The following is a 53,176-nucleotide window of genomic DNA, read 5'->3' as shown; positions in this document are numbered from 1 at the left end:
GTCGTGGAATTGCTTAGGCATCCGGAACGACTGAAGAGCGAATATGAGCGTCGACTGGATATGATGGAGCGCAATGAGAAGCGTGGCTTTGACACGAGCAACCTTGAAAAGCAGCGGCTGCAGTTGGAAAAAGGTAAATCCCGGCTGATCGACAGCTATGCAGACGGTATCATCGATAAGACCGACTTCGAACCGAAGATGCAGCAGTTGAAGAATCGGCTTGAGCAGATTGACCAGCAGATCTTTGAGTCCAGGCAGCAAGGGGCGGTGCAAAGCGAGCTGTTTCTGGTCATAAGCCGACTCGAGGAATTTGCGAGCGCCGTGACCGAAAAACTTGATACGATTGATCTTGAAACGAAGCGCAAGATCGTGTTGGGTCTGGTCAAGCGCGTCGAAATCCATAAGGATGAAATCGTCGTTGTGTTCAGGATCGACCCGCAGCCGGGGGCGCTCGCCAGCGAAAATTCGAATGAATCAAACGATGGAGTAAAAAGTATGCAACATTGTAAGCGGCGTTCTGTCACCACTACTGGCCAATGTGTTGCTTGACGAGGTGGATCGTGCACTTGAACGCAGAGGACATCGCTTTGCCCGTTATGCCGATGACTGCAACATTTATGTGCGCAGCCGGAAAGCTGGCGAGCGGGTGATGGCATTGCTTAAGCGCCTGTACGACAAGTTGCATTTGACGATCAACATATCGAAAAGTGCGGTTGCTAGCGCGTTTGGTCGAAAATTTCTGGGCTATGAGCTGTGGCTGGCTCGGAAAGACGAGATCAAACGGGCAATATCGTATAAAGCGCAGGCAACGTTCAAGCAGCGGATACGGGAACTGACCCGTCGCTCATGCGGGCGCAGCATGACCGAGTTGATCGTGCCGCTACGGCGTTACTTGCTGGGATGGAAAGCCTACTTTGGGTTGGCGCAAACGCCAAGAGTCTGGCGCGAGCTGGACGAATGGATACGCCATCGGCTCAGGGCGATTCAGCTCAAGCATTGGAAGCGTGGCACGACGATGCATAGGGAACTGCTGGCTCTAGGGGCGTCGGCCAAGGTAGCTCGACTGGTGGCGGCAAATAGCCATCGCTGGTGGCGCAACAGTCGTTTTGCACTGAACAACGTGCTGACAATTGCCTACTTTGACCGTCTTGGCATGCCTCGACTCTCATAACCTCAACTACTCGAACCGCCCGGTGCGGACCCGCATGCCGGGTGGTGTGGCAGGGGTGCAGCCTTTACGGCTGCCCCCTATGCCGATCACCTGTTAGTCTGTTCTGTAGTCATGCTAAATTAACGTTTGAATTAACGGTTCAATTAACGTCACGCAATCCATGCTTCCTTAGACAAGGACAACATCATGTGGACTCACGAAGATAGCATTGAAACAACAGCTACGCCCGCGCAGATCTGGAAGCTTTTTTCGGACGTGGAGGGCTGGAAAAAGTGGAACCAGGGGATTGATAACATCGAGATCCACGGCGCATTTGCGATTGGTGCCACGTTCTCGATGCAACCTCCCGGCGAGGAGGTGTTTACCACCACCTTGATCGACGTCAGGGAGAACCAGGGTTTTACCGACGAGACGATCATAGACGGCACCCGTGTATTGGTGCATCACAAGATCGTGCCGCTGGCTTCCGGCGGCAGCAAGGTCATCTACAGCACGGAGATTACCGGACCGGCTGCGGCCGATTTCGGGCCGATGGTGACTGCGGATTTCCCCGAAGTGCTGGGGGCGCTGAAAAAGCTCGCGGAGCTTAAGTAAGTATTGTCCTGCCTTCAGCCGGTAGGGTGGGCATGAATGCCCACGCGGAATTCACTCGTGGCAGACGCCTGTTTCGGTAACGCTTACGTTCGCACTCCGGCTATCGAGGTAACGCGTGGGCATTCGTGCCCACCCTACTTTCTTTCTGTTTTTACCGTTGTTTATCGGTAATCCGTGAAGAACCTTACGTAAGGGGTGGCGCAGCGGCCAGCGCGAGCAGCTTGGTTACCGTGTTGATATTGCGCGCGGTAGCGGCGCCGGTTGACGACGGCAGCTTCAGTTTTGATTTACCCATGCCTTCGGGATAGTGAATATAGATTTCTTTTTTTCCTGGCTGAACTTCCTCGCTGCCGGGGATGCGTAGCAGTTCAAGCCAGCCCTTGGGCAGGTTGCCGTTGCAAAAACACACCGAGACTTTCGATGGCTCCGCTGCAGGGAATGGATTGGCTTTCAGTATGGCGCCCAACTCCGCGGTAGTGCGCAGCATGACATCGACCGGGTTGCCCATCTTTTTGCTCAACGCCTGTTCCAGCGCCTGGTGCACGGCATCTTTGCCCAGTGGGCTGTCGAAGATCACGTTACCGCTTTGGATATAGGTGCGAACATGGTTGAAGCCCAATCCGCTGCATAGGGCGGCCAGTTCCGTCATCGGCAATATGCCGGTCCCGCCGACATTGATTGCGCGCAAAAGGGCCACGTAAACTGTCATAGCTGTCGTTGCGGTAATTGATTAATAGAGAGTCGCCTTTACGCGTTCCGGCAAATCACGGTCGTAGGTGTCGGCGTCAAAACCGCCGATACTCAAACGTTTCAGGATGGCGCCCGGACTCGGAAAGCTGGCGCGTTCAATTTGCTGGGCAGGGTCCCATAGTTTCGAGCGCACCAAGGCTTTTGAACAGTGGAAGTAAGTTGCGTCTATCTTGACGATGATTACGGTACGGGGAAGCTTGCCATCCACTGCGAATTGTTCAAGCAGCGCCGGCTCTGCGGAAATCTCGGCGCGGCCGTTAACGCGCAAGGTTTCGCCGATGCCGGGTATGATGAACAATAGCCCGATGCGCGGATCGGCAATGATGTTGCGCAGGGTGTCGATGCGATTGTTGCCGGGACGGTCGGGAACTGCCAGCGTGCGCTCATCCAGAATTTTTACGAATCCTGGAGTGTCTCCTTTGGGGGAGCAATCCATACCTCCAGGGCCGCTGGAAGCGAATACGACAAATGGCGAGGCTTTGACAAAGTCCTGGTAGTCTTCATTCAGGAAATCTATTTCTTTCCATAATGAGCGTTTATGCGGTTTGCCGTAAATTTCTTCGAGTTGCTCGATATTGGTAAGCATGTTGTCGAGGTCGATATGACGTTTTTAATAAAAATCAGGATTTGAATTTATTCTTGAGGGCGTCAAGTTTTGAGATTGATGCAGCCTGCTCGTTGCTGTTGTCGGCGTCGTCTGCGTAGCTTTCGTCCGCGTAGTCATCCTCGGCAAATTCGTCAGCCAGGTTTTTCCAGCCTTTGCTTGCCGCGAATGCGTTGAATTCTTCCGGAGCTTCCAGCACGATCAGTTTGTCATCTTGCAAACCAAGATCGCCGTGGCCGAAGTCCGGGCCGACATAACCGATCTTGCGCAACTGGGCCAGTATCTGGGCGATCAGCACCTTGTCTTCATACAGACGGTCTTTACCGATCGCCGCGGCGAAGTCGATATAGACGTCGATGATTCCATAGCCTTCGTCGAAGATACGAATTGCATTAATGTTATGACTACGGCCAGTTGCGTCGGTAACGCTAAATGGCCCGCTGAGTTGGATGTCGGTTTCGCTGTTCATCCAGAAAGGATACACCAAATGACGCTGGATCTGACGCGGCGTTGTCGCCAGGGCGGTTACATCGATCGTGATTCATGGGTAGACTGATCTGTTCACGGCGCAAATAAATCGGAGGAGTGCCATGTTAAAGCAAGTCGATGCCGGTGTTCTGAATGTTGCCTACGAAGAGAGCGGGAACGGCGCTGCCAACGGCCCTACGGTCTTGCTGCTGCACGGTTTTCCTTATGATATCCATGCTTACGATGACGTGACACCAGTGCTGGTCGCAGCGGGTTGCCGCGTCATTACACCCTATTTGCGCGGCTTCGGGCCGACGCGATTTCTGTCTGCCGACACACCGCGTTCCGGCCAGCAAGCGGCGCTCGCCCATGACTTGCTGGCATTGATGGATGCTTTGGCGATTCCTGATGCGGTGCTGGCGGGTTATGACTGGGGCGGCCGCGCCGCCTGCATCGTGGCCGCCCTGTGGCCGGAACGTGCGCGTGGCCTGGTGTCCCTGGACGGTTACAATATCCAGGATATTGCCGCATCGGTAAACCCGCAGACGCCGGAAAACGAATTGCGCTACTGGTATCAATACTATTTCCACGGTGAGCGTGGCCGGGCCGGGCTGCAACAAAATCGCTATGAGTTTTGCAAACTGCTATGGCGCCTGTGGTCGCCCAACTGGCATTTCGATGAAGCGACTTACCGGCGCAGCGCGGTCTCTTTCGATAACCCTGATTTCGTTGACGTCGTCATTCATTCCTATCGCCATCGTTTTGGGTTGGCGCCTGGTGATCCGGCGCTTGAGGGAACGGAGTTGCTGCTGGCTGCGCAACCGTCGATCAGTGTGCCTACCGTGGTGCTGGACGGTGCGGGTGATGGTGTCAGTTTGAAAGGCGGCTCCGAGAAGCGCGGCAAATTTTTTACCGGGCCTTATCGGCGCCGGGTGATTCCGGTTGCGGGGCATAATCTGCCACAGGAGGCGCCGCAGGATTTTGCCGCCGCAATATTGGATGTGGCGTGAAGATGCAGCGGATATAGGGAATAGGGTATAGGGAATTAAAGGTGAGCAGTCTGTATTTTTCCAAGTAACCACTGCAAACCCGCCAGGTGTTGCTGGTCGTGGCTGCACAGATAGTGCACCAGGCCGCGTAGCGTGACAGGGCCATAACCTTCAAATTCGGCGCTACGCTTGAACTGTTCTTGATTCAAGCCCGACAGCAGTTCAACCGTTTTGGCCCGCGCTATGCGAAATGCCGCGAAGGCCGCGCCAGGATTGGTGGCAGCGTAACCGCGCTCGCTGGCAAGGGCGTCGCTATCGATCGACACCAGCAGTGGATTGATTTCATCAAGCGTGCGTCTGAAGCGCAGTTGATAGCCGTCGATCTCGATGTCGCGCACGTGGCAAATCTGCTCGATGGCGGTGAACGGTTCACTCGGGACGCCATCCCAGGAGGCTGGCGCCCAGTGCCGGAATTCGGTAGGAATGGCGGCAAAATGCGCTTCTAGCTGCAGCGGAAAAGCGGCGAGGGTGTCGATCGTGATTGGATGCATGATTGAAGGTATTCCTGGCGCGCCGGGAGACGAGGATTTTTGGAGAGCCAATTATATGGCAGCGCCCAAAAAAGCGTTGTAGGACTGCCGGTTTTAATCCTGCTACGGCGTCTTCCTTTTATCTCCCAGGAATGAGGACAGCAGATCCATCGGCAGTGGAAATACGACCGTGGTGTTCTTGTCGGCGCCAATCACTGTCAGCGTTTCCAGGTAGCGCAGCAGGATTGCTTGCGGTTCCTGCGCCAATACGTGAGCTGCCTGGTAGAGCTTTTCAGATGCTTGCAGCTCGCCCTCGGCATGGATCACCTTGGCGCGCCGTTCACGCTCCGCTTCAGCTTGCCGTGCGATCGCGCGTATCATCGATTCAGTCAGGTCTACCTGCTTGATTTCAACGTTGGAAACCTTGATGCCCCAGGAGTCGGTTTGCGCATCGAGCGCCTGTTGAATGGCCAGATTCAACTTTTCGCGCTCGGCCAGCATGTCGTCCAGCTGATGTTTGCCCAGCACTGAGCGCAACATGGTTTGCGACAACTGACTGGTTGCATTGAAAAAATTGGCGACTTCGACGATGGCTTTCTTGGGATCGATGACACGGAAATAAACCACCGCATTAACCCGCACCGAGACGTTGTCGCGCGAGATCACATCCTGCGTCGGCACTTCCAGTACGACGGTCCGCAAATCCACCCTGACCAGTTGCTGAATGGCTGGAATCAGCAGCACCAGCCCCGGCCCTCTGACGCCGGAAAACCGTCCCAGGGTGAAGACCACGCAACGTTCATATTCCCGAAAAATGTACACTGCCGCATTCAGCAGGATGATCAATACGAAAACGCAGGCGACCAGTCCGAACCAGGCGAAATTCCAGGGCATTTTGTGCCTCCTTCCTTGTCGAGGATGACCTTGCGCTGGTTGCCCGGCAACCGGATACGTTGGTTCACAACTGGCAAGTCATATAAACAGTATAGGTCACCGTGCGCGACATGGACATGCTGAGCACACCCCGGGCACATCGGCCTGCGCTGGATTGGAGTTTCTTAATTTGCAACTAATTATCTAAAGCGGGCCGTCGTCTGAACCAGCCGGCAAGAGACAGGCGGTCGCGTGTCGCCGGCAGTACTTCGTGCAGCATGTCAGCCGACAGGAACAGCACCAGCCGGCTACCTAGAGGTGAAATATCCTGCGCGCATTCGCCTTGCGGATGCAGACGCAAGGCGCCGCCTTGTTCCGGCAGCCAGTCGTGATTGAGATAGATGATGACCGACACCGTACGGCAGTCATCGTCGCGGAAACGGTCCAGGTGGGGCTGGTAGGAGGCACCTGGCGCGTAAAGGGCAAAGTGGCTTTCATACTCCACCAATCCCAGGAACAGCTCGCGGTTGAGCGCTATGCGCAGGTTCTCCATGATGAGCAGATAGCTGTCGCACGCCGGCGATTGTCCGGCTTTAAGCCAGAGAATCTGGTCGCCGCGGATATCGGTCCGTATTGCCTGCGCCGTCCCGCGACCTACGCTGGCAGCATTCAGGGCGCCGCTGGCTGCCAGCAAACGGCATTCGGCGGCCAGCTCCAGCGTCAGTTGCTCCGGCAGGAAAATGTTTTGCTGTGACCAGCCATGTTCGGCCAAATCATCGGCCAAATGCGGCTGCAGCGGCTCACTGAGGTACTCGGCTGAAACTGGGAACTCCGGAGACATCACAACCACTCTTTGCTGGAAAACGTGCATTAACTGCAAATCGTCAATAATCCAGGAGTGGTGCCGAAAGTGGCGCCAGGAGTGTTGTTTCAACGATGCCGCCATCAGCAGTTCGCGCAAGCGAATCGTGATGCTAACGAATCAGTGTAACACCGCGGCAGATTAATGCTTGCTGCAGCGTCAGACGAGTTTCAGGTGACCTTCAGGTCTCGCTCCATTGCCGCATCAGGTTGTGATAACAGCCGATCAAGGTGCGCCGCGCTTGTTCGTCGGCGTTGGTCTGGTTCAGTTTCTGGATAGCGTTATCCATGTCGAACAGCATGCTGCGTTGCGCGTCGTCACGCACCAGGCTCTGTACCCAGAAGAAACAGGCGGTGCGAACACCGCGTGTGATCGGCGTCACCTGATGCAAGCTGGTAGCCGGATAAATCACCATATCGCCAGCTGCCAGTTTTACCGAGTGCATGCCATAGCTGTCTTCAATCTGCAACTCGCCACCGTCGTATGAAGCCGGGTCCGACAAGAACAGGGTGGCAGAGATGTCGGTACGCAGCTTGCGGCCGTCATACGGATGGATCCGCACGCTGCCGTCGACGTGGGCACCGAAGGTCATGCCTTCGCCGTAGCGGTTGAACATCGGCGGATAGACCGTATTCGGCAGCGCTGCGCTGATAAAGCGCGGGTGGCGCTCCAATACCTCCAGAATGATCTGCTGGCATTGAAACGCCACTTCGGAGCGTTCGTCGATCTGCTGATTGAACTTGAGCGCCGCTCCCTGGTAGCCCGCCGTGACGCGGCCGTCGACCCACGCCGGTCCGGCCTGGTCTAGCAAGTTGCGCACAGCGTCGAGCTGCTGTGCGTTGAGCACTTCAGGAATGGCAATCAGCATAAGTTAATCTTCAAGACTAGGCGTCCCCGATTAAAAGCGATAGTTGGCCGACAGCATGGCGGTGCGGCCGTTGCCCGGCACCGCACGTCCGCCGTCGGACTGGATCAACGAATCGTAATACATCTTGTTGGTCAGGTTGAACAAATTCAAGCGTATATCGTATTTCGGCTGGGTATAAGCCACCGTTGCATCCCAACGCGTATAGCCGCCGACCTGCACGGTGTTGGTAGGGTTGGCGTAGCGTTGCGACATGTAAGTGGCGCCGCCGCCGACTTCCCAGTGCGGCGCAACCTTGTAGGTGGACCAGGTGGTCAGCGTATTCTTCGGCGTGTTGACCGGGATTTTGCCCAGCGTGCCGTCGAGTCCGGAAGACTGGATCACCTTGGCGTCCAGGTAGGTATAGCCAAGCGCCACTTGCCAATCCTTGGTGATGCTGCCGACGGCGCCGGCGCGTGCGCCATTGACCCTGACTGTGCCATCCAGCTCATACACGCCGGTGGTGATCTGGCTGCGCGCGTTCTCTTTCGTGATCTGGAAGATGGCCGAGTTGAGCGACAGCTTGCCGTTGAGCAGATCCCATTTGCCGCCCAGTTCGTAGGAACGGTTCTTTTCCGGATCGAGGTTTTGCTGGCCGGTGGTGCCGGTCAACTGTTCCAGCGAAGGGTTGAACGAGGTGCCGTAGGACAGGTAGTAAGACTGCGCGGCGCTTGGTTGCCAGATGCCGCCCGCGCGTACGCTGGTGAAGTTGACCGTCTGCCGGGCAGAGGCGAGGGCGGTGTTTTTGGCGGCCGCAGGCGCAGTGGTCGAATTCAGCGAATTGGTGATGCTGGCTATGTATCTGTCGAAGCGCAGGCCGCCGACCAGTTTGAATTCAGGCGTCAGCGTCACCGTGTCGTTGACGTAGGTGGCAATCGTGTTGGCGGAGCCGCCGGCACGGTTGCCGGCCTGGCTGGCGACATTGCTGCCGGCGGTGCTATAGCCCGGATTGACCAGCGGTACGCAGTCGTTGTAACCGGCTACCGTCGAGGCTGCATTCAGTGCCACGCCGTTGCAGCTGCCGTTGCGGTAGTAGCCTTGGTTGTCGTAACCGTCATGGCCGAGTTCAAGGCCCACCAGCAGTTCATGCTTGATGCTGCCGGTGCTGAGACTGGCCGACAGTTCGGTCTGGTTGAAAATCGAATAATCGCGAATGTCGCGGTCATGGCTTTGACCGCGCACGTACAAACTGCTCAACGGCAGTGCGCTGATGGCTGACGGCGTCAGCGCGGTAAAGCCGGCGGCGGAAACGGTGCCAATGGTGTTGGGCGCGGTTTCCACTGCACTGGTGCGGACATAGTTGAATTGCGTCTGGTTGCGCAACACGACGTCCGGCGTGATCTTGTGCCTGACCGTGGCGTTCAGCGCAGCAACATCCTGGTTGGTGTGGTCGCTGTTGAGGCCGTAGGCGGTATTGCGGTCGACAGGAGCAGGATGGCCGTTGAGCGGCGGCAGGCCGTAATCCGGCATGTCGTGATTGTGCTGCACCAGGGCCGACAAGGTAATTTCAGTCGGGGTGCCGATGCCGAATACATAAGAGCCGGCCAGGCCGAAATCCTGGACGTCGGTCTGGTCGCGCGTAGTGGCCTTGCCATTTTGCGCCATTGCCGAGAGGCGCAGTGCGGAAGTATCCGACAGCGGACGATTATAGTCGGCGGTGGTGCGGACCAGGCCATTGGTGGTAGCCGATGCCGAGACTTCCGTCGACGCATTCAGATTGGCTTTTTTGGTTACCTGGTTGATCACGCCGCCGGTAGAGCCGCGGCCGAACAGCATCGATGACGGCCCCATCAGCACTTCGACCTGATCGATGGCGAACGTGTCGCGATAGTACTGGCCGCGATCGCGGAAGCCGTCCAGGTAGATATCGGTGCGAGCGGAAAAACCGTTCAAATTAATGTTGTTGCCGATTTGGCCGCCTTCTGCGCCACCCAACGTAATGCCGGCAACGTTGCGCAGAGCGTCCGCCAGCGAACTCGCGCCTTGCGATTGCATCAGCGCCTTGTTCACCACAACCACCGATTGCGGCACGTCATGCAAGTCGGCCGACAGTTTGGTGAGAGAGGTGCCATTGGCGTTGAAATCGCCGCGGCTGCCTTCTACAGTCACTTCCTGCAGCATCGCTGGTGCGGCGTCGGCTTTAGGGGTAGGGGCTTGTTGCGCGTACAAAGGCAGGGGAGCGGCGAACACTGCGACCAGGGCAGCGGCAATCGGGTTAAGGCGGTTCATTGTTTTAGTTGTCAAAAAGGTTTGGCTTCGATGAGGAAGCAGAATTTTTGGCTGGCTACCGCGGCGTATGAACCCGTTTTGCTGGCTGCTATGTATAGCATTGTAAATGAGAGTGATTATGTAATCGATTCTTATTTAGATTTAATTGGTGGAGGCGATTATAAATGAGATTCAATGTGAATTAATAGTTGAACTAGTAGGGGAATTATAAAAAACGACTGATAAGCAACAGCTTGTCATATTTCCTATTGTTTCCATTTTTGGCCAAATCAAGCAGGTGATTATTGATGTGGCGGCAAATATCATTTGACGATGTATGTATTTTTCGCAACAAAGTATGCGTGCATAGTACGTCTTTCGTCTTATCTTCCATTTCTTCCATTAATCGGTTCCCATTCAACCCAAAGGATATCCATGACTATCAGCATCCCTAACATCGGCCTCGGCACCTTCCGCTTGAAGGACCAAGTGGTGATCGACTCGGTCCGCACCGGCATCGAGGTCGGTTATCGTCATATCGATACCGCGCAGATCTACGGCAACGAAGCAGAGGTCGGGCAAGCGATTGCAGAAAGCGCGGAACATGGTACGGCGCGCGATGAGTTGTTCGTTACCACCAAGATCTGGATCGACAACCTGGCGCACGATAAGCTGATTCCCAGCTTGAAGGAAAGCCTGCGCAAGTTGCGGCTGGAGCAGCTGGATCTGACGCTGATCCACTGGCCGTCGCCAAACGATGCAATCCCGGTCGCGGATTACATGGCGGCGCTGGCCGAAGCCAAGGCGGCGGGATTGACCAAGCTGATCGGCGTATCCAATTTCACCAACGCCCAGTTGACCCAAGCCATCGCGGCTGTCGGTGCGGCGGAGATTGCGACCCAGCAGGTTGAGATTCATCCGTTCTTGCAGAACCGCAAGGTGGTGGAGTTTGCCCGCAGCCACGGTATCCATATCACGGCTTATATGCCGCTAGCCTATGGCAAGGTGATGCAGGAACCGGTGATTGCGCGCATTGCCGAACGGCATCAGGTAAATCCGGCGCAGATCGCCCTGGCATGGGCGCTGCAGCAAGGCTTCGCGGTGATTCCATCGTCCACCAAGCGTGCCAATCTGGAAAGCAACCTCAAGCTGCAGGGCATCGTGCTGTCGGCTGAGGACATGGCGCAGATCGCCGGTCTGGAGCGTAACGAGCGGCTGGCCAATCCGGACGGTCTGGCGCCGGTTTGGGATTGATGTCACAAACATCGCCAACGTCGCAAAAACAGTAACTGTTTAATCTATTCAAGGAAATACCATGCGTATCAATTTACCCGGCAAAGTAGGATTCGGCACCGCTCCCTTGGGCAACATGTTTCGCGATATTCCGCCTCAGGAAGCGCTGGATACGGTAGAAGCTGCGTGGCAGAACGGCATACGCTATTTCGACGCCGCGCCCTTTTACGGTGCAGGCCTGGCGGAATTGCGCCTGGGCGAAGCATTGGCCACGCACCCTCGCGATGAATATGTGTTGAGCACCAAGGTCGGGCGTTTGATCCTGGATGAGGTTGAAGACACCCGCACCCGCGATATGGGCGAGAAGGGCGGTTTGTTCGTACATGGCTTGCCGAACAAGGTCATCTACGACTATTCCGCCGACGGCACCCTGCGTTCGATTGAAGATAGCCTGAAGCGCTTGCGCACCGACCGCATCGACTATGTCTGGATTCACGACATCGCCCAGGATTTCCATGGTGAAAACTGGCGCGAAGTGTTCGATGTCGCCATCAATGGCGCAGCAAAGGTATTGACGCGTTTACGCGAGGAGGGCGTGATCAAGGGCTGGGGTTTGGGGGTGAATCGGGTTGAACCTTGCGTGCTGGCCTTGCAGCAAGCCGATCCCGATGGTTTCCTGCTGGCAGGACGCTACACTTTGCTCGACCACCAGCATGCGTTGGAGCAACTGATGCCAGCCTGCCAACAACGCGGCGCCGGGATTGTTGTCGGTGGGCCTTACAACTCCGGTATCCTGGCTGGCGGCGCGCATTTCGAATATCAGAAGGCTATGCCGGAAATGACAGAGCGGGTCCGGCAGCTCCAGATTGTCGCCACGCAATTCGATATCGACCTCAAGGCTGCGGCATTGCAGTTTTCGCTGGCCCATCCGGCGGTCGCGGCGGTGATCCCGGGCGCCAGCCGGCCTGAACGCATAGCAGAGAACCTGGCGTTGGCGGAAGCGCATATTCCTGCCGAGTTCTGGTTGGCGCTGCGCAAACAAGGTTTGGTCGCGGCCAATGCACCGGTGCCAACGCCGTTGCAAAATGAGTGACTTGCCATAAAGCATCTCAATCGATTGCGCCTGATTCGTGTTCAGCAAACGCGTCGGGCCAAAGATTGGTAAATTAGGGGGAAAAGAAGCGTATGGCTGCACCTCGTCATCAGCTTAGAATGCGGAGACAGATCTGATTTCAATCGATAGCAATCTTCAGGGATGATTCTCATGCAAAACAAGATAATGACTTTGGCATTGCAGGGCGGCGGTTCTCACGGCGCGTTTACCTGGGGCGCCCTGGACCGCCTGCTGGAAGATCCCAGGATCGAGATCGAGGGCATCAGCGGCGCCAGCGCCGGCGCCATGAACGCGGTGGCGCTGAGTTACGGCTTGGCCATCGGCGGCCGCGACGGCGCGCGGCAGGCGCTGGCGGATTTCTGGGATAGCGTCAGCACCAGGGATCTCTATAGTTTCATGCGGCCGGACGCACTGAGCGAGGCCGGGATCGCCGCGCAGGCGACTTCGTCGGCGTTGCTGAAACACATGTTTTCGGTGACCAGGATGTTTTCACCGTATCAACTCAACCCGTTTGATCTGAACCCTTTGCGCGATATCCTTAGCAAGCAGATTGATTTCGAGCGTTTGCGTGCAGAGGGTAAAGTCAAGCTGTTCATCGCTGCAACCCAGGTCAGCACCGGCCGCTTGCGCATATTTCGGAATAGCGATCTGACGCAAGATGCTTTGCTGGCTTCGGCCTGCCTGCCATCGATGCACCACGCGGTCGAGATCGACGGCGAGGCCTATTGGGATGGCGGTCTGACGGCTAATCCGCCGATCTTTCCTTTACTGCATTTGTGTAATTCGCCCGATATCCTGGCGGTGTTGCTGCATCCTTTTCGCCGTCCGCTGACTCCCACCGGCACCGACGAAATCGGCCAACGCTTGAGCGAGATCAGTTTCAGCTCCACTTTTTTTACCGAACTGGGCGGGTTGGCGTTGGCCAAGCGCGAAACCGAGGCCGATCCCGAGGCGCGTGGCAAAATGCATGAGCGGCTCAAGGAATTGCGCATCCATGTGATCGATTCGGATGCGCTGATGAGCCAGCTGAGCGTTGCCAGCAAGCTGAATACCAAAGCGTCTTTCATCCATGCCTTGCGCGACGCCGGCCGTACACGCGCCGAATACTGGCTGACGGAGAAATTTTCCGGCGCCGAACCACAATCCAATTTCAATCTCGAGCAGTTTTTAGCTTAATTTATTGCTCAATTCTTTGCTTAAATTTCCAGGTTAGTGTGCACACATGCAAATGAAAGTATCCCGTTCTGAATTCCTTCCGCTGCGCGGTCAGCGTTATCACATACGTCATTGGGGTCGTGCCGGCGCTCCGAAAATTTTCATGATGCACGGCTGGATGGACGTATCCGCCTCATTTCAATTCGTGGTCGATTGCCTGCAGCACGACTGGCATGTGATCGCACCGGACTGGCGCGGTTTTGGCCTGACCGAGGGGCCGCCGGTGGACAGTTACTGGTTTCCCGATTACCTGGCCGACCTCGATATCATCTTGCAGCACTATTCAGCCGATGCGCCGGTCAATTTGCTCGGACACAGCATGGGCGGCTACGCGGTAGGGCTGTATGCGGGCACCCGGCCGCAACGGATCAAGGCGCTGATCAACCTGGAGGGATTCGGCGGCGAACATCTGCCAGCCGAACTGGCGCCGAAGCGTTATGCCAAATGGCTGGATCAGCTGGCCGAAGCGGCTGCCTTGCAGAGTTATCCGGACCTGGCCGCAGTGGCCGCGCGCTTGCAGAAAACCAATCCACGTTTAAGCGATCAGCGCGCGGCATTCCTGGCTGCGAACTGGTCGCGCCAGAATGATTTGGGACGATGGGAAATCCTGGCCGATCCCGCTCATAAAATCATCAATCCGGTGTTGCCGAGAGTGGAGGAGATGCTGGCCTGCTGGCGCGCCACCACGGCGCCGGTGCTATGTATCGAGGCGGAACATACCAACATGTGGCAGTGGATGGGCGGCAAGGAAGTGATGCGCGACCAGATCGACAGTCGTATCGCACAGCTGCCAAAGGCCAGGAGTGCGGTCATCGCGGATGCCGGACACATGCTGCATCATGACCAGCCGCAGGCGCTGGCGGGTTTGATTGAACAGTTCCTGCTAGAGACGTCCGAGCACAATCGGCCTGACTGACTGTATTTTTGCGGTAGCAATCAAGCCACGCTGAAACAACATGAGCAGCTTAGTGACTATCTTCAAAAGCATTGATCAGCCTGATCATGCTTTCCATGCGAGATTGTTCGTGCGGCGTTGTCCGGCGATTCCAGAGGATATCGAATTCGACCACGGTCAGGTGATATTCAATTTCGTCTAGTTCGCTCATGTCGCCTGCAGTGGCGTCGTCCATTTGTTTTTCTGGCTGTTTCTCTAGCTCGTTCTCAAGCTCGTTCTCAAACATATGCACCTCCTGATACGCAGATCAATATCAAATTTTCGACAGAAGCTTATGCAATAGTTCCTTCAATTTCCTGTTTCCGATCAGTGCGCCGCCGAAGTGTCGGCAACGCGTTTCGGCTTGGGTGCGAACCACACGGCGGTTGCCGCCAGCAAGAATGAAAATGCCGCCAACACAAAAATATGATTAGTCGACAGCATGATGCTTTGCGACTGCAAGGTCTGCTCGATGCTGGCGCGGGCCTGGTCGATGCTCATGCCGGACTGGATCAGCGAATTGCTGGCGTCGCCGGCCTGGTCGACCAGGCTCGCCAGTTCGGAATGATAATAAATCGCCTTGTTTTCCCAGCCGGTATTCACCAGCGAAGTGGCGATGGCGCCGGACATGGTGCGGCAAAAACTCATCAGGCCGGCCGCCGAAGCCGTCTCTGAGAAATCGACGCTGCTCAACGCTAGTCCGGTCAAAGGCACGAAGAACAGCGGCATGCCGATCCCTTGCAGCAGCAGGGGCCAGCCGATCTGGAAAGTAGTCATGTCGGTGGTATTGAAACTGCGCATTAAAGTCACCGTTCCCAGCCATAGTACGCCGATGCATACCAGCTTGCGCGGATCTACCTTGGTCGACAATTTTGCGACAAAGGGCGCGGTCAGGACCGCCAGGATGCCGCTCAGGGCGGTGGTCTGGCCGGAGTGGGTGGCGGTATATCCCATATAGCCCTGCAGCCACAGCGGGGTCAGCACGGTGGCGCCGAAGAACGCGCCGAACGCCAGGCAGATGGTGATTACGCTAGCCGAATAGCCGCGGTGCCGGAACACGCGCAGGTCGACCACCGGATTGCGCTCGGTCAATTCCCAGATGAGGAAGGCAATGAAGCCGATCGCGGCAATCAGCGCCAGCGCGACGATTAGAGGCGAGGCGAACCAGTCTTTTTCCTTGCCCTGGTCCAGCATCAGCTGCAAGGCGGCGACCCAGACTATCATCAGCCCCAGGCCGACTTTATCGATGGGTACTTTTACCAGCGACGATTCGTAGGGCTTGAACATCTTCCAGCCCAGATAACCGCACAGCAGCGCTACCGGGACATTGATGTAGAAAATATAGGGCCAGCTGTACTGGTCGCACAGCACGCCGCCAAGTATCGGGCCGGCAATCGGCGCAATCAAGGTCGTCATGGCCCACAAGCCGACCGCCGTCGGTGCTTTTTCCTTGGGGAAGACGCGCAACAGCAAAGTCTGCGACAACGGAATCAACGGTCCGCCGGCCAGTCCTTGCAGCACGCGGAAGGCGATCAGCAAGCCCAGCGAATTGGCCAGGCCGCACAGGGCCGAGAAGATGCCGAACATGACCATCGAGGTGATGAATACCCGCACCGCACCGAAGCGATTGGCGAGCCAGCCCGTGAGCGGCACGGTAATCGCTTCCGCCACAGCATACGAGGTAATCACGTAGGTGCCCTGGCTGGACGATGCGCCGAGCGCGCCTGAGATGGTCGACACCGAGACATTGGCGATGGTGGTGTCGAGTACTGCAATAAAATTGGCGGCGGCCAGCAGCAGGCCGGCGCCGATCAGTTGCGCACCGGCCAGGGGCTTGATCGGTAGCTCTGAATGTGAGGAAGACATGATCTGCTTTCTTATTGTTTTTACATGCGAGCGGTCTGCGCGGTCCGCACGGTCTCTCTACCGCGCGTATCGATCGACACTTCCATCGACAAGCCGACGCTCAAGGGGCGTTCAATCAATTCCTTACGGTCGATTGAAATCCGGACCGGCAGGCGCTGTACTACCTTGATCCAGTTGCCGGTGGCATTTTGTGCAGGAATCACCGCAAACGCCGAACCGGTGCCACCCGACAAGCCGACCACGGTGCCGTGGTATTCGACCGAGCTGCCGTAGATATCAGCGCTCATGGTGACCGGTTGCCCCAGTTGTACCTGCGTCAGCTGGCCTTCCTTGAAATTTGCGTCAACGTGCATCGACCGGGTCGGCACCACCGACAACAGCGCAGTACCGGCTTGTACCCGCTGGCCAATCTGGACCTGGCGGCGCGCTATCACACCGTCGACCGGTGCGCGCAATACAGTGCGCTCCAGGTCGAGTTTGGCCTGGTCGCGCTTGGCCCGCGCCAGTGCGACTTCCGGATTGGTGTCGACGGTGGTGTTTGCCGTCAGCACGGTACTGGCTTGTTGCGCGCCGATGGTCGCGTTGCGATTGCTTTTGGCCTGGATGGCGCCGGCTTCAGCCACTTTCATGTTGGCCTGCGCCGTCAATAGCGTGCTGCGGGCGTTGGTCAGTTCTTCGCCCGAGACCGAACCTGACTTGGCGAGCGCTTCACGCCGGTGCAGATCGAGTTCGGCGCGTTGCAGGTCAGCCTGTGCCGACAACACTTGCGCCGCCGCGCGGTTTTGATCCGCCTCACGCGACAACACCTGGGCCGCCAGTCCGGCGTCGTTGGCGAAGTAGCTCTGTACGCGGCGCTGGGCGCGGTCCAGATCTGCCTCTGCCTGCATCAGCGCCAGCTTGGCGTCGCTGCTGTCTATCACTACCAGCACGTCACCCTGTTTCACGGATTGGGTATCGACCACTTTGACGTCGGCTACGATACCGCTGACAGCCGGCGTGATCTGGGCGATTTCGGCGGCGGTATAAGCATTGTCGGTGCTGACGTAACGCGAACCTATGAAGTGCCAGTAGATGAAGTAAGAAATACCGGCAACCAGGATGGCGCCGCCAAGTATGGCGAACAGTTGCTTGCGTTTTTGCTGACTGGCTTGCTGTTCGTCCTTGACGATGGCTTCGGTGGATGCGAGTTCTTGGGTAGCCTGAGAATCGGAATGTGACATTTTTTACCTATCGTGTTGATCAGATTGCAGCTTGCCGGTAGCCGCCGCCCAGCGCCCGCACCAGTTCCACATCCAACGAGAACATGCGTGAGCGCAGCGTCGACAGGTCGCGCTGGTTAGTTAGGAAGGTGTCTTGCGCATTGAGCACGTCGAGGTAGGTTGCCAGCCCGCCCTGGTAGCGGTTCTGGGCGATCTGGAACGCGGCTGCGGCGGCATCGGCCGCTTCCTGTGTTTTGGCCAGCCGTCCCGACAGCGCCTTTTTGCTGACGCCGACATCCGCCACATCCTGCAGGGCCTGCGTCACGGCGCTGTCGTAATTGGCGACGGCTTCATCGTAGCTGCCGCTGGCCTGGCGATATTGTCCGCGCAGGCGGCCGCCTTCAAAAATCGGCAGGGAAATCGCCGGGCCGATGCTGCCGATATCGGAGCCGGCCTTGGTCAGCATTCCCAGTCCCAGCGACTGAAAACCGAGATAGGCAGTCAGGTTGACGTTGGGGTAGAACTGCGCCTTGGCTACCTTGATCTGTTTGGCGGCGGCTTCTGCACGCAAGCGCGCGGCAACCACATCCGGCCGCCGTCCCAGCAGATTGACCGGCAATTGCTGCGGCAACGTAAATGGCTTGGAGAGATCGAGGACCGGGCGTTTCAATTGCAAACCGCGGTCCGGTCCGGCGCCGACCAGGGCGGCGATCTTGTTGCGCTGCAGGGAAATCGACTCGTCCAGGCTCAGCAGATCTGCTTCAGCGCTCGCTTTGCGCGCCAGTACTTGCTTGACGCTGCCCAGCGTTTCCAAACCGTTAATGCGGCGTTGTTCGAACAAATCAAGGGTTTGTATCCGTACCTGCAGCGCCTCTTGCACGGTGTCGTGCTGGCTCAGCAGGCGCTCGAATTCGGCGTAGGCGGCGGCAATCGAGGTTGCCAGCGCGATCCTGGCCTGGGCGGCATCGGCCTTGGCGGCTTCCAGATCGGAAGTGGCGGCAGCCAGCGCCGCGCGGTTTTTTCCCCAGAAATCGATTTCATAACTGAGGTTCAGCGTGGCCTGGCCTTCAACGTTGTAGTTTTGCGGCACGAACTCTGCCGGCACGCCGTTGTTGTAGCTTTGCTTCACATAGTCCGCCGACGCGTTGGCGCTGACTTGCGGCAGCAGGGTGGCGCCTTGCTGCTGGGCGACGCCTTGCGCTTTCAGCAGGCGCGCCTGGGCCGCTGCCAGCGACGGCGCGCCTTTCAAGCCTTCCGCGATCAAGGCATCCAGTTGCTGGTCGCCATAAATCGTCCACCAGTTGTCGTCGGGCCAACTGATGGCATTGCCTGCCAGCCGCTGACCGGTTTGATAACTGTTGACGTCTTTGGGCTCGGCGCGCGGGCCGATTTCAGAGAATGGGGCGCAGCCGCTGATGCTCAGCGCCAGCACGCACATGCTGGCGATACCGCGCAGGGCGAGAGCGGCGCGGGGTGAAGCACGAAGATGTGGATGTGACATGAAAGTTATCCGTTGATTATCAGTCCCGGTTTTTGTTTTAACTGAACTGTACGGTATAGTATAGTATTGACTTTTCCGCGTCGTCAAGTAAAACTGCGGTACCTGAACCAGGGCAGTTTTTTTACAACAGTGGCGCGGCAAGTTGCCGCCGGCGCCACGGACAGGCGAGGACAAGGAAAAAGTAATGCGCGTGAAAAGTGAAGAACGACGACAGGCGATCCTGGATACTGCAGAGCAGATGTTTAATGAGGTGGGATTCGATCGAACGTCGATGTCGGAAATGTCGGCGCGCCTGGGTGGCTCGAAGGCGACGCTGTATAACTACTTTTCATCGAAAGAAGAAATTTTTGTTGAGGTCATGCGGCGGCAGGCCGGGGCGCAATTTGAAATGACTTTCGGTAGCCTGGCCGAGTCGGATGATTTGCCTGCCACCTTGCAGCGGTTCGGGATGCTGTATCTGCAGACGGTATTGCGGCCGGAGATAATTGCTGCGCGACGCCTCGTCCTTTACCACGCCGAGCGTACCAAGCTCGGACAGATGATGTATGAGCGCGGACCGAAAATGGGTTGGACCATGGTTGCCGAATTCCTCAAAACCGCGATGGCCAGAAAACAAATGCGCGAAGCCGATGCCTGGCTCGCCGCATTGCAGCTGCGCGGGCTGCTCGAAGCAGAGTGGATGGAAGTCAGGATGCTTGGTGTCGTCACCAACGTGCCGGCGACCAAGCTGCGCGATTCGGTGGAACGTGCGGTCGATGCGTTCATGCGGCTCTATGCGCCTTGAAGGTCGCCTGCTGACGCGCCTGTGGCGACCCGGAGATATCTAGCGGGCAAGTAAATGTGCGTTCGCAGCATGGGCATCCCAAGGAGCGTACAATTGCAGCATGACTGCTGCCTTCCCTGTACGGACTATTGATGTTGAACGTTGACCTCCATTGCCATTCCAATGTTTCCGACGGCACTTTGGCGCCGATGGAAGTGGCTGCGCGCGCCAAGGCGAATGGCGTCGATATCTGGGCGCTGACCGATCATGATGAAGTAGGCGGCATCAGCGAAGCACGGGCGACGGCTGCGGCACTTGATTTGCAGTATGTGGCCGGGGTCGAGATCTCGATTACCTGGGCTTGCCAGACCATCCATATCGTCGGTTTGCAGATCGATGAAACCAATCCCGAGCTGGTGCAAGGGCTGATCGCAACCCGCGGCGGCCGTGAACGGCGCGCGCATGAAATGGCGGCGCAGCTGGCGACGGTGGGAATTCCCGATGCGTTCGAAGGTGCTTTGAAGCATGTCGGCAATCCCGATCTGATATCGCGTACCCATTTTGCCCGCTATCTGGTCGAAATCGGCCGTTGCGCCGATACCAGTGAAGTATTCCGCAATTTCCTGACGGAGGGCAATCCCGGTTATGTACCACATCGCTGGGCCTCGCTGGAACAGGCGGTGCGCTGGATTCGCGGCGCCGGCGGTGTGGCGGTAGTGGCGCATCCGGGGCGTTATAAATTGAGCGATCTGGCTTTCGACGCCTTCTTCAACGAGTTCAAGCAACTCGGCGGCGCTGCGATCGAGGTCATGACCGGCAGCCATACGCCAGACCAATACGCTTATTACGCCAAGGTCGCCGCCAACTATGGTTTCCTGGCCTCGCGGGGCTCCGATTTCCATAGCCCGGCCGAGTCGCGGGTTGATCTTGGCGCCTTGCCGCCTTTGCCTGACAATGTCACGCCGGTCTGGCACAACTGGTAATTCTGTAACCGGGAATTCTGTAATTCCGCAAGCATAACGACTCCCTCTGTTCCTCTCGATTGCCCCTGCATCAGCAGCGTCACCTGCTGCGTCGCAGCATAGTTACTCCCTTTGCATGTCTATGATTCTGTACTACTCTGAAAGAGAGCCTGCAGCTGTGTGTGTCGCAGCAAGGTCTTGCCATATCCGCAACGACGGTGTGGTTGTTGGTTATTGCCTTTCAGGAGGTCATCATGGAACTTCACATGCATTCGCATCACCTGGAGAATCGCTTGCCAGACTGGCCAGCTGCAGCCGTCTCCGGTTTTGCCGCCGGTGCGGTCGTGATGGTGCTGGAACTGCTTTGGTCGACTCTGTTCATGGATACCAGCCCCTGGATCACATCGCGCATGGTCGCCGCAATCGTCCTCGGACCGGATACGATGCAGGCAGGCACTTTCAGTGTCGGCGTGGTGGCGGTGGCCCTTGCCACCCATTACGTGCTGGGCATTGTTTTAGGCCTGATTCTGGCCACCATCATTGCACCTTTCCACTTTGACTCCAGCGTCGGCATGATATTGCTGACCGGCGCTGTGTTCGGCCTGGCCGTCTACCTGTTCAATTTTTACGGCATGGCCCGCTTCTTCTCATGGTTTGCTGACATGCGCGGCTGGGCGACTGTGGTTGCCCATTTGATTTTCGGTATGACGGCGGCAATCATTTACTGGAAGCTGGAACGGCCGATTGGACAATAACTGCGCAATAACTGCGCACCGGCTAATCTAGGTTGTCAGCGGATCAGGATTTCGATCCTGATCCGCGTGGCAATCTGCTGGCCGGATCGCGTTGTCGCGTGTTATTGGATTGAATCGCTGCCGTCTGTAGCGATCAAAGGGTAGTCTTCATTGCGTCTAAGTCGCTGCTGCGAGCATTGCTTGCAGGGGAGAGGATAGCTATGGCCATGGCTGTTGTACTCGTCTTGATGGTGGTCGCCTCGCTGCTGTTTCATTTTCTCAGCCCGTGGTGGTTAACCCCGCTGGCATCGAACTGGCGGCAAATGGACGATACACTGACCATTACGCTGGTCATCACCGCTATTTTCTTCGTCGTTATCAATCTTTTCATCGTCTACACGCTGCTGCGCTTTCGTCATCGCGAAGGGCGGCGCGCGGCCTATCAGCCCGACAACAAGAAACTCGAACGCTGGCTGATTGTCGCCACCAGCATCGCCATCATGGGCTTGCTGGCGCCTGGTCTGTTTGTCTACGCGGCTTACGTCACGGTGCCGGCGAATGCGCGGGATGTCGAGGTCATCGGCCAGCAATGGCAATGGCGGTTTCGGTACCCGGGCGCCAGCGGCAAGCTGGGACGTTCCAGCATCGACCTGATCAGCGCCGCCAATCCGTTCGGACTGGATCCTGCCGATCCCGCCGGCCAGGATAATGTGCTGGTCAATAACAATGAACTCCACCTGCAAATCAACCAGCCGGTCAGGATGCTGTTGCGGTCGCTGGATACGCTGCACGATTTTTACGTGCCGCCGTTCCGTGCGCGTATGAACATGGTGCCGGGCATGGTGACTTCATTCTGGTTCACGCCGGACAAGATCGGCCGCTATGAAGTCTTGTGCGCCCAATTGTGCGGCGTCGGCCACGCTGGCATGCGTGGTTATGTCGTAGTGGAGGACGCTGCGAGTTTTCAAAAATGGCTGAAAGCGCAACCGACGTTTGCCCAAACCATGGCGCCACCTGCTCTTGTGGCGCAGGCGGTTGCTGCAGCGGGCGCCGTCACTGCAGCTCCGGCTGGCGATGCGCTGGTCGCGCAGGGCAAGGCGGTGGCTGAATCCAAAGCCTGTGTTGCCTGCCATACGGTGGATGGCAGTCCCCGCGTAGGACCGACATGGAAGGGATTGTTCGGTAAAACCGAAACCATGGAGAACGGCGCCACTGCATTGGTGGATGAAGCTTACCTGAAGAATTTCATTCGCAATCCGCAGGCGCGCGTGGTCAAGGGCTTTGCACCGATGATGCCGAAAATCGAGATGAGCGATACCGAACTGGAGGCGCTGGTGGCTTACATCAAATCCTTCGGTACGCCGCCCGCAGTCCAGTCTACGCAGCAGGCACAGAAATCCGCTCCATAACGTCAATCGAGGAACGCCATGGCCTACACCGACGACAGCGCGCACCATGCACCACAAGGCTTCTTTCGGAAATACGTATGGAGCCAGGACCACAAGGTGATTGCGATCCAGTACGCCAGCGTCGCCATCCTGGCCGGCCTGGTGGGGGTAGGGCTGTCGAACCTGATGCGTTTGCAACTGGGTTTCCCCGGAAAATTCGCTTTTATCGATGCACCGCATTACTACCAGTTCATGACCATGCACGGCATGATCATGGTGATCTACCTGCTCACCGCACTGTTCCTCGGCGGTTTCGGCAACTACCTGATTCCATTGATGGTGGGCGCGCGCGACATGGCTTTTCCTTACCTGAACATGTTGAGTTTCTGGGTTTACCTGGTCTCTGTGATTGTGCTGATGAGCAGTTTTTTCGTGCCGGGCGGGCCTACCGGCGCCGGCTGGACCTTGTATCCGCCGCAGGCAATCCTGCCGGGCACGCCGGGCTATGAGTGGGGCATCATCCTGATGCTGGTATCGCTGTTGATCTTTATCGTCGCCGCCACCATGGGCGGCTTGAATTACGTCACTACCGTGCTGCAACTGCGCACCGAGGGCATGACATTACTGCGCATGCCGCTCACCGTATGGGGGATTTTCGTTGCCACCATCCTGGCGCTATTGGCTTTTCCGGCCCTGTTCGTCAGCGGCATCATGATGCTACTGGATCGCACGCTCGGCACCAGCTTCTTCATGCCGGCGCTGGTGTCGATGGGCCAGGTCACCGCATACAAAGGCGGCAGTCCCTTGCTGTTCCAGCACTTGTTCTGGTTTTTCGGTCATCCCGAGGTGTATATCGTGGCCTTGCCGGCGTTCGGCATTGTGTCGGACCTGATCAGCGTGCATGCGCGCAAAAGCATTTTCGGTTACCGCACCATGGTGTGGGCGATTCTGGCGATCGGGGTGCTGAGCGTGGTGGTGTGGGCGCATCATATGTTCGTCAGCGGCATGAATCCGTACTTCGGTTTCTTTTTTGCTACCACCACGCTGATCATTGCAGTGCCCACCGCGATCAAGGTTTACAACTGGGTGCTGACGCTGTGGAACGGCGATATCCACCTGACGGTGCCGATGTTGTTTGCGCTGGCTTTCATCAGTACCTTTCTGATCGGCGGCCTGACCGGACTGTTTCTCGGCAACGTGAGCGTCGATATCCCGCTCTCGAATACCTATTTCGTGGTGGCGCATTTCCACATGGTGATGGGTGTGTCGCCCTTGCTGGTGATTTTTGGCGGGATTTACCACTGGTATCCGAAGGTAAGCGGCCGCATGCTTGACGAGCGGTTGGGGAGGGTGCATTTCTGGATCACTTTCCTCGGCACCTATGCGATCTTCTTTCCCATGCATTATCTCGGCATTCTTGGCATGCCGCGCCGTTACTACGTCTTCGAGGGCTATAAATTCATTCCCGATTCGGCGCAATCGCTGAACACCTTCATCACCGTAGTTGCCTTGGTGGTGGCGACGGCCCAACTGTTGTTTATCTTCAATCTGATCTGGAGCGTCTTTCGCGGTAAACCGGCCTCGCCGAATCCATGGCGCGCCGCATCACTGGAATGGCAGACACCGGACACTCCGCCTACCCACGGCAACTGGGGACTGCAATTGCCGGTGGTATATCGCGGCGCATACACCTATAGCGTGCCGGGCGCGCCACAAGATTTCATTGCGCAAAATGCGCCACCGGTAGCGGGAGATGCCGAATCGCGCATCGCTAAGGAGGCATTGGCATGATTGACATGACTCAAGCCGCTATTTTGAAACCGCCGGCGGGCGGTTACCTGCAGCCAGGATACGGACTGGCCGGCAATCAGCGTAGCGACGCTGTCAGTGTCGCCTTGTGGTTGTTCATGGGGGTCGCGACCGCATTGTTCCTGCTATTCCTGGCAGCGTACGTGATGCGCATGGACGCCAATGACTGGTCGCCGCTGGCGATGCCCTGGCAGCTTTGGCTCAGTACTTCCATGCTGGTGCTGTCCAGTGTTTTGTTGCATTTTTCCGCGGTCGCTGCGCGCGAATTGCAAGTGAAACGCACGCGTACTTTGCTGACCGCCGCAGGTGTCTGCGGTTTTGCGTTCCTGTGCGTGCAATGGTGGGGGTGGCAAGTTCTGATGAATATGCATGTGACGGCCAGCGGTAATCCAGCCGCCAGTTTTTTCTATTTGCTGACAGCTATGCATGGACTCCATGTGGCAGGCGGACTGGTGGCCTGGGGGCTTACCGCGAATACTGCGTGGCGGCCAGACCGGCACCGCCTTGCCTGGCGCGTTCGGCTATGCGCGCGTTACTGGCATTTCCTGCTGGCAGTCTGGGTAGTGTTGTTTGCTGCGCTGGGTTGGCTGACACCGGAACTGGTACGGCTGGTTTGCGGCACGCGTTGACTGCGTTGCCATAAAGGAGAATGTATGAGCACGACAACTGCGCCATCGCCTGCAACAGCGCCTGTCCTTGGCCGCTGGCGGCAACTGGTGGCGGACTGGTCCTCGGACCGGCAGGCGTTCCAGGTATCGTGGGGCAAGGCCATGATGTGGATCTTCCTGCTGTCCGATACGTTCATCTTCAGCTGCTTCCTGATCGGCTACATGACGGTGCGCATCTCCAGCACCATTCCCTGGCCCAATCCGAGCCTGGTGTTCGGCCTGAAGATCGGCTCGACCGAAGTACCGCTCTTGCTGATCGCCATCATGACCTTCGTGCTGATCAGCAGTAGCGGCACGATGGCGATGGCGGTCAATTTTGCTTATCGCCGCGAACGCGTAAAGGCGGCCATCCTGATGATCGTCACCGCCTGCTTTGGCGTGTGCTTTGTCAGCATGCAGGTATTCGAATGGAGCAAGTTGATTTTGCAGGAAGGCGTGCGTCCCTGGGGTAATCCGATGGGCGCGCCGCAATTCGGCTCGACCTTTTTCATGATCACAGGTTTCCACGGCTTGCACGTGACTGCGGGCGTGATCTACCTGATTACGGTGGCTGTGCGGCTGCTGAAGGGCCGCTATGACGAAGTTGGCAAGACCGGCGGGAATTACCAGATTGTCGAAATCGCCGGTTTGTACTGGCACTTCGTCGATCTGGTCTGGGTTTTCATTTTTGCCTTGTTCTATCTCTGGTAGGTGCGCTCATGACTTCCGCCACAGGACAACAACATCCGATCAGCCTGTATCTCAAGATATGGGGCCTGCTGTTCGTGCTAAGCACGCTTTCCTATCTGGTCGACTACTTTAACTTTCACAGTTACCTGCGCTGGACCTTGATAATAGTCTTGATGCTGATGAAGGCGGGGCTGATCGTCGCCTTCTTCATGCACATGGCCTGGGAACGGCTGGCGCTGGTGTTTGCCATCCTGATACCGCCGCTGTGCCTGCTGGTGCTGGTGGGTTTGATGGCGACCGAAGCCGACTACACGTTCCTCACCAGGCTTTTGTTCTTCCGCTGAAGACTGCTGGCCAGACGCCGGAATTTAAGCCAGCAGCAGCCAGGCAATCAGCGCCGACAAAACCAGGAAAGGAAAGGAGTACAGGTGAAAGCGTAGCCACAGATGGCGCTCCGGCGCCATGCGCAGAGCGATGATATTGGCCAGCGACCCGATCGCCAGGCCGAAGCCGCCGGCGTTGACGCCGTAAGCGATCACCTTGTAAGCATTGGAATAATTCACCAGCAAGATAGTGGCCGGAACATTGCTGATGACCTGAGAGCCGAGCAGAGCCGTCATAAATAGCTCAAACCGGGAAAAATGCGGAATCGCCGCCACCCAGTCCTGGATGAAATGCAGCTGCGTCAGCAAGCGGATGTCGATGAACATCAGGATAAACACCAGCAGCAGGCTCCAGTCGACTTTGGCGATGATTTCACGACAGAATAATAGCGCCGCAGCCGCTACGCCCAGCAAGCCCCAGCCAGGATGCCCCAATTCCACCGACGCCACGAAGGCCAGGTAGAGCAGCCCGCAAGTTCGCAGCAAGCCGACCCGATAAGAGGCAGGATTATCTTCCAGCTCAACATGTATGGTTTGTTTGGGGAAACAGAACCAGGTCGCCAGCAGTAATAGCAAAAAAATCGCAAGGGCCAGCGGCGCCATTTGCCAGGTGAAGCTGGCAAAGGATAGATGCGAGCGTTGCCACAGCAGGATGTTTTGCGGATTGCCGATCGGCGTCAGTAATGAACCGGCATTCACCGCCAATGCTTCAAAGATGACCAGGCGGCCGATCGGCAAGCCGCTGATGCTACCGAGGCCGACGGTCAGGGGCACCATGATGAACAACGCGATGTCGTTGGTCAGCACGGTTGACAGCAGGGCCGACGCCGACACCAGGAAGATGGCCAGCACGCGTTCCTGCCGCAGCCGGTTGATGATGGTCCGTCCCAGGTGTTCAAGGTAGCCGCTGACTTCGATGCCAGTGGTCAGCAGCAGCATGCCGGCCAGTGTCGCGATGGTGTTCCAGTCGACCCAGGTCCGGTATTCCGTGAATGGTTGCGGTGAAAGGATGGATAGAATGATGGCGGCGATCAGCAACAGGTGCATCAGGCGATCGCGTAGAAACGGCCGGCTGATTTGACGGATGAAAGAGGGCGGGGTGGCTGGTTCAGTGATTTCAAGCATGCAAGTTTCTTGATGGATGTGTGAAGCGATCGTTTTGTTGTGAAAATATTATTTAAATGTGCTGTTTTGACAGGCCGCCAGTCTGGCATAATTGTCCTCTCAACCCTCGCAGCTCTTGAAATTTGCGTCGGCGACCTTATTTTAAAGACACTTCTTTCCCATTCCGGAGTTTTCTACATGAAACGTATTTTCTTGTTCCTCGCCACCAATATCGCTGTGATGCTGGTGATGAGCGTCGTTTTGTCGTTGCTGGGCGTGGACCGTTTCCTGACACGCGCCGGCCTTAACCTGCCGATGCTGGCGGTGTTTTCACTGGTGGTCGGTTTCACCGGTTCGATTTTCTCACTGCTGATCAGCAAGCAGATGGCGAAATGGTCGACCGGCGCCCGCATCATTACCACACCGTCCAATTCGACCGAGCTGTGGCTGGTGGATACCGTGACCAAACTGGCGCAACGTGCCGGCATCGGCATGCCAGAGGTAGCAGTGTATCAGGGTGATCCGAACGCGTTTGCCACCGGTGCTTTCAAGAATTCGGCGTTGGTCGCGGTTTCCACCGGTCTGCTGGAAAGTATGACCAAAGAGGAGGTCGAAGCGGTATTGGGCCATGAAATCGCCCACATCGCCAATGGCGACATGGTGACCATGACCTTGATCCAGGGTGTGGTGAATACTTTTGTGGTGTTCCTGTCGCGCGTCATCGGTTATGCTGTCGATCGCGCTTTGTCGCGTGGCAACAATGATGGCCCTGGCATCGGTTACATGGCGACTGTGCTGGTATCGCAGATCGTGCTGGGGATAGGCGCATCGATGATCGTCGCCTGGTTTTCGCGTCATCGCGAGTTCCGCGCAGATGCAGGTTCCGCCAAGTTGCTCGGCAGTGCGTTGCCGATGCAACGGGCGCTGGCCAGGTTGGGTGGCGTTGCGCCGGCGACACTGCCAGAATCGATGGCTGCGCTGGGCATCAATGACAAGCCAGGTTTCATGGCACTGTTTTCCAGTCATCCTCCGATTGAACAACGTATTGCAGCGTTGCGCGATCCACAAGCGACGGCTTTGTAATACAGCCTTGTAATTTCTTATAGTACGCAAGGCGGCGCTAGTCTCAAGGCTAGCGCCGCTTTTCATTTTTAGATTTAAAATAGCGAGCCATGAGCCAGTTTTTCCAAATTCATCCAGACAATCCGCAGCTGCGGCTGATCAAGCAGGCGGTGCAAATTATCCAGGCCGGCGGTATCGTCGCGTTGCCGACGGATTGCTGCTATGCGCTGGTCTGCCAGCTGGACAACAAGGATGCAGTCGAACGCGTCCGGCGTATTCGCGGCGTCGACGACAAGCATCATCTGACCATGCTGTGCCGCGACCTGAGCGAGATTTCGCTGTACGCCAAGGTTGATAACCGCCAGTTCCGCCAGCTGAAAAGCGCAACGCCGGGCGCTTATACCTTCATCCTGGAAGCGACCAAAGAGGTGCCGCGCCGCCTGAGCCATCCGGCGCGCAAGACCATCGGCCTGCGTGTGCCGCAGCACAGTATCGTGAGTGCGGTACTGGAAGAGCTCGGGCAGCCGTTGATCGGCACCACCTTGATTTTGCCGGGTGAAGAACATGCCTTGACTGATCCGGAAGAAGTGCGCGATCAACTGCAAAAGCAAATTGAACTGGTGATCGATGGCGGCGCCTGCAGCCTGGAGCCGACCACGGTGATCGACCTGACCGGCGACGAACCGGAACTGATACGCCAGGGACGTGGCGATGCCGGTTTGTTTGGTTTGTGACAGTTGGAAAGTTGGATTGTTAGCCAGCGGTAAGGGCAGTGTTCCCGATATTCGATACTTTGCCTTTATTGTCTCTTTGAAATTTCCCCGCCCGATACAGCCAGCTTGCGGCGCTTTTGTCGCCTGCTTCATCGTGCCTTAGCGCCCTCTGATAGAATCCCGCCCATGAATGATCTTATCCAAACCGTCGCAGTGTATGCCTTGCCGGTGCTGTTCGCGATTACGCTGCATGAAGCCGCGCATGCCTACGCCGCCAGGTATTTCGGCGATTCCACTGCCTACATGATGGGCCGCATGAGCCTTAATCCGATCAAGCACGTCGATCCGTTCGGCACCATCCTGATCCCGATATTGCTGTATTTCTCTACCGGCGGCGCCTTCCTGTTCGGTTATGCCAAGCCGGTGCCGATTAATTTCGGCCAGTTGCGCAAGCCCAAGCGCGACATGGCCTGGGTCGCGCTGGCGGGCCCGGCGGCGAACTTCGTGATGGCGCTGATCTGGCTGCTGGTGCTGATCGGGCTAAAGGTGTTTCTGCAGCAGGGCGAGCAAGATTTCTTTGTCTTGATGGCACGCGCCGGCATCCTGACCAACCTGGTGATGTTCGCCTTCAACCTGTTTCCGATCCCGCCGTTGGACGGCGGCCGCATCCTGACCAGTTTGCTGCCGAATAAATACGCCTACAAATTCGCACAGATCGAACCGTATGGTTTCTTCATCGTGATGGCGCTGGTGCTGCTGAAAGTATTGTATTTCTGGATGACGCCGGTAATGACGATTGCCAGTAGCGCCCTGCAATTGATCGTGTCGCCGCTGCTATTCTTGTTAAACTGAAGTTGATCCCATTTTATTCTGACCGCTCACACTAACTATGTACCCTGACCGCGTTGTTTCTGGTATGCGCCCGACTGGCGCTTTGCATCTTGGCCATTATCACGGCGCTTTGAAAAACTGGGTGAGGCTGCAATCCGAGCTGCCTTGCCTGTTTTTTGTCGCCGACTGGCATGCATTGACCACCCATTACGACGATCCCAGCCAGATCGAAACCAGTACCTGGGATATGTTGATCGACTGGCTGGCGGCTGGGGTCGATCCCTCGCAAGCCACGCTGTTCATCCAATCCAGGGTGCCGGAACACGCTGAACTGCATTTGCTGCTGTCCATGGCAACGCCGCTGGGCTGGCTGGAGCGGGTGCCAACCTACAAGGATCAACAGGAAAAGCTCGCCGACCGCGACCTGGCGACCTACGGTTTCCTCGGTTATCCGCTGCTGCAGGCTGCCGACGTGCTGATTTACCGCGCCAGCCAGGTGCCGGTGGGTGACGACCAGGTGCCGCACATTGAAATGATGCGTGAAATTGCGCGTCGTTTTAACCATCTGTACGGCAAGGAAAAGGGCTTTGAAGAAAAAGCCCAGGAAGCCGTCAAGAAGCTGGGTAGCAAGCGCGCCAAGCTCTACAACGAGCTGCGCACCGAATTCCAGCAGGAGGGCAGTGAAGACGCGTTAGGGCAGGCCAAGGCCATGCTGGACGACGCCCAGAACCTGTCGATGATAGATCGTGAACGCTTGTTCGGTTTCCTGGAGGGTAGCCGCAAGCTGATTCTGACGGAGCCGCAAGCGCTGCTGACTGAATCTTCGCGTTTGCCGGGGCTGGACGGCCAGAAGATGTCGAAGAGCTATGGCAATGCCATCGCCCTGCGCGAAGACAAAGATGTGGTTACCAAAAAAGTCCGCACCATGCCGACCGATCCGGCGCGCGTACGCCGCACCGATCCCGGCGATCCGGACAAATGCCCGGTATGGCAATTCCATGTGGTGTATACCGACGATGCAACCCGGGAATGGGTCACCAAGGGCTGCCGTAGCGCGGGCATTGGTTGCCTCGAATGCAAGCAGCCGGTGATCGATGCCATCATCAAGGAACAAGAGCCTATGCACGAACGCGCCCAGCAGTATCTTGACGATCCGTCACTGGTGCGGGCGATTGTGGCAGACGGTTGCGATCATGCACGCAAGCTGGCGCAGGATACGATGCGCGATGTGCGCGAGGCGATGGGCTTGAGTTATAGCTAAGATCCTCATGGCCGAAATTGGAATATCCGCTCTTAAGCCAACTCTTAAATTAATGCATCAAATAAAAACGTGGTGATAAATTCAATCTCACCCTGGGTCGCCCGCTTCGGCGGCTTGATACCGGCTGGTACCGTGCTCGACCTCGCTTGCGGCAATGGCCGCCATGCGCTGTGGCTGGCGCAACGAGGTCTGCAGGTGCTGGCGGTTGACCGCAATCCGGAGTTGCTGGCCGAGATCGACGCTGCCGGCATCACCGATATCGCTACGCAGCAGATCGAGCTGGAAGCCGGCCCCTCGGATGCGCTTGCAGCATTGTTCCAGGCCCATCGGTTCAGCGCCGTGGTAGTGACCAACTACCTGCATCGGCCCTTGTTTCCCGCGATTTTGGAAAGCGTGGCAAAGCAGGGTGTTCTGCTCTATGAAACATTTGCCGCCGGTAATGAACAATTTGGCAAGCCGTCGAACCCTGATTTTTTATTGCAACCCGGCGAATTGTTAGCCCTGCTGGCGGCCGATACTGCCGGCAACTGGCGCGTGGTGGCCTTTGAGGATGGCTTTGCAGATGGGCCGAAACCGGCTATGGTGCAGCGGATTTGCGCCATCAAGTGTGCCGCTGAGCAAGGCGGCGCCGCCGCTTCCAGCTTGCGTATCGCGTAAAGAGTTTGACTCGGGGCGCGAACGGCTTACGTAGTGTTTCCTCAAGGAAACTGTATTTGTAAACTGATTTACAAGTTGAAATAACCCATAGCCACGGCGATCCGCTACAATCAGTCTTTTATTTTTTCGCATTCACGATCATGATCAAGGGCAGCATTGTTGCAATCGTTACTCCCATGCACACCGACGGCAGTCTCGACCTGCCAGGTTTGCGAAAGCTGATTGACTGGCATATCGCCGAAGGAACCGACGCCATCGTTATCGTCGGTACTTCAGGAGAGTCGCCGACGGTCACGGTGGAAGAGCACTGTGCCCTGATCAAGCTGGCGGTCGACCATGCGGCCAAACGGATTCCGATCATTGCTGGCACTGGTGGCAACTCCACTGCAGAAGCGATCCAGCTAACCCGTTTCGCCAAGGAAGCCGGCGCCGACGCATCGCTGCAGGTTGTGCCTTACTACAACCGGCCGACGCAAGAAGGCATGTACCAGCATTTCAAGAAAATCGCCGAGTCGGTCGATTTGCCGGTCATTTTGTACAATGTCCCTGGCCGTACCGTGGCGGACATGAGCAACGAGACCATCCTGCGCCTGGCGCAAGTGCCTGGCATTATCGGCGTCAAGGATGCAACCGGCAATATCGGCCGCGGCTCGGATCTGATTCGCCTGGCGCCGGCCGATTTTGCTGTCTATTCAGGTGACGACGCTACTGCAATGGCCCTGATGTTCTGCGGCGGCAAGGGCAATATTTCGGTGACCGCCAACGTTGCGCCGCGCGATATGCACTTGTTGTGTGTCGCTGCGATGAACGGAAATGTTGCTGAGGCTGTCAAACTGAACAACAAGCTTTTGCCGCTGCATAATAAATTGTTTGTTGAGCCGAATCCTTTGCCCGTGAAATGGGCGCTCACAGAGATGGGCATGATGTCTGACGGTATCCGTTTGCCATTGGTGCCGCTGGCCGCCGAGTTTCATGCAACGGTGCGGGCGGCACTGCGTGAATCGGGTGTACTAAAATAAGCTGCGCTGACAGGCGTTTTCCCTAGAACTTCTCTCGTCTTTTTGATCCTGTATCCACATGACTATTCGCAAGAACATTTCATCGACTCAAATCAGTCTCACACAACGTAGCGCTGTCATCGCCTTGGCGCTAGCCGGTCTGGCAGGATGCTCGTCGATCAGTTCGGTGCTCGAGCCGGATCGCATTGATTATAAAAGCGCAGGCAAGGTAACGGCGCCAAAGCTGGATGTTCCTCCTGATCTGACCCAGTTGCAGCGCGAAAATCGTTATGCGATTCCTGAGGCGAATGCAGGCACTGCGACTGCTTCCGGCTATAACCTGGATCAGAGCGTTCGCCCGGCTGCGGCTGCCGCGGCGGTTGCGCCTAACGCTACCCCTGACATGCACATCGAGCGCGATGGTTCGCAGCGCTGGCTGGTGGTTAATGCAAGCCCGGAAAGCCTGTGGCCTAAGGTCAAGGATTTCTGGCAGGATTCTGGCTTCCTGATCAATATCGAAAATTCGGAAACCGGCGTGATGGAAACCGACTGGGCTGAAAACCGCGCCAAGATTCCGCAGGATTTCGTTCGCAACACGCTGGGTAAGGTATTCGATTCGCTGTATTCGACCGGTGAGCGCGACAAGTTCCGCACCCGCCTGGAACGCGGCCCTAACGGCACTACCGAAATTTACATCAGCCAGCGCGGCGCGGAAGAAGTATTGTCCGGTGCGCAAAAGGAATCGAGCATCTGGACTGCGCGTCCTTCGGATCCGCAACTGGAAGCTGAATTCCTGTCGCGCCTGATGGTGCGTCTGGGCAGCGACGAAGTGAAGGCTAAAGCTGCAGTTGCCAACGCGCCATCGTTGCAAGCACGTTCCAAGCTGGTCAAGAACGCTGCGGGCGATTATGTACAGATCGATGAAGGTTTCGACCGCGCATGGCGCCGTGTCGGCCTGGCGCTGGACCGCGTCGGCTTCACGGTGGAAGATCGTGACCGTACCCAAGGTACCTACTTCGTACGCTATGTCGATCAGGATGCTGATGCCAAGGACAAGAAATCGGACAAGGGTTTCTTCGCCAAGATCTTCAGCAGCTCGGATAGCGACAAGGCAAAAAATGCGGCTAGTTACCGTATTCTGGTCAAGGGCTCTGATGCTGGCAGCCAGGTTGCCGTGTTGAACAAGGATGGCAAGCCTGAACTGTCGAAAACTTCCGGCAAGATCCTGGTTTTGCTGAACGAGCAGCTGAAGTAAGCTGGCCGTCAGTCGTAAAAATGCAATGCGGCGTCATGGTTAACGCTACCAGGAACTAGGAACTACTCTTGAAATTCGCAAGTCTGGGTAGTGGTAGCGAAGGCAACGCATTGCTGATTTCAGCAACGTCAGGCAGCACGACCACTAACGTGATGCTTGATTGCGGCTTTGGCATTCGGGAAACCGAACGCCGCCTGGCCCGCCTGGGTCTGGATGCCGCCGGACTCTCCGCAATTATCGTCACCCACGAGCACCAGGATCATATCGGCGGCGTTTTCAAATTCGCCCGCCGTCATCGCTTGCCGGTGTGGCTCACCTACGGTACTTATCAAGCCTTGCGCCAGGACAGCACCGCCGACGTTGCGGTCAGTTTTTGCCGCGACGGCGACAGTTTCGCCATCGGCGATCTTCAATTAATTCCTTATACGGTTCCGCACGATGCGCGCGAGCCGGTGCAATACGTGGCAACCGACGGCGACCGCCGGCTCGGCGTGCTGACCGACGCCGGCAAGCTCACCGAACATCTGGTGCAAATCCTCGGCGGTAGCGATGCGCTGGTGCTGGAGTGTAATCACGATCGGCAGATGCTCAGCGATTCGGCATATCCGCTATCGCTCAAGCGCCGTATCGGCGGCCAGTACGGTCATTTATCGAACGATGTCGCGCGTGAAATCCTGGCGGCGCTGGATCAGTCGCGCTTGCGCAAGGTGGTCGGTGCGCATCTTAGCGCGCGTAACAATTTGCCGGAGTTGGCGTACGCGGCGCTGTGCGGCGCGCGCCATAGCGAATTGGTGGAGGTGACGATCGCGTGCCAGGAAGAGGGCTTCGGCTGGATCGAGATGTGAAGTGATGCCTGGATGTGTAGTGCGTGTTGTGTGACGCTTGATGCGGTCAACTACGGTGAGATGCGGATTCGACCTTCGTCCGAAATTCCGGGTAATAAAAAAGCCGACCCAGGGGTCGGCTTTTTTTAAGCAACCAATGATTACTTGGAAGCAGCAGGAGCGGCAGCAGCTTTAGCAGCGTCAGCAGCAGCGTCAACAGCTGTGTGAGCAGCATCAGCAGCAGCGGAACCAGCAGCAGCAGCGGCGGAGCCGGCAGCAGTTGCAGCGTCAGCAGCAGCGGAACCAGCGGCAGTTGCAGCAGCAGCAGCGTCGGAAGCAGCGGATGCAGCAGCGTCAGCAGCAGCAGGAGCAGCAACAGATGCAGCAGGAGCAGCGTCAGCAGCAGGAGCTTCGTCTTTTTTGCCGCAAGCAGCCAGAGTCAGAGCCAACAGGGATGCGATCAACAGTGTTTTTTTCATGAATGTTCCTTCAGTAGTAATCAAAATTTTTGCGATGAATAATTACCGGTAATTATCGCTCTACAGGACGTTTTCGCAGTGCTTTGCCAGGACTGCGCATCGCGATGCAACAAAAACTTTCCAGCTCAGAATTATAGCTGGAATTTGTTAAATATGACATTAACGGTTTGCTATTTGGTAAGAATTTGTATCAATGCAACAGCGCTTTCAGATGTGCTGGTAACCGCTTCTATTTCGTTGTCGGGCGCGATTCGCTGCATTCGTTCAAATTCCTGCCGAAAGTACATTCGCCGTCGTTGCATGGCTACTCCCGGCAGATATGTTGAGATACATACATTTCGCAGCTGATTTGTTAAATAATGTCACTTGCAGATAATGTTTATGCAAATCGGATTAATGGATTTCGTATTTGTTTTATTGTTAATGGCATTAAAATAATGTCTTATTTAAAATATTATGTATTCTATTTCGATGTTTTAAAAGAATTCCTTAATCTCTTATGCCTATTTAAACATCAGTCATAAAATCCTGAACGTTATTATTTTATATTTGGAGCGCTTCGCCTTGCACTCAGCCTAGTGTAATCCAGCCGTCTTCGTACCAGGTGTAGAGTGCCTCAAGCACGTCGGTGGAGACCTTGGCGGCGGCTTCACTGTCGAGCCTGCGCTGGTCTGCCAGTAACGTCAATGATGTTTTATCGGCACGTCCGGCGGCGAATGACTCGCCATTGATAAATACATGTTTTCCGCGGTACAGCATCTGGGTTTTGCGCGAAAGCGCCACGCCACGTTTGTTTAATGCCGCAGTAAAGCGCGCCAGCGTCAGAGGCCGTGCCGGTGATTCGAAAAATACATTGGCTTTCGGTTCGGATAAATATTCGCCGACGAAAATGGCAATATCGTCCTCGGTGAAGCGGACTTTATTGAGTTCGTCCGAGATTTGCGACAGCATGCCGGCGCCGATTTCTGCCGGATGCTTGCTGGGTTCCAGATCGGGATCCGCATAGCGCCCCGGCAGGTCAATGGAATCAGCCATGAACTGCAGGAATGCTTCGCCCAGCTCTTGAAATGGCGGGGCGCGGAAGCCGATCGAATAAGTCATGCATTCGCCGATTGCGGTGCCGTCATGGGCGTACTGTGGCGGCAGGTAGAGCATGTCGCCGGGTTCCAGGATGAACTCCTGTTCGGGCTCGAAATTCTTGAGTATCTTCAGTGCGCTGCCTTCTACCAAGGTAAGGTCTTGGGTAGCGCCTATTTTCCAGCGCCGCTGGCCGTGAGCCTGCAACAAAAACACATCGTAAGAATCGAAATGCGGACCGACGCCGCCGGTATCGGTGGCATAGCTGATCATCAGGTCATCCAGCCGGGCATCGGGAATGAAGCGGAACTGGCGCAACAGGGCATCCGCACCGTCGTCATGCAGGTTGACGCCCTGCACCAGCAAGGTCCAGTCCTTTTGGTCGGTACTCGGCAAATCGGTGGCAGGACCGTTGGTTACTTGCCATTGTTTCTTGAAGTGCGTCACCAGGCGCGATTCGACGTCGTCCCGCTGTGCCAGTTCAAACAGGGCTTCAGGCGACAGCAGGGGCTTGAAGCCGGGCAGGGCCTGACGAATCAGCAAGGGTTTTTTATGCCAGTAATCGCGTAAAAATTGCGCGGGGGACAGGCCGCCCAGGAGTGTGGAATTTTTCATTTCGTCATTATATCGGGTTGTCTGCCGCAAAATTAGGCCCTGCTCACGAATTGGCGTGTAATCAGCGGGTATAATCCCAACGCATGTTAAATGAAAGGAATGATCATGAAGATTGCCAAAAATACGGTAGTGACTGTGCGCTACAAATTGTCAGATGCCCAAGGCAATCTGATCGAAGAAAGCAGCGAACCGATGGTGTATTTGCACGGCGGTTACGAAAACACGTTGCCGAAAATCGAAGAAGCACTGGATGGCAAGGAAGTCGGCTATCAAACCGAGCTGCAAGTTGAGCCGGATGACGCGTTTGGCGAGTACGACTCGAATCTGGTCAAGATAGAGCCGCGCAATCGCTTGCCGACACCGCTGGAAGTCGGCATGCAATTTGAAGGCACGCCAGACAACGAGGATGAAGAAGAGCAGGCATTGATTTTCACGGTGACTGACATTGCCGACGACAAGGTTGTGCTCGACGGTAATCACCCGCTGGCCGGGATTGCCCTGCGTTTCGATCTGAGCGTGACGGAAGTCCGCGCCGCATCGGAAGAAGAAATCGCCCATCAACACGTTCACGGCGCCCACGGTCATCATCACGACGATCAGGACGACGATGGCGCGGACGACCATTTCCGCAGTCACCCAATCCACTAATTCGTAGGGTGGGCACATTGTGCCCACGCGTGAACTTACTCCGTGTGCATGCCTATTTCGGTGCCGCGCGGGTCCGTACTCCGGTTATCACGGTTACGCGTGGGCACGATGTGCCCACCCTACGATAGAGTTATCGTCGCGAGAGCGTCTGCGAATCGGCAGGCTTGCCAATTTCGAACAGCTTAGGATTGGCCGGGTTCACTGTTATCTTCAGCCAGCCGCCCGGGATTTCCAGATCCCCCAGATTGCGCTGCCACTCAATGCTCTCCGGGTGTGGCGTACTGCTGCCATGTGGTCCGTGAATGACCAGCACCTTGCCTTCAAAATGCGCTGCGTGTGAACTGATCTTTTGACGGATCTCGGCAAACCCGTCACGCTTGACATTAAAGTCGAAGACGCGGTGGCGCTGGGTAGCCAGCGGATCGCCATCGCAAAACAAGACAACCGCATCGGACTTCTTCTGCGATGCATTCAGGAAAATGCGCTGCAGCCATTCCCGGTTGGCGATTTGCCGGTCCTCGAATTCGCTGTTGCGGCCGCCTTCTGGCAGATAGTGATTGTTGGTAGCCGGCAGGTTGATCGTGGCAAATACCACATTGCCGATTTCCCAGCGCGCATTCTCTACGTAGCTGCGAAATTTGGGTGAGGTCGATTGCCTGATCAGCGGAATCTTGCTGTCGCCAAAAGAAAATTCATCAGAAAAGAACAAGTCGCGGATCCGGCTCAGGCGTTCTATCGCGGCGGAGCGGTCGGCAGAGGTTTTGCATGCAACCCAGTCGCTGGCCGATAAAGATACGATCAAGCCGTTTTTTGCGCTGTTCAACAATGCCTTGCGACGGCTGTACAACTTGTCGGTACACGGTTCGCTGCTGGCCTTGATGCCGTTTGCCACGACGAAGGCAAGATTATCGGCATCGGTTTCGCTGATGGCGTCGTGTAACGGGGCTTCATCCGCGCCGCTGCGAAATACATGTGCGATTACGCCAAAACTGAAATTGGTGGTTTCTGCCTGCGCCGCGCCGCAGCCTGCCGTCAGCGCCAGCGTTAGTAATAACGCTGGCCGAAGCGGTAGTTTGCGGAAGGCGCAGGCGTTCATCAGGTTTTTTGCGTCGCAGTGAGATGCTTCAGGCGATATAGCTGTTCCAACGCTTCACGCGGGGTCAAGGCGTCAGGGTCGATGCTATCCAGGGCAATCATCAACTCGCTATCCAATGTCCGGCTATCGCTGTCGTCATCCATATTGGCGACTTGCGCAAACAGATCGAATTGCGGCGTCGGCTGCATCGATTGCGATTCCAGCAAAGCCAGATGCTTGCGGGCGGCACGGATCACCGGCGGCGGAACGCCGGCCAGTTGCGCTACCTGCAAGCCGTAACTCTGGGATGCCGGACCGGCTTGCACGGCATGCAGGAAGACGATGCTGTCTTTATGCTCGACGGCGGACAAATGCACATTGGCCGCCGACGGGTGCACATCAGGCAATTGGGTCAGCTCGAAATAGTGCGTCGCAAACAGGGTGAAGCTGCGGGTGGCGTCGATCAGATGACGGGCGATTGCCCATGCCAGCGCCAGGCCGTCGAAGGTGGAGGTGCCGCGGCCCACCTCATCCATCAGCACCAGCGAGTTTTCGCTGGCGCCGTTGAGGATGGCAGCCGATTCGGTCATTTCGACCATGAAGGTGGAGCGGCCGCCGGCCAGGTCGTCGGCGGCGCCGATACGGGTGAAAATACGGTCGATCGGGCCCAGGACGGCGCTGTCGGCGGGCACGTAACTGCCGACGTAAGCCAGCAGGGTGATCAGCGCCACCTGGCGCATGAATGTCGATTTACCGCCCATATTAGGGCCGGTGATCAGCAACAGCTTGCGTTCGGTGGATAGCTGGCAGTCGTTGGCGATGAAACGTTCAATCTGTTTCTCGACTACCGGATGGCGTCCCTGCACGATCTGGATCGACGGTTCTGTCACCAGTTGCGGCACGCACCAGTCGTGGCGTGCAGCGTGATCGGCCAGGGCCACCAGCGTATCGAGTTGCGCCAGCGCGTGGGCGATGTTTTGCAAGGTGCCGATATGCGGCGCCAGATCTTGCAAAATCTGCTCGTACAGCGCTTTCTCGCGTATCAGCGCGCGTTCTTGCGCCGACAAAGCCTTGTCTTCAAACGCTTTCAATTCCGGCGTGATGTAGCGCTCGGCGTTCTTCAAGGTCTGGCGCCGGCGGTAGTCATCCGGCACCTTGGTGGTCTGGCCATGCGTGACTTCGATGTAGAAGCCATGCACCTTGTTATATTCGACGCGGAGGTTGGCAATCCCGGTGCGCGCCCGTTCGCGGGTTTCGAGGTCGACCAGGAACTGGCCGGCGTTTTCCGAAAGCCCGCGCAATTCGTCCAGTTCAGCATCGAAACCGGTGGCGATGACACCGCCGTCGCGCACCATGGTGGATGGTTCGGTGGCGATCGCGCTTTGCAGCAACTGCAGGCAATCGACCGGGGTTTCCAGCGCAAATTGCAGTTCCTGCAGCAGCGGCGCCTGGTTGTCGTTGCCGCACATGGCGATGTCGGCGCGCAGGGAATCCAGTTGCAGCAAACCGTCGCGCAAACCGGCCAGGTCGCGTGGCCGCGCCGACAGCAGGGCGATGCGGGTGGTGATGCGTTCGATATCCGGTACTGCGCTCAGCGTGCTCGAAATGGCGTTGCCGGTATCGGCTGCAATCAAGGCGCCGATGGCCGCGTGGCGGCCGCGCGCAACGGTTTGATCGCGCTTGGCATGGTGCAGCCAATGGCGCAGCAAGCGCGATCCCATCGCGGTGCGACAGTGGTCCAGCAGTGAAAACAGGGTAGGCGCGCCCGATGACGCATCCTGGCCGCGGATGGTTTCGGTGAGTTCCAGGTTGCGGCGGGTGGCGGCGTCGAGGCCGATGAATTCGTTTTCGGTTTCAACCGTGAGCGTGCGCACATGCTGCAAGCCCTTGCCCTGGGTCGACTGGGCGTAGCGCAGCAGGGCGCCGGCAGCGCCGATAGCAGCGCTCAAGCCTTCGGCGCCAAAACCGCCCAGGTTGCTGACCGCGAGCTGGTCCAACAGGGATTTCAGGCCGTGGGCAATGTCGAAATGCCATTCCGGCACGGTGGTGGTCTTGTCGACCACGTTGCTGGCCAACATGACTTCAACCATGTCAGCCACCAGGATCTCGGCCGGCGCGATCCGTTCCAGCTCCTGCTTCAGCAGGGTATCCAGCGTCTCCGGATCGCAAGCGAATTCCATCATCTTCAATGCGCCGCTGGCCATCGATAGCCATGCCAGGCCAACCTTCATCACTTTGCGTTGCTGGGTAACGAATAACGCCAGCAAAGGCTGGTCCGATTTTTCTGGCAGCAGGTTGGAGTCGGTCAAGGTGCCGGGTGTAATCACGCGCAGCACTTTCCTGTCGACCGGTCCCTTGCTGGTGGCCGGGTCGCCGATTTGTTCACATAACGCCACCGATTCGCCGAGCTTGATCAGCTTGGCCAGATATTGATCGGCAGAGTGGAACGGTACGCCGCACATCTTGATCGGCGCATTGTTATAGGTGCCGCGTGCGGTCAGCGTGATGCCCAGCAGGCGCGCGGCTTTTTCCGCGTCCTCGAAAAACAGTTCGTAAAAATCTCCCATCCGGTAAAACACGAGCGTGTCCGGATAGTCGGCCTTGATGCCGAGATATTGCTGCATGCCAGGTGAAACTTTTTGTGCCGCTACCGTCATCGGGCGGCCCGTTGCTGTTGAAAATTTGATTGCATTAAATGGGTTCTTTCTCAGGCGTCGGATGACACCTGATCGCTAATATTCGGGAATAGGCGATATTGTAAGCGGAACAAGGCTTAGCTGCCATTTCTTTGCAGTTTAGATACCCCTCGCCGTGCAAGGACGTCCGCTTGGCTAAACCAGGTTCTTATCGCGGTGGCGCGCTATCCTGGAAAAACATTTCCCGCATCAGGAACTGTTGCAGCTCGGCGGTATCTTTCAAGCGGGCGCTGAGCGTGATGACCCGGCCCAGGCGCTGCGAGCGCCAGGGAATGTCGGTGCTGGTTTTCTTGCGGATCATCTCTATCATTTTATTGACGATGGCCATTTCGATGCTTTCATCGCTGCCGCGTTCAACCGGGATATTCTGCTGCGCACTGCGGCTGGCGTTGGCGTTCCAGCCGCGGAAAATCAAACTGGCCCTGAACGGCGTTTTATCGCGCACTTCGAATATGCCGCCGGATTTATCCTTGTCGATACCCATCCAGCCTCTTTGGGCCTGGATGTTGGCGCGGGCGATGTCGTTCGGCGATTGCGGTGCTTCTTCCGCAGTCTCGCCGGCTTCGGCGCGTTCCTGGGCCTGGGCCGCTTCGCGCCGTTCGCGTGCGGCCTGGATGTGCGAAGAAAAATCCTCCTGTACCGATTGCTCGTACTTTGGCGCGTCGGGCGGCGGCGGGATGGTCGGTTGCGGTGCCGATGGAGGGGGCGAATTCGGCTTGCGAACCTGTGCTTGTTTTTGCTCTGTCTTGCGTGGCTTGGGCGCGGATTTCGGCTTGGCGGGAGGCGTCTGGAGTGTCGGCGTCGGCACGCTTTTGGGCGCGGGCGCTTCGCTGATGAGCAGCAATCCCATATTGCCAGGCGCTGGCGAAGAAACCGGGATCTCGACCGACAGCTTGGTCAGCAAGAACCAGATGCCGATGATGTGGACCAGGACGGAAACTAGCACGCCAACAGTCTTGGAAATGCGCCATTGACCGGCTTGCTGTTGCTCTGCCTGCGATAGTTCGCCTGGATTCACACTTCCTTTCCTCATCGATTCAGCCGTCGTCATGTTATTGCAACCAGCTTAAAACGCCATTGCCGGCAGCCCGTCCGGATGCCAGGCAGGCGCTTAACAGGTAGCCGCCGGTGGGGGCTTCCCAGTCGAGCATTTCGCCGGCGCAAAAGACGCCCGGCAAGGCTTTCAGCATAAGCTGCGGATCCATGCCTTCAAAGGTTACGCCGCCGGCGCTGCTGATGGCTTCATCGATAGGGCGGGCGGCCAGCAGGGTTAATGGCAACGCCTTGATGGCGTGCGCCAGAAGCATTGGGTCGGCAAAATCGGCGGCCGAGACCAGTTCGCGCAGCAAACCGGTTTTCACGCCTTTCAGTCCCAACCGGCTTTGCAGATGGCTGGACCAGGAACGTGCGCCGCGCGACCGAGATACTTCGTCGATCACCCGTTGCAAAGGCCAGTCCGGCAGCAGGTCGAGCTGTATCACTGCGGTGCCGCTGGCAGAAATCCGATCGCGCAAGCCGGCTGACAGGGCATAAATCAAGCTACCCTCAATACCTTCGGCGGTAATCACGAATTCGCCTTGTTTACGCGATGGCGGCTGATTGTCAGGGTCACCCTCATGCTGCACGGTGATGGCGACCGATTTCAAATAATCGCCGGCAAAGCGGCTACGGAAATATTCACTCCAGCCAACCTCGAATCCGCAGTTGGAGGGTTGCAGCGGCGCTATGGTAATGTCGCGCTGGCTTAATAGCTGTACCCACTTGGCATCCGAGCCCAGGCGTGCCCAGCTGCCGCCGCCTAGCGCCATCACTACGGCGTCGGCGCTGACAGCTTGTGGTCCTTGCGGGGTGTCGAAGCACAGCGTTCCGGTGTCGGTCCAGCCCAGCCAGCGATGACGCATATGAAACCGCACACCGGCCTGGCGCAAGCGATGCAGCCATGCGCGCAGTAACGGTGCAGCTTTCATGTCGGTCGGAAACACGCGGCCGGATGAGCCGACGAAGGTTTCGATGCCCAGTCCATGGACCCATTCGCGTAAGGCGTCCGGAGTGAATTGGGCCAGCAACGGCGCAATCTGCGGAGCGCGCGATCCGTAGCGGGACAGGAAGGCGTCGTAGGGTTCGGAATGGGTCAGGTTCATGCCGCCTTTGCCGGCCAGCAGGAATTTGCGGCCGACCGAAGGCATGGCGTCGTAAACATCCACTTGCACGCCGCCTGCAGCCAGCGCCTCGGCAGCCATCAGGCCGGCGGGGCCGCCGCCAATAATGGCGACTGTTTTTCTTTGCATTCCGGAATTATTCAACGACGTCATCTGTTGCTAGATGCCAATCCGATAGTGTGGTTTATTTAAGGGAGCGTTAACGGGAAGACATGCAGGGACTGCCATAAGATTCGCCAGGGAATCGGTTGCGGTAATGTCGTGCAGGATCTGCCACAGGAAACGGTTCGCAACTTTACCATATCGTGACGAAGAATATGACTAGGTGAGGAGTCTGGCGAGGCGCGAAAATTGAGCATCGGCAAGGGAGTACAAGCAAAAAGAGGCCGGTTCGCACCGGCCTCTTTTACAGAGAGTTACATTTTTCTTGCTAAATAAACTTTACGACACAAGCGTTGAGATACAAACCGGAGTGTCGCTTATCGCGCTTATCGCTTCAGCTGGCTGATGTCGCGCACTGCGCCACGGTCGGCCGAAGTGGCCATTGCAGCGTAAGCCTGCAATGCCTGCGACACGTAACGCTGGCGGTTGACCGGCTTCCAGGCATCCTTGCCTTTGGCCTCCATCGCAGCGCGTCGTTGCGCCATTTCGGTATCGCTGATTTTCAGGTGCATGCGACGCTCAGGGATATCGATTTCAATGGTGTCGCCTTCTTCTACCAAGCCGATGGCGCCGCCTTCGGCCGCTTCCGGCGAGGCGTGGCCGATCACCAGGCCGGACGAACCACCCGAAAAACGGCCATCGGTGAACAGCGCGCAGGATTTACCCAATCCTTTGGATTTGATATACGAAGTCGGATACAGCATTTCCTGCATGCCGGGGCCGCCTTTCGGTCCTTCGTAGCGGATGATGACGACGTCGCCGGCATGGACCGTATCGCCCAAAATCGCTTCCACTGCGTCATCCTGGCTTTCAAAGACGCGAGCGCGGCCGCTGAACTTGAGAATGCTTTCATCGACGCCTGCGGTTTTAACGATGCAGCCGTTTTCCGCCAGGTTACCGTACAAGACCGCCAGCCCGCCGTCTTGCGAATAAGCATGCGCCTTGTTGCGGATACAGCCGTTGTCGCGGTCGGTGTCGAGGCTGGTGAAACGCTTTTCCTGGGAAAACGCGGTCTGGGTCGGCACGCCGCCGGGTGCTGCGCTGAACATCTTATGTACTGCGGGATCCTGGGTTTGCGTGATGTCGTTATTGGCGATAGCGTCGCCCAGCGTCTTGGCGTGAATCGTCGGACGGCTGGTATCGAGCAAGCCGGCGCGCGCCAGTTCGCCCAGGATGCTGATGATGCCGCCGGCGCGATGTACGTCTTCGATATGGTATTTGTCGGTCATCGGCGCTACCTTGCACAGGCAAGGCACATGGCGTGAGATGCGGTCGATATCTGCCATCTTGAAATCGACTTCTGCTTCCTGCGCCGCGGCCAGCAAGTGCAGCACGGTGTTGGTCGAGCCGCCCATGGCGACGTCCAGCGTCATGGCGTTCTCGAACGAAGCCTTGCTGGCGATGGAGCGCGGCAGAACCGAGTAATCGTCTTGCTCGTAATGGCGTTTGGCCAGTTCAACGATCAGGCGTCCGGCGCGCAGAAACAGTTCCTTGCGATCGGCGTGCGTGGCGAGAATGGTGCCGTTGCCGGGCAGCGCCAGGCCGAGCGCTTCGGTCAGGCAGTTCATCGAGTTGGCGGTAAACATGCCGGAGCAGGAGCCGCAGGTCGGGCAGGCCGAGCGTTCGATTTCTGCGATGTCGGCATCGCTGACCGAGGCGTCGCCAGCCTTGATCATGGCGTCGACCAGGTCGATCTTGAAAATCTTTTGATCGATCACGGCAACGCCTGGCAGCTTTTCAACTACCTTGCCGGCTTCCATCGGGCCGCCGGAAACGAACACTACCGGGATGTTCAGACGCATCGCCGCCATCAACATGCCCGGCGTGATTTTGTCGCAATTGGAGATGCACACCATCGCATCGGCACAGTGGGCGTTGACCATGTACTCGACCGAATCGGCGATCAGTTCGCGCGATGGCAGCGAGTACAGCATGCCGCCATGGCCCATGGCGATGCCGTCATCGACCGCAATCGTATTGAATTCCTTGGCGACGCCGCCGGCCGCTTCGATCTCGCGCGCAACCATCTGGCCCAGGTCCTTCAGATGGACGTGACCCGGGACGAATTGGGTAAACGAGTTGACCACGGCAATGATCGGCTTGTCGAAATCGCCGTCTTTCATGCCGGTGGCACGCCACAGGGCGCGGGCGCCGGCCATGTTGCGGCCGTGAGTAGTGGTGCGGGAACGATATTGCGGCATGATTTACATCTCCAGAAATAATGGCTTTAGGGCTAGCCCTAGAGTGCCCTGCCCATAACGCCGTGTCAAATATATGATTTGTACGGTATTAATATGATTTGCATATATATCGGCTTGCGCAGCTTTTCTGGCGCAGAGGCGCTGGACTGCGGATTTTCTTGTATTTTTGCAAGTAACTGCTTTTAATTACATAAATACTAGAAAATTATTCTAATAAACCCTGATTTAAGGCGATTTGTTGCAATAATTTTCCACGTCCACAACTCTACAATAGTCCCAGGTAATCTCGCCGTACAGTCCAGCATGGAGTGCTTCTTATGTCTTCCGATAATTCTTCAGGTTCCCCGGCCACGCATGTCGATACGCAGCTGGTGCATTGCGGCCGCGAGCCGGCGCGTTTCGCGGGAATGGTCAATACGCCGGTGTTCCGCGGTTCGACCATCATCGCCAACAACCTGGAAGATTGGGAAGCCAGCCGCCAGATTGATAACCCGATGTCCAATTACGGCCGTTTCGGCACGCCGACCACCCGTTCCTTCGAACAGGCGATCATGACGCTGGAAGGTGGCCACAACTGCCTGGTGTTTCCATCGGGTTTATCTGCCTGCACCCATAGCATCATGGCTTTCGTCAAAAGCGGCGACCACGTGCTGATTACCGACAGCGTGTATGGTCCGACCCGGACCTTTGCCGATCGCGTACTGCGCCGCATGGGCGTTGAAGTGGAATATTTCGACCCCTTGATCGGCGGCGAAATCCGCACCTTGCTGCGGCCGAATACCAGCGTCGTGTTCGTCGAGTCGCCTGGATCGTGGACCTTCGAGGTGCAGGACATTCCGGCCATCGCCGAAGAAGCGCATAAAGTCGGCGCCTATGTGTTGCTCGACAATACCTGGGCCACGCCGCTGTTTTTCAAGCCGTTCGAACACGGCGTCGATGTGTCGATCCACGCCGCTACCAAATACATCGTTGGCCACTCGGATGCTTTGCTGGGCGTCGCCAGCGCCAATGAACGGGCCTGGTGCATCCTCAAGCACGGCGCCCACGATTTCGGCCAGACTGCCGGCCCGGACGATATCTACCTGGCTTTGCGCGGCATGCGCAGCATGGCGGTGCGCCTGCGCCAGCACTGGGAGAGCGGTATCCAGCTGGCGGAATACCTGCGTACGCAACCGCTGGTCGAGCGCGTGCTGCATCCGGCGTTGCCATCCGATCCCGGCCATAAGCTGTGGAAGCGCGATTTCCTTGGCGCCAGCGGCTTGTTCACGGTTGAATTGAAAGAGGTCGGTCGTCCTGCGCTGTCCAAATTCTTTGAAAGCTTGCAGTTGTTCGGCATCGGCTTGTCGTGGGGTGGTTTTGAAAGCCTGGCTTTACCGCTGGACAAGCCGCCAACCCGTGTAGCGTCGGCAACGACTTACCAGAATCCGCTGGTGCGGGTGCATGTCGGCTTGGAACATATCGACGATCTGATGGCCGACATGGGGCAGGCTTTCAAGTGTATGGAGCAGGCGCTGTAACTGTTGCTGTAACCTAAGCCGCAATCCGGGCGGACTGCATCAGTCCAGTCCGGCATAATCAAGCGGCAGCGCAGTGGTGTGCTTGATTTGTTCCATCGCGAAGCTGGCGTTGACGTCGAACAGCGCGTTCGACTGCGTCAGCTTCTGATATACCGCGTCGTAGGCGGCGATGTTCGGCACCACGACCCGCAACAGGTAATCGATGTTGCCGCTCATGCGGTAGAACTCCACCACCTCGGGAATCAGTTTTACCGTGTTGCTGAATTGCGCGTACCAGTTGGCGTTATGCTGATTGGTCTTGATCGACACGAATACCGTCACGCCGACATTCAGTTTTTCCGCATCCAGCAGCGCCACCCGGCGTAATACCACCCCATCTTCTTCCAGTTTCTGTATGCGGCGCCAGCACGGCGTCGATGACAGATTGACCTTCTCGGCGATTTCCGCCACCGGCGTGCTGGCGTCTTCTTGCAATATGGCGAGAATTTGTTTGTCTATTTTATCCATGGTCGGTTTGAATGTAGAGGGCGGCCTGCGTTAGTTTTTTTGCGGCGAACGTAACACAGTTTGGCACAAATGGTGCGAAAACCAGCGTGTCTGACGTCGGGGGCAGTGATGCGTACGCAACGTCGTTGTATTCCGAATGTTTTGTCTATGCAGTTTGATTGACAACGATGCCGGGGTGGAAGATATTAACTGCGCAATATCTACAAATACAAGACAAGAAGGAGACACAATTGCAATCATCTTTACCCAAATTCCGCCTGCGCCCGATGGCCCGTGCATTGACGATGGCGACGCGCACCGTGGCAGTATTCGGCGCCGGGTTGGTCATTTGTGCGCCGGCCAGTGCCGCGAACTTTTCCCAGATGGTGTTTTTCGGCGACTCGCTGACCGATAGCGGGTATTTTACCGGCGTCGGCAAGCAGCCATCGTTCACCACCAACCCTGATCCGGTCTGGGCGCAGATCGTGGCGCATAAATACGGCACCACCGCCAATCCTGCCGCCGTGCTGACGCCGAGCGGCGTACAAGCCGCCGGCGGTACCGACTACGCGGTCGGTGGCGCCCGCGTGACCAGCCAGAACGGCTGGCCCGACGCTGCCACCGCACCTTTGGTGCCGACAGTCACCAGCCAGGTCCAGGGCTATCTGGCCGCCAATCCAAGACTGGACAGCAAGGGCCTGTATGCAGTCTGGGCCGGTGCCAACGATATCTTCGGCTACACCCAGACGAATATCGCCGGTTTGCTGAATCCGGCAACGCAAACGGCGACCGCGGTGCAGACCATTCAACAAGTTGCCGGAGAGGCCGGCAATGTGGTGGGCCTGGTCAAGCAATTGCAGCAAGCCGGCGCCGGAACCGTGATCGTGATCAATTTGCCGGACGTCGGCCGCACTCCTGAGGGATCGGCGATTCCGGCACTGTCTGCCTTGTGGACCGCGGCTTCGACCAGTTTCAATGCCAGCCTGAACAGCGGTTTGAGCGGCCTGGGCGGCAATATCGTTGCGCTCAACGCCTTCGGACTGTTACATGAAGTGATCGCCAATCCGGGTTTGTACGGCTTTACCAACGTCAGCTCTCCGGCCTGCACCACCAGTTCTTCCGGGGATTGCACCGCCGCGACTCTGGTTGCGCCGAATGCCGATAAAACCTATCTGTTTGCCGACGGTGTCCATCCAACCGGCGCCGGCCATGCCATCCTGGCGCAATATATCGAGTCGGTATTGCAGGCTCCGGGCCAGATCGGCATGCTGGCAGAAGCGCCGCTGGCCGGCACCCAGACTTTCACCCGCGTGATCGACGACCGTCTGCGCCTGACGCCGCGGGCGGGGCAGGTCGAAGCTTATGCGGCGTATGACAATACCCACCAAAGCCTGGATCACAACGGCAATAATCCCGGTCTGGACGGTTCCTCCAACAGTTTGTCGGTAGGTGTGGACTACGCGGTCAATCAAAACGTTACGGTTGGCGGCGCTTTCGGTTTTGCCCATAACCGGGCGAATTTCGGCAGCGATACCGGCGGCTTCAAGCTGGATCAAGCCATGCTGTCAGCCTATACCCAATACCGCGACGGCGCCTGGGCGCTTAACGGCATCGGCATGGTCGGCTCGCTGCAGTACAAGGACGTGACGCGTAACATTGCGTTGGGAGCGACTACCCGTAGCGAGACTGGCAGTGCCAATGGCCATCAATTCCTGCTGCGCATCGGCGGCCAATATGATGTCGACCTCGGCGCAGCAGTTCTGAGCCCGGTTGGGACTTTGACCTGGCAACAAGTCAATGTTGGCGGCTACATGGAAAATGGCAACGACAGCACCGCGATGAATTTTCAATCGCAGAAGCGCAACTCGCTAGTCTCCAGCCTGGGCGCGCAAGTCAGCAGCAAGCTGGCGCTGGGCAAATATACGGTGCAACCGTTTGCCAAACTGGCGTGGGAAAAAGAGTTTGAGGACAGTGAGCGCGATGTGCGCGCCAATGTCGTCGGCATGGCCGGCAGCTTCGGTTTGCCTGCCTATCTGGGGCCGTCCAACAGCGCACGCCTGGAACTTGGCGCCAGCATTGCATTGGCGACCGACTTCAGTGCTTATGCCAGTTATAGCGGCCAGTTTGCCGGCGGTAACAAGACCAACTCTTTCCAGGTGGGCTTGAAGAAAGCGTTTTAAGAAGTGGTAGGGTGGGCACGCTTTTGTGCCCACGCGTTTTCCATAAGCGTGACCAGTGTGTTTGAGGTCACGCGTGGGCACAAAAGCGTGCCCACCCTACGTCCTTTTTTTTGGGGTGCCGTTATTCGGAGGTTTTTGCCGAAGGTTTGACCGGCAGCGCCGGCTTATCCTCGAAATCCGCCACCGGCAAGCCACTGTCAAGACCCAGGTAGTGTTCGATCAAGCCGAAGAAGCGGTCATAGAATTGACCGGCTGGAATCGTCTCGCTGGCGACCTTGACCAATGAGTCGGAGGTACTGCCAATCGGCATCGACACCGAGCCCAGCACGCTCAGGCCGACACTGGCGGAGTTGTTGGTTTTCTTGAGCGCGTACCGATCCTGGGTGGCGCTGACAAACAACGTGGTGCTTTTGCCCTGCTTGCCGTTGGCGGCGCACACCACGTGGAATTCGATTTCCACGTGCACGTCGCTTTCCGGCTGGAAGTGCTTGTGGCCGTCGAGCAGATCGTCTTTGGCCTGCTTGATGATGTAACCCTGGCTCAGCAGTGTGCGACGCGCCGCTTCGCAGGTAGCCGGAGCAGAGGTGGCGAAATCGTGGGAAAACGTGCTGGTTTCGCTGAATTCCTCGCCTTGATAGACCGTTGGCTTGGTGGTCGAGCAGGCGGCAAGGGCGCCGGCCAGCAAAACCAGCAGCGTGGCGCGCGAAAAGCTGTACATCCTGAACATAAACGAAAACTCCTTGATTCGACTAATCTGAAACTGCCGATGGCATTTTAGTCCATCACGCGTTGTATATTCAGGCGATTCGACAGAAGTTCAGGAGTTTTGTTGCAATTGCTCAAGCCTCTTTCGGCCCGCGCACGATGGAATAATGCTCGGAATTGGCGGTGAGCCATTGCGTGGCCAGTTCCCGGTTGTCATGCTGCCAGGGATGAAAGTCGCGTTTCAGGTAGCTGAACAGAGGAACGGCAGTGAGCCAGACCAGGCCATGGCGGCCAAAAAAGAAACGCGCAGCGTCGATCCAGGTGCCGGGTTTGAATAAAACCCCGTCATGCCAGAGATTGTTGATGGTTTGCCTGGTTGCCATCACATTGAGGCGCGTCATGGCAAAAGCATACCAGCGCACCCGCTTCTTGTAACTGCCGCCTAACGCGCGATACAGGTCGAACGCAACTGCCTTGTGCTCGGTTTCTTCCACCGCATGCCAGCGCCACAGGGTTGCCAGCATCGGGTCTGCGCCTTCCAGCACTGCGGGGTAACGCAAGGTCAGATCGGCCAGCACTGCGGTGTAATGTTCAAAGGCGGCGGTAACTGCCAGCTTGCTTATTGCCGGCACATTACGCTTGTTGCCCAAGGCGATCATGTCGGCGGCCCAGTGTTGCCAGTGATTGACCAACCCCTGTTTTTCCAGTTCGGCGTTGTACAAGGTATGCACCCGGCGATGGGTGGCTTCCTGGCCGACAAAATCCTGGATGGTGGCGTGCAGGGAGGCGTACCTGGCTTCTTTCGGCAAGGACAACGCGGAGGCGCGCACGGAGTCGATGAACTCTTGTTCGCCGACCGGAAAGCTCATCGACAAGGCATTGAAGAATTGTGTGCGGAAAGCTTTGCCTGCCAGCCAGTGGCGTGGGAAGCCTTGCGACAGGTCGACCAATAGTTTTCTTACCATTAATGGATTGGATGTGTTCACGGACTGCCTTTGTGGAATAGCGATATAAGGTAACAATATAAGGTAGCGATAGATACATCGATAGAAGTACTATACTGAGCTTTATTCAGTTTTAAAACTCGCAAGTTGCTCAGTTTTCGACAGGTGTCTACATGGCCAAGCCAAACCCAGCTTCCTCCTCTGAAATCATGCGTAAACTGCCCACGCAAGAGCGTGCGCAGCGCACCATCGAGACCATTTTTCAGACCACTGCTCATATTTTGGAAAGCGAAGGTGAAGCCGGCCTGACTACCAATAAAGTGGCGGCAAAGGCTGGTTTTTCGATTGGCACGCTGTATCAGTATTTTCCGAGCAAGGAAGCCATACTGACAGCGCTGATCGCGCGCGAGCGGCGGCGTGTGATGGATGAACTCGATGCGCTAATGGAAAGCGCCGAGAACCAGGTAGACCAGCTCGATCCGAAAACCTTCCTGCGCCAATTCATCCGCATCAATATCGAAGGTCTCGGCAGCGGCCGTAGCGCCAAGCGCGCGATGATCCGTTTTGCCTGGCAACACGATCATCACGAAGATATTACCCAGGCCTTGCGGGAGACAGCGGAACGGATTGCCATCAGCATGCAAAGAATCCACCATCCAAAGCTGAGGCCGCCGACGCCTGCCATGATGTTCGTGGTTACCCGGGCCGTTATCGGCGCCATCCGCAGCGCTTCACTGGAAAAATCGCCGCTGCTCGGTAGCATTGAGTTTGAAGATGAGCTGGTACGGCTGGCCTGGGGCATGTTGTCGCAGCAGGATGATTCCTGATGAAGGCGCGCGATTTAATTGGGGGCGGGGTAAATGCTTATAATGCATGACGACTGTCGCTCCGCCAGCCAAAAATTGATTTAGAAAAACGCGAATGAAATACCCTGCATTGCTTTCTTTTCAAGAAATCCTTCCTCAACTCAAGCAATTCGATGCCATCATCGATGTCCGTAGCCAGTCGGAATTTGCCGAGGACCATATTCCCGGCGCCATCAATTGCCCGGTGCTGGACGATGCGCAGAGGGTGCAGGTGGGGACCATGTATAAGCAGGTCAATGCATTTGAAGCGAAAAAGCTGGGCGCGGTGCT

General features: G+C 57.0%; 50 protein-coding genes and 2 pseudogenes (1 of these 52 running past the window's edge). 29 read left to right on the top strand and 23 right to left on the bottom strand.

Annotated features, from left to right (window positions below; translation table 11 throughout):
- From BM029_RS13010 to BM029_RS13000, 3 genes and pseudogenes are all read left to right on the top strand, one after another.
- Window positions 1–549, top strand: a pseudogene (locus BM029_RS13010) (recombinase family protein); the annotation flags it as partial.
- A pseudogene (locus tag BM029_RS13005) lies at window positions 512–1,171 on the top strand (group II intron maturase-specific domain-containing protein); the annotation flags it as partial. The pseudogenes BM029_RS13010 and BM029_RS13005, both read left to right, overlap by 38 nt.
- A 186-nt stretch (window positions 1,172–1,357) precedes the next feature.
- On the top strand, window positions 1,358–1,765 hold the full coding sequence (locus BM029_RS13000; RefSeq protein ID WP_092436631.1) for an SRPBCC family protein: 408 nt from the start codon (window positions 1,358–1,360) through the stop codon (window positions 1,763–1,765).
- Window positions 1,766–1,949: 184 nt separating this feature from the next.
- On the opposite strand, the gene BM029_RS12995 is transcribed toward BM029_RS13000, so the two are convergent.
- Genes BM029_RS12995 through BM029_RS12985 form a run of 3 tightly spaced genes read right to left on the bottom strand, consistent with a single transcriptional unit; the run spans window position 1,950 to window position 3,588 of the window.
- Window positions 1,950–2,474 carry a DUF1697 domain-containing protein gene (locus tag BM029_RS12995; RefSeq protein WP_092436629.1) on the bottom strand — a complete coding sequence of 175 codons (525 nt, stop codon included), beginning with the start codon at window positions 2,472–2,474 and terminating at the stop codon, window positions 1,950–1,952.
- A gap of 21 nt (window positions 2,475–2,495) precedes the next feature.
- Window positions 2,496–3,101 (bottom strand): pyridoxamine 5'-phosphate oxidase family protein, encoded by a 606-nt coding sequence (locus tag BM029_RS12990; protein WP_092436627.1) that lies wholly within the window; start codon window positions 3,099–3,101, stop codon window positions 2,496–2,498.
- A gap of 34 nt (window positions 3,102–3,135) precedes the next feature.
- Entirely contained in the window at window positions 3,136–3,588 is a 453-nt protein-coding gene (locus BM029_RS12985; RefSeq protein WP_092436644.1) for a hypothetical protein, read from the bottom strand.
- A gap of 121 nt (window positions 3,589–3,709) precedes the next feature.
- Between BM029_RS12985 and BM029_RS12980 the strand changes: the two genes are divergently transcribed.
- Window positions 3,710–4,597 carry an alpha/beta fold hydrolase gene (locus tag BM029_RS12980; RefSeq protein WP_092436626.1) on the top strand — a complete coding sequence of 296 codons (888 nt, stop codon included), beginning with the start codon at window positions 3,710–3,712 and terminating at the stop codon, window positions 4,595–4,597.
- A 35-nt stretch (window positions 4,598–4,632) separates the two neighbouring features.
- Here the strand turns inward: BM029_RS12980 and BM029_RS12975 are convergent, their stop codons facing one another.
- The 5 genes from BM029_RS12975 to BM029_RS12955 all read right to left on the bottom strand — a co-directional run bounded on the left by BM029_RS12975 (window position 4,633) and on the right by BM029_RS12955 (window position 9,974).
- Complete coding sequence (locus tag BM029_RS12975) at window positions 4,633–5,127, bottom strand: DinB family protein (protein ID WP_092436624.1); 495 nt, start codon at window positions 5,125–5,127, stop codon at window positions 4,633–4,635.
- A gap of 102 nt (window positions 5,128–5,229) precedes the next feature.
- A complete protein-coding gene (locus BM029_RS12970; RefSeq protein ID WP_170851068.1) occupies window positions 5,230–6,000 on the bottom strand; it encodes a slipin family protein in 771 nt (256 codons plus the stop codon).
- A gap of 175 nt (window positions 6,001–6,175) precedes the next feature.
- The gene (locus BM029_RS12965; protein WP_244545032.1) at window positions 6,176–6,763 is read right to left on the bottom strand and encodes a 2OG-Fe(II) oxygenase; all 588 of its coding nucleotides are present in this window, start codon (window positions 6,761–6,763) and stop codon (window positions 6,176–6,178) included.
- Window positions 6,764–7,022: 259 nt separating this feature from the next.
- On the bottom strand, window positions 7,023–7,709 hold the full coding sequence (locus tag BM029_RS12960) for a Fe2+-dependent dioxygenase (protein WP_092436621.1): 687 nt from the start codon (window positions 7,707–7,709) through the stop codon (window positions 7,023–7,025).
- Between the two features lie 30 nt (window positions 7,710–7,739).
- Window positions 7,740–9,974 (bottom strand): TonB-dependent receptor, encoded by a 2,235-nt coding sequence (locus tag BM029_RS12955; protein ID WP_170851067.1) that lies wholly within the window; start codon window positions 9,972–9,974, stop codon window positions 7,740–7,742.
- A gap of 414 nt (window positions 9,975–10,388) precedes the next feature.
- Here BM029_RS12955 and dkgB point away from each other — a divergent pair, with 414 nt between their 5' ends.
- From dkgB to BM029_RS12935, 4 genes are all read left to right on the top strand, one after another.
- Window positions 10,389–11,207, top strand: coding sequence for a 2,5-didehydrogluconate reductase DkgB (gene dkgB, locus BM029_RS12950; protein WP_092436618.1), 819 nt, complete (start codon window positions 10,389–10,391; stop codon window positions 11,205–11,207).
- Window positions 11,208–11,268: 61 nt separating this feature from the next.
- On the top strand, window positions 11,269–12,279 hold the full coding sequence (locus BM029_RS12945) for an aldo/keto reductase (protein WP_092436617.1): 1,011 nt from the start codon (window positions 11,269–11,271) through the stop codon (window positions 12,277–12,279).
- A gap of 171 nt (window positions 12,280–12,450) precedes the next feature.
- Window positions 12,451–13,476: a patatin-like phospholipase family protein gene (locus BM029_RS12940; RefSeq protein WP_092436640.1), complete on the top strand. Its 1,026-nt coding sequence runs from the start codon at window positions 12,451–12,453 to the stop codon at window positions 13,474–13,476.
- Between the two features lie 52 nt (window positions 13,477–13,528).
- The gene (locus BM029_RS12935; protein ID WP_092436615.1) at window positions 13,529–14,431 is read left to right on the top strand and encodes an alpha/beta fold hydrolase; all 903 of its coding nucleotides are present in this window, start codon (window positions 13,529–13,531) and stop codon (window positions 14,429–14,431) included.
- A 49-nt stretch (window positions 14,432–14,480) separates the two neighbouring features.
- Here the strand turns inward: BM029_RS12935 and BM029_RS12930 are convergent, their stop codons facing one another.
- From BM029_RS12930 to BM029_RS12915, 4 genes are all read right to left on the bottom strand, one after another.
- Window positions 14,481–14,696 carry a hypothetical protein gene (locus BM029_RS12930; RefSeq protein ID WP_092436614.1) on the bottom strand — a complete coding sequence of 72 codons (216 nt, stop codon included), beginning with the start codon at window positions 14,694–14,696 and terminating at the stop codon, window positions 14,481–14,483.
- Window positions 14,697–14,776: 80 nt separating this feature from the next.
- The gene (locus tag BM029_RS12925) at window positions 14,777–16,315 is read right to left on the bottom strand and encodes a DHA2 family efflux MFS transporter permease subunit (protein WP_092436612.1); all 1,539 of its coding nucleotides are present in this window, start codon (window positions 16,313–16,315) and stop codon (window positions 14,777–14,779) included.
- 20 nt (window positions 16,316–16,335) lie between these two features.
- Window positions 16,336–17,535, bottom strand: a complete 1,200-nt coding sequence (locus BM029_RS12920) for an HlyD family efflux transporter periplasmic adaptor subunit (RefSeq protein WP_092436611.1) — start codon at window positions 17,533–17,535, stop codon at window positions 16,336–16,338.
- 19 nt (window positions 17,536–17,554) lie between these two features.
- A complete protein-coding gene (locus tag BM029_RS12915; RefSeq protein WP_170851066.1) occupies window positions 17,555–19,015 on the bottom strand; it encodes an efflux transporter outer membrane subunit in 1,461 nt (486 codons plus the stop codon).
- Between the two features lie 184 nt (window positions 19,016–19,199).
- On the opposite strand from BM029_RS12915, the gene BM029_RS12910 reads away from it, so the two are divergent.
- From BM029_RS12910 to BM029_RS12875, 8 genes are all read left to right on the top strand, one after another.
- Window positions 19,200–19,799, top strand: a complete 600-nt coding sequence (locus tag BM029_RS12910) for a TetR/AcrR family transcriptional regulator (RefSeq protein WP_092436609.1) — start codon at window positions 19,200–19,202, stop codon at window positions 19,797–19,799.
- Window positions 19,800–19,930: 131 nt separating this feature from the next.
- Window positions 19,931–20,761: a 3',5'-nucleoside bisphosphate phosphatase gene (locus BM029_RS12905; protein WP_092436608.1), complete on the top strand. Its 831-nt coding sequence runs from the start codon at window positions 19,931–19,933 to the stop codon at window positions 20,759–20,761.
- A 233-nt stretch (window positions 20,762–20,994) separates the two neighbouring features.
- Window positions 20,995–21,495: a hypothetical protein gene (locus BM029_RS12900; protein WP_092436606.1), complete on the top strand. Its 501-nt coding sequence runs from the start codon at window positions 20,995–20,997 to the stop codon at window positions 21,493–21,495.
- 200 nt (window positions 21,496–21,695) lie between these two features.
- Window positions 21,696–22,883 carry a cytochrome c oxidase subunit II gene (locus tag BM029_RS12895; RefSeq protein ID WP_092436605.1) on the top strand — a complete coding sequence of 396 codons (1,188 nt, stop codon included), beginning with the start codon at window positions 21,696–21,698 and terminating at the stop codon, window positions 22,881–22,883.
- A gap of 18 nt (window positions 22,884–22,901) precedes the next feature.
- Window positions 22,902–24,653, top strand: coding sequence for a cytochrome c oxidase subunit I (ctaD, locus tag BM029_RS12890; protein WP_092436603.1), 1,752 nt, complete (start codon window positions 22,902–22,904; stop codon window positions 24,651–24,653).
- A gap of 5 nt (window positions 24,654–24,658) precedes the next feature.
- Entirely contained in the window at window positions 24,659–25,300 is a 642-nt protein-coding gene (locus BM029_RS12885; RefSeq protein WP_092436636.1) for a cytochrome c oxidase subunit 3 family protein, read from the top strand.
- Between the two features lie 24 nt (window positions 25,301–25,324).
- Window positions 25,325–26,029 (top strand): heme-copper oxidase subunit III family protein, encoded by a 705-nt coding sequence (locus tag BM029_RS12880; protein ID WP_092436601.1) that lies wholly within the window; start codon window positions 25,325–25,327, stop codon window positions 26,027–26,029.
- Window positions 26,030–26,037: 8 nt separating this feature from the next.
- Window positions 26,038–26,352: a cytochrome C oxidase subunit IV family protein gene (locus tag BM029_RS12875; protein ID WP_092436599.1), complete on the top strand. Its 315-nt coding sequence runs from the start codon at window positions 26,038–26,040 to the stop codon at window positions 26,350–26,352.
- 24 nt (window positions 26,353–26,376) lie between these two features.
- Here the strand turns inward: BM029_RS12875 and BM029_RS12870 are convergent, their stop codons facing one another.
- Window positions 26,377–27,516 (bottom strand): SLC13 family permease, encoded by a 1,140-nt coding sequence (locus BM029_RS12870; RefSeq protein ID WP_092436597.1) that lies wholly within the window; start codon window positions 27,514–27,516, stop codon window positions 26,377–26,379.
- Window positions 27,517–27,693: 177 nt separating this feature from the next.
- Here BM029_RS12870 and htpX point away from each other — a divergent pair, with 177 nt between their 5' ends.
- From htpX to BM029_RS12830, 8 genes are all read left to right on the top strand, one after another.
- On the top strand, window positions 27,694–28,578 hold the full coding sequence (gene htpX, locus BM029_RS12865; protein WP_092414378.1) for a protease HtpX: 885 nt from the start codon (window positions 27,694–27,696) through the stop codon (window positions 28,576–28,578).
- Between the two features lie 89 nt (window positions 28,579–28,667).
- On the top strand, window positions 28,668–29,291 hold the full coding sequence (locus BM029_RS12860) for an L-threonylcarbamoyladenylate synthase (RefSeq protein ID WP_092414377.1): 624 nt from the start codon (window positions 28,668–28,670) through the stop codon (window positions 29,289–29,291).
- Between the two features lie 165 nt (window positions 29,292–29,456).
- Window positions 29,457–30,122: a site-2 protease family protein gene (locus BM029_RS12855; protein WP_092436595.1), complete on the top strand. Its 666-nt coding sequence runs from the start codon at window positions 29,457–29,459 to the stop codon at window positions 30,120–30,122.
- Between the two features lie 37 nt (window positions 30,123–30,159).
- The gene (locus BM029_RS12850) at window positions 30,160–31,362 is read left to right on the top strand and encodes a tryptophan--tRNA ligase (protein WP_092436593.1); all 1,203 of its coding nucleotides are present in this window, start codon (window positions 30,160–30,162) and stop codon (window positions 31,360–31,362) included.
- Between the two features lie 72 nt (window positions 31,363–31,434).
- The gene (locus BM029_RS12845; protein WP_371329117.1) at window positions 31,435–32,019 is read left to right on the top strand and encodes a class I SAM-dependent methyltransferase; all 585 of its coding nucleotides are present in this window, start codon (window positions 31,435–31,437) and stop codon (window positions 32,017–32,019) included.
- A gap of 140 nt (window positions 32,020–32,159) precedes the next feature.
- Window positions 32,160–33,038: a 4-hydroxy-tetrahydrodipicolinate synthase gene (gene dapA, locus BM029_RS12840; RefSeq protein WP_092436589.1), complete on the top strand. Its 879-nt coding sequence runs from the start codon at window positions 32,160–32,162 to the stop codon at window positions 33,036–33,038.
- 58 nt (window positions 33,039–33,096) lie between these two features.
- Window positions 33,097–34,272: an outer membrane protein assembly factor BamC gene (gene bamC / locus BM029_RS12835; protein WP_092436587.1), complete on the top strand. Its 1,176-nt coding sequence runs from the start codon at window positions 33,097–33,099 to the stop codon at window positions 34,270–34,272.
- A 68-nt stretch (window positions 34,273–34,340) separates the two neighbouring features.
- The gene (locus BM029_RS12830; RefSeq protein ID WP_092436586.1) at window positions 34,341–35,117 is read left to right on the top strand and encodes an MBL fold metallo-hydrolase; all 777 of its coding nucleotides are present in this window, start codon (window positions 34,341–34,343) and stop codon (window positions 35,115–35,117) included.
- Between the two features lie 46 nt (window positions 35,118–35,163).
- Here the strand turns inward: BM029_RS12830 and BM029_RS12825 are convergent, their stop codons facing one another.
- Together BM029_RS12825 and BM029_RS12820 are read right to left on the bottom strand one after the other, a co-directional pair.
- A complete protein-coding gene (locus BM029_RS12825) occupies window positions 35,164–35,472 on the bottom strand; it encodes a hypothetical protein (RefSeq protein WP_170851065.1) in 309 nt (102 codons plus the stop codon).
- Between the two features lie 673 nt (window positions 35,473–36,145).
- Window positions 36,146–37,267, bottom strand: coding sequence for a cupin domain-containing protein (locus tag BM029_RS12820; protein WP_092436584.1), 1,122 nt, complete (start codon window positions 37,265–37,267; stop codon window positions 36,146–36,148).
- Between the two features lie 105 nt (window positions 37,268–37,372).
- Between BM029_RS12820 and BM029_RS12815 the strand changes: the two genes are divergently transcribed.
- Window positions 37,373–37,915 carry an FKBP-type peptidyl-prolyl cis-trans isomerase gene (locus BM029_RS12815; protein WP_092414494.1) on the top strand — a complete coding sequence of 181 codons (543 nt, stop codon included), beginning with the start codon at window positions 37,373–37,375 and terminating at the stop codon, window positions 37,913–37,915.
- Window positions 37,916–38,045: 130 nt separating this feature from the next.
- On the opposite strand, the gene BM029_RS12810 is transcribed toward BM029_RS12815, so the two are convergent.
- From BM029_RS12810 to ilvD, 5 genes are all read right to left on the bottom strand, one after another.
- Window positions 38,046–39,011, bottom strand: coding sequence for a hypothetical protein (locus BM029_RS12810; protein WP_092436583.1), 966 nt, complete (start codon window positions 39,009–39,011; stop codon window positions 38,046–38,048).
- The gene (gene mutS / locus BM029_RS12805) at window positions 39,011–41,647 is read right to left on the bottom strand and encodes a DNA mismatch repair protein MutS (RefSeq protein WP_092436581.1); all 2,637 of its coding nucleotides are present in this window, start codon (window positions 41,645–41,647) and stop codon (window positions 39,011–39,013) included. Before mutS ends, BM029_RS12810 begins: the two co-directional genes overlap by 1 nt.
- Window positions 41,648–41,834: 187 nt before the next feature.
- Window positions 41,835–42,704 carry a hypothetical protein gene (locus tag BM029_RS12800; protein ID WP_092436579.1) on the bottom strand — a complete coding sequence of 290 codons (870 nt, stop codon included), beginning with the start codon at window positions 42,702–42,704 and terminating at the stop codon, window positions 41,835–41,837.
- Between the two features lie 34 nt (window positions 42,705–42,738).
- Entirely contained in the window at window positions 42,739–43,974 is a 1,236-nt protein-coding gene (locus BM029_RS12795; protein ID WP_244545030.1) for a TIGR03862 family flavoprotein, read from the bottom strand.
- A gap of 359 nt (window positions 43,975–44,333) precedes the next feature.
- Window positions 44,334–46,208 (bottom strand): dihydroxy-acid dehydratase, encoded by a 1,875-nt coding sequence (gene ilvD, locus BM029_RS12790; protein WP_092436576.1) that lies wholly within the window; start codon window positions 46,206–46,208, stop codon window positions 44,334–44,336.
- Window positions 46,209–46,525: 317 nt separating this feature from the next.
- On the opposite strand from ilvD, the gene metC reads away from it, so the two are divergent.
- Window positions 46,526–47,725: a cystathionine beta-lyase gene (metC, locus tag BM029_RS12785; RefSeq protein ID WP_092436574.1), complete on the top strand. Its 1,200-nt coding sequence runs from the start codon at window positions 46,526–46,528 to the stop codon at window positions 47,723–47,725.
- Window positions 47,726–47,764: 39 nt separating this feature from the next.
- On the opposite strand, the gene BM029_RS12780 is transcribed toward metC, so the two are convergent.
- Window positions 47,765–48,232 carry an Lrp/AsnC family transcriptional regulator gene (locus BM029_RS12780; protein ID WP_092358620.1) on the bottom strand — a complete coding sequence of 156 codons (468 nt, stop codon included), beginning with the start codon at window positions 48,230–48,232 and terminating at the stop codon, window positions 47,765–47,767.
- 230 nt (window positions 48,233–48,462) lie between these two features.
- Between BM029_RS12780 and BM029_RS12775 the strand changes: the two genes are divergently transcribed.
- Entirely contained in the window at window positions 48,463–50,391 is a 1,929-nt protein-coding gene (locus BM029_RS12775) for an autotransporter outer membrane beta-barrel domain-containing protein (protein WP_170851064.1), read from the top strand.
- A gap of 121 nt (window positions 50,392–50,512) precedes the next feature.
- Here the strand turns inward: BM029_RS12775 and BM029_RS12770 are convergent, their stop codons facing one another.
- Window positions 50,513–51,118 (bottom strand): DUF2242 domain-containing protein, encoded by a 606-nt coding sequence (locus BM029_RS12770; protein WP_092436570.1) that lies wholly within the window; start codon window positions 51,116–51,118, stop codon window positions 50,513–50,515.
- A 112-nt stretch (window positions 51,119–51,230) separates the two neighbouring features.
- Window positions 51,231–52,082: a metal-dependent hydrolase gene (locus BM029_RS12765; RefSeq protein WP_244545029.1), complete on the bottom strand. Its 852-nt coding sequence runs from the start codon at window positions 52,080–52,082 to the stop codon at window positions 51,231–51,233.
- 131 nt (window positions 52,083–52,213) lie between these two features.
- Between BM029_RS12765 and BM029_RS12760 the strand changes: the two genes are divergently transcribed.
- A complete protein-coding gene (locus tag BM029_RS12760; protein ID WP_092436567.1) occupies window positions 52,214–52,867 on the top strand; it encodes a TetR/AcrR family transcriptional regulator in 654 nt (217 codons plus the stop codon).
- Between the two features lie 94 nt (window positions 52,868–52,961).
- Window positions 52,962–53,176, top strand: partial view of a tRNA 2-selenouridine(34) synthase MnmH gene (gene mnmH, locus BM029_RS12755; protein WP_092436565.1) — the beginning only. It continues 847 nt past the right edge of the window; only the first 215 of its 1,062 coding nucleotides appear in the window; its start codon is at window positions 52,962–52,964; its stop codon lies off the right edge, out of view.

The sequence above is a fragment of the Collimonas sp. OK607 genome (assembly GCF_900111995.1).
Taxonomy (GTDB): Bacteria; Pseudomonadota; Gammaproteobacteria; order Burkholderiales; family Burkholderiaceae_D; genus Collimonas.
Note: the sequence above shows the minus strand (reverse complement) of the source record. Positions and strands in the feature narration are given on the sequence as shown.

Coding starts and splice junctions, on each gene's coding strand:
- BM029_RS13000 (WP_092436631.1), top strand. CDS start 1,358: ATGTGGACTCACGAAGATAGCATTGAAACAACAGCTACGCCCGCGCAG.
- BM029_RS12995 (WP_092436629.1), bottom strand. CDS start 2,474: ATGACAGTTTACGTGGCCCTTTTGCGCGCAATCAATGTCGGCGGGACC.
- BM029_RS12990 (WP_092436627.1), bottom strand. CDS start 3,101: ATGCTTACCAATATCGAGCAACTCGAAGAAATTTACGGCAAACCGCAT.
- BM029_RS12985 (WP_092436644.1), bottom strand. CDS start 3,588: ATGAACAGCGAAACCGACATCCAACTCAGCGGGCCATTTAGCGTTACC.
- BM029_RS12980 (WP_092436626.1), top strand. CDS start 3,710: ATGTTAAAGCAAGTCGATGCCGGTGTTCTGAATGTTGCCTACGAAGAG.
- BM029_RS12975 (WP_092436624.1), bottom strand. CDS start 5,127: ATGCATCCAATCACGATCGACACCCTCGCCGCTTTTCCGCTGCAGCTA.
- BM029_RS12970 (WP_170851068.1), bottom strand. CDS start 6,000: ATGCCCTGGAATTTCGCCTGGTTCGGACTGGTCGCCTGCGTTTTCGTA.
- BM029_RS12960 (WP_092436621.1), bottom strand. CDS start 7,709: ATGCTGATTGCCATTCCTGAAGTGCTCAACGCACAGCAGCTCGACGCT.
- BM029_RS12955 (WP_170851067.1), bottom strand. CDS start 9,974: ATGAACCGCCTTAACCCGATTGCCGCTGCCCTGGTCGCAGTGTTCGCC.
- dkgB (WP_092436618.1), top strand. CDS start 10,389: ATGACTATCAGCATCCCTAACATCGGCCTCGGCACCTTCCGCTTGAAG.
- BM029_RS12945 (WP_092436617.1), top strand. CDS start 11,269: ATGCGTATCAATTTACCCGGCAAAGTAGGATTCGGCACCGCTCCCTTG.
- BM029_RS12940 (WP_092436640.1), top strand. CDS start 12,451: ATGCAAAACAAGATAATGACTTTGGCATTGCAGGGCGGCGGTTCTCAC.
- BM029_RS12935 (WP_092436615.1), top strand. CDS start 13,529: ATGAAAGTATCCCGTTCTGAATTCCTTCCGCTGCGCGGTCAGCGTTAT.
- BM029_RS12930 (WP_092436614.1), bottom strand. CDS start 14,696: ATGTTTGAGAACGAGCTTGAGAACGAGCTAGAGAAACAGCCAGAAAAA.
- BM029_RS12925 (WP_092436612.1), bottom strand. CDS start 16,315: ATGTCTTCCTCACATTCAGAGCTACCGATCAAGCCCCTGGCCGGTGCG.
- BM029_RS12920 (WP_092436611.1), bottom strand. CDS start 17,535: ATGTCACATTCCGATTCTCAGGCTACCCAAGAACTCGCATCCACCGAA.
- BM029_RS12915 (WP_170851066.1), bottom strand. CDS start 19,015: ATGTCACATCCACATCTTCGTGCTTCACCCCGCGCCGCTCTCGCCCTG.
- BM029_RS12910 (WP_092436609.1), top strand. CDS start 19,200: ATGCGCGTGAAAAGTGAAGAACGACGACAGGCGATCCTGGATACTGCA.
- BM029_RS12905 (WP_092436608.1), top strand. CDS start 19,931: ATGTTGAACGTTGACCTCCATTGCCATTCCAATGTTTCCGACGGCACT.
- BM029_RS12900 (WP_092436606.1), top strand. CDS start 20,995: ATGGAACTTCACATGCATTCGCATCACCTGGAGAATCGCTTGCCAGAC.
- BM029_RS12895 (WP_092436605.1), top strand. CDS start 21,696: ATGGCCATGGCTGTTGTACTCGTCTTGATGGTGGTCGCCTCGCTGCTG.
- ctaD (WP_092436603.1), top strand. CDS start 22,902: ATGGCCTACACCGACGACAGCGCGCACCATGCACCACAAGGCTTCTTT.
- BM029_RS12885 (WP_092436636.1), top strand. CDS start 24,659: ATGACTCAAGCCGCTATTTTGAAACCGCCGGCGGGCGGTTACCTGCAG.
- BM029_RS12880 (WP_092436601.1), top strand. CDS start 25,325: ATGAGCACGACAACTGCGCCATCGCCTGCAACAGCGCCTGTCCTTGGC.
- BM029_RS12875 (WP_092436599.1), top strand. CDS start 26,038: ATGACTTCCGCCACAGGACAACAACATCCGATCAGCCTGTATCTCAAG.
- BM029_RS12870 (WP_092436597.1), bottom strand. CDS start 27,516: ATGCTTGAAATCACTGAACCAGCCACCCCGCCCTCTTTCATCCGTCAA.
- htpX (WP_092414378.1), top strand. CDS start 27,694: ATGAAACGTATTTTCTTGTTCCTCGCCACCAATATCGCTGTGATGCTG.
- BM029_RS12860 (WP_092414377.1), top strand. CDS start 28,668: ATGAGCCAGTTTTTCCAAATTCATCCAGACAATCCGCAGCTGCGGCTG.
- BM029_RS12855 (WP_092436595.1), top strand. CDS start 29,457: ATGAATGATCTTATCCAAACCGTCGCAGTGTATGCCTTGCCGGTGCTG.
- BM029_RS12850 (WP_092436593.1), top strand. CDS start 30,160: ATGTACCCTGACCGCGTTGTTTCTGGTATGCGCCCGACTGGCGCTTTG.
- dapA (WP_092436589.1), top strand. CDS start 32,160: ATGATCAAGGGCAGCATTGTTGCAATCGTTACTCCCATGCACACCGAC.
- bamC (WP_092436587.1), top strand. CDS start 33,097: ATGACTATTCGCAAGAACATTTCATCGACTCAAATCAGTCTCACACAA.
- BM029_RS12820 (WP_092436584.1), bottom strand. CDS start 37,267: ATGAAAAATTCCACACTCCTGGGCGGCCTGTCCCCCGCGCAATTTTTA.
- BM029_RS12815 (WP_092414494.1), top strand. CDS start 37,373: ATGAAGATTGCCAAAAATACGGTAGTGACTGTGCGCTACAAATTGTCA.
- BM029_RS12810 (WP_092436583.1), bottom strand. CDS start 39,011: ATGAACGCCTGCGCCTTCCGCAAACTACCGCTTCGGCCAGCGTTATTA.
- mutS (WP_092436581.1), bottom strand. CDS start 41,647: ATGACGGTAGCGGCACAAAAAGTTTCACCTGGCATGCAGCAATATCTC.
- BM029_RS12795 (WP_244545030.1), bottom strand. CDS start 43,974: ATGCAAAGAAAAACAGTCGCCATTATTGGCGGCGGCCCCGCCGGCCTG.
- ilvD (WP_092436576.1), bottom strand. CDS start 46,208: ATGCCGCAATATCGTTCCCGCACCACTACTCACGGCCGCAACATGGCC.
- metC (WP_092436574.1), top strand. CDS start 46,526: ATGTCTTCCGATAATTCTTCAGGTTCCCCGGCCACGCATGTCGATACG.
- BM029_RS12780 (WP_092358620.1), bottom strand. CDS start 48,232: ATGGATAAAATAGACAAACAAATTCTCGCCATATTGCAAGAAGACGCC.
- BM029_RS12770 (WP_092436570.1), bottom strand. CDS start 51,118: ATGTTCAGGATGTACAGCTTTTCGCGCGCCACGCTGCTGGTTTTGCTG.
- BM029_RS12760 (WP_092436567.1), top strand. CDS start 52,214: ATGGCCAAGCCAAACCCAGCTTCCTCCTCTGAAATCATGCGTAAACTG.